At 59.1% G+C, this 57,671-nt stretch carries 47 protein-coding genes (1 of these 47 running past the window's edge); 26 read left to right on the top strand and 21 right to left on the bottom strand.

Annotated features, from left to right (window positions below):
* The 3 genes in view from ACYVHK_RS06125 to ACYVHK_RS06115 are tightly spaced (at most 54 nt apart) and all read left to right on the top strand, a layout consistent with a single transcriptional unit that may run on beyond the window.
* A protein-coding gene (locus tag ACYVHK_RS06125) for a hybrid sensor histidine kinase/response regulator (protein ID WP_460528694.1) crosses the window boundary here: on the top strand, positions 1 to 1,722 show its 3' portion. Its footprint begins 621 nt before the window's first position; 1,722 of the gene's 2,343 nt are visible here — the last part of the coding sequence; its start codon lies off the left edge, out of view; the stop codon is at positions 1,720 to 1,722.
* Between the two features lie 28 nt (positions 1,723 to 1,750).
* Positions 1,751 to 2,773: a chemotaxis protein CheB gene (locus tag ACYVHK_RS06120; RefSeq protein WP_460528692.1), complete on the top strand. Its 1,023-nt coding sequence runs from the start codon at positions 1,751 to 1,753 to the stop codon at positions 2,771 to 2,773.
* A gap of 54 nt (positions 2,774 to 2,827) precedes the next feature.
* Positions 2,828 to 6,409, top strand: a complete 3,582-nt coding sequence (locus tag ACYVHK_RS06115; protein WP_460528690.1) for an EAL domain-containing protein — start codon at positions 2,828 to 2,830, stop codon at positions 6,407 to 6,409.
* Between the two features lie 45 nt (positions 6,410 to 6,454).
* Here ACYVHK_RS06115 and ACYVHK_RS06110 read toward each other — a convergent pair whose 3' ends face one another.
* The 17 genes from ACYVHK_RS06110 to ACYVHK_RS06030 form a co-directional block, all read right to left on the bottom strand.
* Positions 6,455 to 7,645 carry a tetratricopeptide repeat protein gene (locus ACYVHK_RS06110; protein ID WP_460528688.1) on the bottom strand — a complete coding sequence of 397 codons (1,191 nt, stop codon included), beginning with the start codon at positions 7,643 to 7,645 and terminating at the stop codon, positions 6,455 to 6,457.
* Positions 7,646 to 7,657: 12 nt separating this feature from the next.
* Positions 7,658 to 8,512, bottom strand: a complete 855-nt coding sequence (locus ACYVHK_RS06105) for an ExeA family protein (RefSeq protein ID WP_460528686.1) — start codon at positions 8,510 to 8,512, stop codon at positions 7,658 to 7,660.
* A complete protein-coding gene (gene mshL / locus ACYVHK_RS06100; RefSeq protein ID WP_460528684.1) occupies positions 8,512 to 10,167 on the bottom strand; it encodes a pilus (MSHA type) biogenesis protein MshL in 1,656 nt (551 codons plus the stop codon). The genes ACYVHK_RS06105 and mshL overlap by 1 nt, the downstream gene beginning before the upstream one ends.
* Positions 10,164 to 10,403, bottom strand: a complete 240-nt coding sequence (locus tag ACYVHK_RS06095) for a hypothetical protein (protein ID WP_460528683.1) — start codon at positions 10,401 to 10,403, stop codon at positions 10,164 to 10,166. Before ACYVHK_RS06095 ends, mshL begins: the two co-directional genes overlap by 4 nt.
* 140 nt (positions 10,404 to 10,543) lie before the next feature.
* Entirely contained in the window at positions 10,544 to 11,182 is a 639-nt protein-coding gene (locus ACYVHK_RS06090) for a hypothetical protein (protein WP_460528681.1), read from the bottom strand.
* Positions 11,179 to 11,787: a PilN domain-containing protein gene (locus ACYVHK_RS06085; protein WP_460528679.1), complete on the bottom strand. Its 609-nt coding sequence runs from the start codon at positions 11,785 to 11,787 to the stop codon at positions 11,179 to 11,181. Before ACYVHK_RS06085 ends, ACYVHK_RS06090 begins: the two co-directional genes overlap by 4 nt.
* Complete coding sequence (locus tag ACYVHK_RS06080) at positions 11,787 to 12,707, bottom strand: type IV pilus biogenesis protein PilM (RefSeq protein WP_460528677.1); 921 nt, start codon at positions 12,705 to 12,707, stop codon at positions 11,787 to 11,789. The genes ACYVHK_RS06085 and ACYVHK_RS06080 overlap by 1 nt, the downstream gene beginning before the upstream one ends.
* Positions 12,708 to 12,749: 42 nt before the next feature.
* Positions 12,750 to 15,575 carry a DUF6701 domain-containing protein gene (locus ACYVHK_RS06075; RefSeq protein WP_460528675.1) on the bottom strand — a complete coding sequence of 942 codons (2,826 nt, stop codon included), beginning with the start codon at positions 15,573 to 15,575 and terminating at the stop codon, positions 12,750 to 12,752.
* The gene (locus tag ACYVHK_RS06070; protein WP_460528673.1) at positions 15,572 to 16,015 is read right to left on the bottom strand and encodes a hypothetical protein; all 444 of its coding nucleotides are present in this window, start codon (positions 16,013 to 16,015) and stop codon (positions 15,572 to 15,574) included. Before ACYVHK_RS06070 ends, ACYVHK_RS06075 begins: the two co-directional genes overlap by 4 nt.
* Entirely contained in the window at positions 16,005 to 16,883 is an 879-nt protein-coding gene (locus ACYVHK_RS06065) for a prepilin-type N-terminal cleavage/methylation domain-containing protein (protein ID WP_460528671.1), read from the bottom strand. Before ACYVHK_RS06065 ends, ACYVHK_RS06070 begins: the two co-directional genes overlap by 11 nt.
* Positions 16,876 to 17,340, bottom strand: a complete 465-nt coding sequence (locus tag ACYVHK_RS06060; RefSeq protein ID WP_460528669.1) for a type IV pilus modification PilV family protein — start codon at positions 17,338 to 17,340, stop codon at positions 16,876 to 16,878. Before ACYVHK_RS06060 ends, ACYVHK_RS06065 begins: the two co-directional genes overlap by 8 nt.
* On the bottom strand, positions 17,330 to 17,728 hold the full coding sequence (locus ACYVHK_RS06055; protein ID WP_460528667.1) for a GspH/FimT family pseudopilin: 399 nt from the start codon (positions 17,726 to 17,728) through the stop codon (positions 17,330 to 17,332). Before ACYVHK_RS06055 ends, ACYVHK_RS06060 begins: the two co-directional genes overlap by 11 nt.
* A gap of 86 nt (positions 17,729 to 17,814) precedes the next feature.
* Positions 17,815 to 18,207, bottom strand: a complete 393-nt coding sequence (locus tag ACYVHK_RS06050) for a hypothetical protein (protein ID WP_460528665.1) — start codon at positions 18,205 to 18,207, stop codon at positions 17,815 to 17,817.
* Positions 18,208 to 18,427: 220 nt separating this feature from the next.
* The gene (locus ACYVHK_RS06045; protein ID WP_460528663.1) at positions 18,428 to 19,657 is read right to left on the bottom strand and encodes a type II secretion system F family protein; all 1,230 of its coding nucleotides are present in this window, start codon (positions 19,655 to 19,657) and stop codon (positions 18,428 to 18,430) included.
* A 4-nt stretch (positions 19,658 to 19,661) separates the two neighbouring features.
* The gene (locus ACYVHK_RS06040; protein ID WP_460528661.1) at positions 19,662 to 21,365 is read right to left on the bottom strand and encodes a GspE/PulE family protein; all 1,704 of its coding nucleotides are present in this window, start codon (positions 21,363 to 21,365) and stop codon (positions 19,662 to 19,664) included.
* Positions 21,366 to 21,606: 241 nt separating this feature from the next.
* Entirely contained in the window at positions 21,607 to 22,899 is a 1,293-nt protein-coding gene (locus ACYVHK_RS06035; protein WP_460528659.1) for an N-acyl amino acid synthase FeeM domain-containing protein, read from the bottom strand.
* Positions 22,900 to 23,011: 112 nt separating this feature from the next.
* The gene (locus ACYVHK_RS06030) at positions 23,012 to 23,809 is read right to left on the bottom strand and encodes an outer membrane lipoprotein-sorting protein (protein WP_460528657.1); all 798 of its coding nucleotides are present in this window, start codon (positions 23,807 to 23,809) and stop codon (positions 23,012 to 23,014) included.
* Positions 23,810 to 23,866: 57 nt separating this feature from the next.
* Here ACYVHK_RS06030 and ACYVHK_RS06025 point away from each other — a divergent pair, with 57 nt between their 5' ends.
* The 3 genes from ACYVHK_RS06025 (at position 23,867) to pepA (ending at position 27,265) form a co-directional block, all read left to right on the top strand.
* Entirely contained in the window at positions 23,867 to 24,625 is a 759-nt protein-coding gene (locus ACYVHK_RS06025; RefSeq protein WP_460528655.1) for an ABC transporter ATP-binding protein, read from the top strand.
* A 160-nt stretch (positions 24,626 to 24,785) separates the two neighbouring features.
* Positions 24,786 to 26,159 carry a DUF1302 domain-containing protein gene (locus ACYVHK_RS06020; RefSeq protein ID WP_460528654.1) on the top strand — a complete coding sequence of 458 codons (1,374 nt, stop codon included), beginning with the start codon at positions 24,786 to 24,788 and terminating at the stop codon, positions 26,157 to 26,159.
* A 272-nt stretch (positions 26,160 to 26,431) separates the two neighbouring features.
* The gene (pepA, locus tag ACYVHK_RS06015; RefSeq protein WP_460528652.1) at positions 26,432 to 27,265 is read left to right on the top strand and encodes a flocculation-associated PEP-CTERM protein PepA; all 834 of its coding nucleotides are present in this window, start codon (positions 26,432 to 26,434) and stop codon (positions 27,263 to 27,265) included.
* Positions 27,266 to 27,592: 327 nt separating this feature from the next.
* On the opposite strand, the gene ACYVHK_RS06010 is transcribed toward pepA, so the two are convergent.
* A complete protein-coding gene (locus ACYVHK_RS06010) occupies positions 27,593 to 28,861 on the bottom strand; it encodes an ABC transporter permease (RefSeq protein WP_460528650.1) in 1,269 nt (422 codons plus the stop codon).
* A 222-nt stretch (positions 28,862 to 29,083) separates the two neighbouring features.
* Between ACYVHK_RS06010 and ACYVHK_RS06005 the strand changes: the two genes are divergently transcribed.
* From ACYVHK_RS06005 to ACYVHK_RS05995, 3 genes are read left to right on the top strand one after another with little or no spacing between them, the layout of a single operon-like run.
* A complete protein-coding gene (locus tag ACYVHK_RS06005; protein WP_460528648.1) occupies positions 29,084 to 29,788 on the top strand; it encodes a class I SAM-dependent methyltransferase in 705 nt (234 codons plus the stop codon).
* A gap of 12 nt (positions 29,789 to 29,800) precedes the next feature.
* On the top strand, positions 29,801 to 30,658 hold the full coding sequence (locus ACYVHK_RS06000; RefSeq protein ID WP_460528646.1) for a ThiF family adenylyltransferase: 858 nt from the start codon (positions 29,801 to 29,803) through the stop codon (positions 30,656 to 30,658).
* 44 nt (positions 30,659 to 30,702) lie between these two features.
* Complete coding sequence (locus ACYVHK_RS05995; protein ID WP_460528644.1) at positions 30,703 to 31,917, top strand: ABC transporter permease; 1,215 nt, start codon at positions 30,703 to 30,705, stop codon at positions 31,915 to 31,917.
* On the opposite strand, the gene ACYVHK_RS05990 is transcribed toward ACYVHK_RS05995, so the two are convergent.
* Complete coding sequence (locus ACYVHK_RS05990) at positions 31,914 to 32,702, bottom strand: N-acyl amino acid synthase FeeM domain-containing protein (protein ID WP_460528642.1); 789 nt, start codon at positions 32,700 to 32,702, stop codon at positions 31,914 to 31,916. The genes ACYVHK_RS05995 and ACYVHK_RS05990 overlap by 4 nt on opposite strands.
* Before the next feature lie 472 nt (positions 32,703 to 33,174).
* On the opposite strand from ACYVHK_RS05990, the gene ACYVHK_RS05985 reads away from it, so the two are divergent.
* The 17 genes from ACYVHK_RS05985 (at position 33,175) to ACYVHK_RS05905 (ending at position 54,320) form a co-directional block, all read left to right on the top strand.
* Positions 33,175 to 33,807, top strand: coding sequence for a polysaccharide export protein (locus ACYVHK_RS05985; RefSeq protein ID WP_460528640.1), 633 nt, complete (start codon positions 33,175 to 33,177; stop codon positions 33,805 to 33,807).
* Positions 33,808 to 33,888: 81 nt separating this feature from the next.
* The gene (locus ACYVHK_RS05980; RefSeq protein WP_460528638.1) at positions 33,889 to 35,448 is read left to right on the top strand and encodes an XrtA system polysaccharide chain length determinant; all 1,560 of its coding nucleotides are present in this window, start codon (positions 33,889 to 33,891) and stop codon (positions 35,446 to 35,448) included.
* A gap of 9 nt (positions 35,449 to 35,457) precedes the next feature.
* Positions 35,458 to 36,432 (top strand): tyrosine-protein kinase family protein, encoded by a 975-nt coding sequence (locus ACYVHK_RS05975; protein WP_460528636.1) that lies wholly within the window; start codon positions 35,458 to 35,460, stop codon positions 36,430 to 36,432.
* A complete protein-coding gene (locus tag ACYVHK_RS05970) occupies positions 36,422 to 37,930 on the top strand; it encodes a porin family protein (RefSeq protein ID WP_460528634.1) in 1,509 nt (502 codons plus the stop codon). Before ACYVHK_RS05975 ends, ACYVHK_RS05970 begins: the two co-directional genes overlap by 11 nt.
* Positions 37,931 to 37,939: 9 nt before the next feature.
* Positions 37,940 to 39,076 carry an XrtA/PEP-CTERM system-associated ATPase gene (locus ACYVHK_RS05965; protein ID WP_460528632.1) on the top strand — a complete coding sequence of 379 codons (1,137 nt, stop codon included), beginning with the start codon at positions 37,940 to 37,942 and terminating at the stop codon, positions 39,074 to 39,076.
* Positions 39,073 to 40,239 (top strand): non-hydrolyzing UDP-N-acetylglucosamine 2-epimerase, encoded by a 1,167-nt coding sequence (gene wecB / locus ACYVHK_RS05960; protein WP_460528630.1) that lies wholly within the window; start codon positions 39,073 to 39,075, stop codon positions 40,237 to 40,239. The genes ACYVHK_RS05965 and wecB overlap by 4 nt, the downstream gene beginning before the upstream one ends.
* A 17-nt stretch (positions 40,240 to 40,256) precedes the next feature.
* Positions 40,257 to 41,150 carry an XrtA system polysaccharide deacetylase gene (locus tag ACYVHK_RS05955; RefSeq protein ID WP_460528628.1) on the top strand — a complete coding sequence of 298 codons (894 nt, stop codon included), beginning with the start codon at positions 40,257 to 40,259 and terminating at the stop codon, positions 41,148 to 41,150.
* Between the two features lie 3 nt (positions 41,151 to 41,153).
* Complete coding sequence (locus ACYVHK_RS05950; protein ID WP_460528626.1) at positions 41,154 to 42,266, top strand: FemAB family PEP-CTERM system-associated protein; 1,113 nt, start codon at positions 41,154 to 41,156, stop codon at positions 42,264 to 42,266.
* 7 nt (positions 42,267 to 42,273) lie between these two features.
* Positions 42,274 to 43,530, top strand: a complete 1,257-nt coding sequence (locus tag ACYVHK_RS05945; RefSeq protein ID WP_460528624.1) for a TIGR03087 family PEP-CTERM/XrtA system glycosyltransferase — start codon at positions 42,274 to 42,276, stop codon at positions 43,528 to 43,530.
* Entirely contained in the window at positions 43,530 to 45,104 is a 1,575-nt protein-coding gene (gene xrtA / locus ACYVHK_RS05940; protein WP_460528622.1) for an exosortase, read from the top strand. Before ACYVHK_RS05945 ends, xrtA begins: the two co-directional genes overlap by 1 nt.
* A complete protein-coding gene (locus ACYVHK_RS05935) occupies positions 45,101 to 46,309 on the top strand; it encodes a TIGR03088 family PEP-CTERM/XrtA system glycosyltransferase (RefSeq protein WP_460528620.1) in 1,209 nt (402 codons plus the stop codon). The genes xrtA and ACYVHK_RS05935 overlap by 4 nt, the downstream gene beginning before the upstream one ends.
* Before the next feature lie 45 nt (positions 46,310 to 46,354).
* Positions 46,355 to 48,295: an exosortase A system-associated amidotransferase 1 gene (locus ACYVHK_RS05930; protein ID WP_460528618.1), complete on the top strand. Its 1,941-nt coding sequence runs from the start codon at positions 46,355 to 46,357 to the stop codon at positions 48,293 to 48,295.
* Entirely contained in the window at positions 48,292 to 49,512 is a 1,221-nt protein-coding gene (locus ACYVHK_RS05925; protein ID WP_460528616.1) for a glycosyltransferase WbuB, read from the top strand. Before ACYVHK_RS05930 ends, ACYVHK_RS05925 begins: the two co-directional genes overlap by 4 nt.
* 59 nt (positions 49,513 to 49,571) lie before the next feature.
* The gene (locus tag ACYVHK_RS05920) at positions 49,572 to 50,603 is read left to right on the top strand and encodes a glycosyltransferase (RefSeq protein ID WP_460528614.1); all 1,032 of its coding nucleotides are present in this window, start codon (positions 49,572 to 49,574) and stop codon (positions 50,601 to 50,603) included.
* Positions 50,604 to 50,616: 13 nt separating this feature from the next.
* Complete coding sequence (locus ACYVHK_RS05915; RefSeq protein ID WP_460528612.1) at positions 50,617 to 51,984, top strand: phenylacetate--CoA ligase family protein; 1,368 nt, start codon at positions 50,617 to 50,619, stop codon at positions 51,982 to 51,984.
* Positions 51,985 to 52,068: 84 nt separating this feature from the next.
* Positions 52,069 to 53,355 (top strand): O-antigen ligase family protein, encoded by a 1,287-nt coding sequence (locus ACYVHK_RS05910; protein WP_460528610.1) that lies wholly within the window; start codon positions 52,069 to 52,071, stop codon positions 53,353 to 53,355.
* The gene (locus ACYVHK_RS05905) at positions 53,352 to 54,320 is read left to right on the top strand and encodes a polysaccharide deacetylase family protein (protein WP_460528608.1); all 969 of its coding nucleotides are present in this window, start codon (positions 53,352 to 53,354) and stop codon (positions 54,318 to 54,320) included. The genes ACYVHK_RS05910 and ACYVHK_RS05905 overlap by 4 nt, the downstream gene beginning before the upstream one ends.
* A 79-nt stretch (positions 54,321 to 54,399) precedes the next feature.
* On the opposite strand, the gene ACYVHK_RS05900 is transcribed toward ACYVHK_RS05905, so the two are convergent.
* Both ACYVHK_RS05900 and ACYVHK_RS05895 read right to left on the bottom strand, forming a co-directional pair.
* Positions 54,400 to 56,142: an asparagine synthetase B family protein gene (locus ACYVHK_RS05900; RefSeq protein ID WP_460528606.1), complete on the bottom strand. Its 1,743-nt coding sequence runs from the start codon at positions 56,140 to 56,142 to the stop codon at positions 54,400 to 54,402.
* Positions 56,143 to 56,149: 7 nt separating this feature from the next.
* The gene (locus tag ACYVHK_RS05895) at positions 56,150 to 57,394 is read right to left on the bottom strand and encodes a pyridoxal-dependent decarboxylase, exosortase A system-associated (protein ID WP_460528604.1); all 1,245 of its coding nucleotides are present in this window, start codon (positions 57,392 to 57,394) and stop codon (positions 56,150 to 56,152) included.
* Between the last annotated feature and the right edge of the window lie 277 nt (positions 57,395 to 57,671).

The following is a 57,671-nucleotide window of genomic DNA, read 5'->3' as shown; positions in this document are numbered from 1 at the left end:
CAGTTTGCTTATCACAGCGAGGCACTCAGACAGGCACGCCTGCAGGCCCAATCATTGCAAGCGGGCATGCAGGGTTTGCTGCAAGGTTTCGATGAAATATGGCAACGCCGGGGACGCAGCGCCGCCATCGTGGAGCGTTTGCGCAAACAACTGGACGCCGGCGAGGCCCCCAGCCCGGAATATCTGCGTAATCTCCTCGATTGGCAGGATGGTAATCGGGATCTGCTCGATCAGCTGCATGCCAGCGCCGATCAGATGAAACGGGGTGGTACGTTACTGAGCGGCGAGTTGAATGTGCTGAGCGATGAGCTGAGCAGGGCGGTCAATGACATGCTGCAGATGTCATGCCGTAGTTTGCTCGATGAGTTGCCTGCACTCGTCGAGGACCTGGCCCAGCAGACCGGCAAGCAGGCCTTGTTGAAGCTGCCCGCGACTCACCTGCAGGTCGACAAGCGGATACTCGATGCCTTGCGCACACCCTTGCTGCATCTGATGCGCAATGCCATAGACCACGGTATCGAGCTGCCCACGGTCCGACGCGACATGGGCAAGCCGGAAACCGGGCAGCTCGAGATTGACATCTACCAGGACAGCGCCAGTCATTTCTGTCTGAAATTGCGGGATGACGGCTGCGGCATCAATGCCGATAAGGTTCGTCGCAAGGCCGAGGAAATCGGTCTCCTCAAGGTCGGCGACAACAGTCTGGATACCCAGCAGATCATCGGATTCATCTTCGAGTCCGGCCTATCCACCAGCCCCAAACTGACCAACCTGTCCGGCCGCGGCATGGGCCTCTCCATCGTCAGGGAGGAGCTGGAACAACTGGGCGGCAGCGTAGAGGTGGCCAACCTGCCACAAGCAGGTACCGAATTCACCATCCGGCTACCCATGAGCCGGTCCTCCTTTAGGGTCGTTCTGGTCAAATCAGGCGAACACCTGTTCGGTGTTCCCGCTACGGCCGTCTTGCGCACCGTAAGGCTGCCCATTAGCGCCATAGGTCGGATCGAAAACAAGGCCTCGGTTGACATCAATGGCACCTTTCTGCCGGTCTGGTCCTTGGCGGAAGTCCTGGAACTGAACATGCCGGAGGTACCTTCGGATTATGTCGTTCTCATGGTGATAGGCGATTCACCACAGTATCTCGCCTTGCAGGTCGATACCTTGCTGGGCGATCAGGAAATCACCCTCAAGCCCCTGGGCAAGCAACTGAAACGGGTTCGCAACCTGCTGGGCGCCACCGTCTTGGGTGACGGGACTCTGGTGCCGGTCCTGCACCCGCAGGACCTGTACCGGAGCGCCTTGCAGAGCGCTGGCATGGCCTTCGTTCCCCGTCAGACCAGCATGACAATGGCCAAGCGCAAGGCCCGTATCCTGGTCGCGGACGACTCATTTACCTCGAGGGGACTGCTGCGTGCGCTGCTGGAAACCGATGGTTACGACGTCCAGACCGCCAACGATGGCCTCGAAGCCTGGAACCGGCTCAAGCAGGGCGAGTTCGATTTACTGGTATCCGATATCGAAATGCCGCGTATGGATGGCTTTACGCTTACCGGCAAGGTTCGCGCAGACAAGACCCTCAATATCTTGCCCGTCGTACTGATCACCGCCCTGCATTCCGAAGAGGACAGGGCACGAGGACTGGAAGCGGGTGCCAATGCCTACCTGGTCAAGGGTGGATTGGAGCAGGACACCGTATTGGCGGCTGTAAGGCGCCTCTTGTAGCGAATCAGACATCCAAGGGAAGTCAGAGATGCACGTACTGCTGATAGACGATTCGATAGTGATCAGAAAACTGCTCCGTGCCATTCTGGAGAGCGATGGCTTTCAGGTGAGCGAAGCAAGCAGTGGCCAGGATGCTCTGGATCAATTGCCCAGTTTGCAGCCGGACCTGATCTCCATGGATGTCCATATGCCGGGGCTTGATGGCTTCGAGACAACTCGCCGCATCATGCAGATACGGCCCACCCCCATTGTGATCGTGACGGCGGGAGTCAACCTGCCTGGTGTAGAGACCGCCATGCAGGCCCTGGCGGCAGGCGCGCTCATGGTCCTCGACAAACCAACCAGCCCCGTAGACCCGAGTTTCCAGTCCAGGACAGACATCCTGCTCAGCACCTTTCGGCATCTGGCCTATATGAAGGTGAGCCAGCCGGCCGTTAATGCATCGGAAGTGGACCAACTGCCACACGAAGCCCTGGCGCTCTGGCGCCAGCGTGGGATCAAGGCTATGGCGATCGGCGCCTCCGCCGGCGGCCCCGCCGCACTGAAAGGCATTCTGGCCCAGCTAAGAACGGACTGCCCCTGGCCCATACTGCTGGTCCAGCATATTTCGAGCGGCTTCGTCGACAGCTTTTGCGCCTGGCTATCCGACCAGACCCGTCTGCCGGTACGGCAGGCAGGGCATGGTCAGAAGGCGGTGCCCGCTCATATCTATGTGGCGCCGGATGGTCAGAACCTTGGGCTGGACGGCCAGTTACGCCTGATATTGGATAGCGGTACCGCCAGTACCCTGACCAAACCATCCGTCGACTATCTGTTCGATAGTCTGGCCAGTGCCATCCGTGGCCAGGTGCTGGCCGTCCTGCTCTCGGGCATGGGACGTGATGGTTCGGAAGGTATAACCCGGCTCAAAGCGCTGGGCGCGCTGACGCTAGTGCAGCAACCGGCATCGTCGGTCGTCGCCGGTATGCCGCAGGCTGCGATAGAGTTGAACGGCGCCTGTTTTGTGCTGACGCCACAAGGCATCGCCCGAACCGTTAACACCATGATGTAGCACATAAAACTCGGTAAAGCTGGTCAGAACACATATGTCTGGAGGGTGGTCGGTATGCTGCGAGGATTCGACATTCTGATAGTGGAAGACAGCCTGACCCAGGCTGAACAGTTACGTGATCTGCTGGAAACTCACGGCTGCGTGGTCAGGACGGCAAGCAATGGCCGGGAAGCACTTAACCTGATTGAGCAGCGCCTTCCGACAGTCATCGTTAGCGACATCGTCATGCCCAAGATGGATGGTTATGAATTGTGTCGCCATCTCAAAGCCAACGAAGCCACCAAACTGCTGCCGGTCATCCTCGTCACCCATCTGTCCGACCCCCGCGATGTACTGCACGGGCTAGCTTGTGGCGCCGACAACTTCATCATCAAGCCCTACGACGAAAAATACCTGATCTCCCGTATCCGCTATCTACTGGCCAATCTCGAGTTCCGGAGCAGCGAGCGGCTATCAATGGGTGTCGAGATCGTCCTGGAGGGGGAGCGGCATTTCATCACGGCAGCACGGCAGCAGATTCTTGACCTGCTTATCTCGACCTACGAACAAGGCATACGCCTCAACAACCAGTTGCAGGCCAAGCATCTGGAGCTGTCAGAATCCCATTCGCTGCTCGATAGCCTGTTTCATTTTGCGGCGGGGTTGACCGAGACCAAGACCGAGCCGGAGTTGATCGACGGTGCCTTGACCGCCCTCAGCGCGTTCCCGCGCTGCAAGGGTGCCTGGCTGATGCTGGCGGAGAAGTTCATCGCCGATTCGCCCTTACGTTATGCCGGTGCCTGTGGCGACATAGACGTAGGGCCATTGCAGACCGAAGCGGCCGAAGAAAGCCAGGCATTGCATGCCATCAGCCACGATGGCCTGACCTCCGCGTTCAATATCGTGGATGCGGGCGCAGCGGCCAAAGGCATCAAGGGTACCTACGCCTGCGTCCCGCTCTGGCTAGGCGGTGATCTGGTCGGCACCTTGAACGTACTGCATGAAGAAGAAAGCCCCTGGCCGGAGGCGGAGCTCAATGCATTGACTGCCTTGGGGCAGCAGATGGCCGTGGCACTGACCCGTTCGCGACTATTCGACAAGCTCGAAGGCCTGGTTGCCGAGCGTACGAGCGCCTTGCGAGTCGAGATGGCGGAGCGTGAGCGGGCAGAAGTTGCGTTGCGGCACAGCGAAGCATTGATGCACAAGGTGCTCGAGACACTGCCAGTGGGTGTCTGGGTGACCGACAATCGCGGCAATATCCTGCTGCACAATCCCGAAGCGTTGCGTATCTGGGGCGGCACGGCCCCTTTCACCCTGGCGCCAGAGCAGGCTGCGGGCGGCTTCCCGGAAGGATCCGCCGATGCCGTGCAGGCGATGCGGACGGCGCTGAACCGTGCGCTGACAATGGGGGACGTCGTTCATAATGAAGTTCGCCATATGGAGTCATTTGATGGCGCCAAACGCACACTGCTCAATTCCGTCGTCCCACTGGCGGATGAGCGGAACCGCATCCAGGGCGCCATCATGGTCGAGCAGGACATCACGGCGCAGCAGGTGATCGACCTGGAGCTCCGCATCCGTAACCGCGCGATCGAAGCCAGCGTTAATGCCATCGTCATCACCGACAATCGCGCGCCCGACAATCCTATTGTCTATGTGAATCAGGCTTTCGAACGTATCACCGGCTACAAGTCCGAGATGGTGACCGGGCGCAATTGCCGCTTCCTGCAAGGGAATGACAAGGACCAGGTCGCACTGGCCGGCATACGCTGGGCCATCCAGCAGGGAAGCGAGGGCAAGGCATTGCTCCGCAACTATCGCCGCGACGGCTCCATGTTCTGGAACGAGCTGCGCGTCGCCCCGTCTTTCGACAGCCAGGGCGGCATCAGCCATTTTGTCGGGGTGCTCAACGATGTCACCGAAGCCAAGCGCTATCAGGATGAACTCGAGCATCAGGCCAATTTCGATACGCTCACGACACTGCCCAATCGCAACCTGCTGCTGGACCGGATACACCAGGCCGTCGTGCAGGCCCACCGCAAGGGAGAACGGTTTGCGCTGGCCTTCCTGGATCTCGATAACTTCAAGTATGTGAACGACAGCCTAGGTCACTCGGTCGGCGACATGCTACTGGTGCAGGTTGCCAAGCGCATCCAGGGCTGCGTGCGGGAATTCGACACCCTGGCACGGCTAGGCGGGGATGAGTTCGTCTTGTTGCTGCCGGAAACGCGCAACGAGGCAGAGGTCGATGTGACGCTGCAGCGGATCAACGCCCAGTTGGCCCTGCCCATCCAGTTGTCCGAGCAGATCGAACTTTATGTCTCAGGTAGCATCGGCTACTGCTTCTATCCCACCGACGGGGCGGACGCCGATGAACTGCTGCGCAACGCAGACACCGCCATGTACAAGGCCAAGGAGCTTGGCAAGAGCCAGGCCAGCCGCTTTGATCTGACCATGAATGACTCGGTCCAGCGGCGCGTAGCCCTGGAGCGTGATCTTCGCCGTGCCATCGCCCAGAACGACCTGGTCATGTACTACCAGCCGCAACTGGATCTTCGTACAGGGGCACTGTGCGGGTTCGAGGCGCTGATACGCTGGCGCATGGAGGACCGCATCATTTCCCCGCTGGAATTCATCCCGGTGGCAGAGGAGTCCGGACTGATACGGGAGGTTGATCGCTACGTCATCAACACCGTCTTCCAGCAATTGGCGGAGTGGCTCGCCGCCGGCTACGACCCGGGCGAGATTGCCATCAATGTGTCCACCTACAGCCTGCAGGAACACAGCATCGTCCAGCACATCGTCGACGCGCTGGCCTGCTATGCCGTTCCACCCCACTACATCAAGCTGGAAGTCACCGAAGGCCTGCTGATGAAGAACGTGGATACGGCGCAACGCATCATGACCGCCTTGAAGGAGGTCGGGCTGAAATGGTCCATCGATGACTTCGGCACCGGCTATTCGGCCTTAAGCTACCTACGCAAATACCCCTTCGACCAGTTGAAGATCGACAAGAGTTTTATCGAAGACGTGCACCTGAACATGGACAATGCCTCGGTGACCCGGGCCATTGTCAGCATGGCACACTCGCTGGGTATCAGCGTGATCGCAGAAGGGGTCGAATCGGCCGAGCAACTGGGCTTCCTGCTGCAGGCAGGGTGCGAGCAGATACAAGGCTACTACTACTCCCCGCCGCTCCCGGCCAATAGTTGCGGAGAATTGCTGGCGGAAAACGGTAGCCTGAGCCTGCCCAAGATTGCACTGAACCGCAATCCACGTACCTTGCTGGTGGTCGATAGCGAGCCCAAGGTCCATGCCGTCATATGGCGGGAGTTGCATCGGGAGGGATACAACATCCTTAACTGCGATACTCCCGAGGCCGCGCTGAATATCCTCGCGATCAACCAGGTCAGCGTCGTGATTGCCGATCAACGCCTACCCGGCATCAGTGGCTCCGACTTCCTGCGTCAGGTCAAGGTACTGCACCCTGACACGGTCCGGATCGCCATGAGCAGCTATGCAGATGTCGAGTCCATACTGCTGGCCATCAACGAAGGGGCCATCTTCCGTTTCATCACCAAACCATGGCAACCAGCCCAGTTGAAGGAGCAATTGCGGGAGGGGTTCAAGCAGTACGATCTGAATCGCCTGCTCTAGGGTGACGATCGGGACGGGTAGCGCCCCTGGACAAGGAGGAGGGCGCTACTCGCTCAACTGGCGCTGGGCATAGGCCGCCATCTGCGGCGTCAGGTTGGTGTTCTGCAAGGCATGGCGGAAGGCCTCCCGGGCTTTCTCCTTCTGCTTGGCCTCCGCCAGTGCCATGCCCATGCCGACCCACCAGGTACCCATTTCGCCATTCAGGGCCAAAGCTGCGCGGTAGGCCGCCGCAGAATCAGCCGGCCTGTTTGTCCGCAATAGCAGGGCGGCCTGGAACGCTAGAGAGTCGGCAGTTTCGCCGCCTGCAGGTCGATACTGCTGCAGCACTTGCAGCGCGCCAGGGACATCCTTGCGTTCGACCTTCAACCGCGCCAGCGCCATGATCAATTCCGGCTGGGTGCTATCCCAGGCCAGACCTGCCTGTACCACGGCTTCCGCCTCATCCAGCTTGCCGGCCTGCAATAGCAGATTGGCCAACAGACTGCGGGCAGCCATATGCTGTGGCCGCAACGCTAGGCATTGGCTCAGCAACTCCCTGGCAGCGGGCGAAGGCTGATTTCTGGCTTGTGCATACAGATAATCTGCGTGCTGCAAGGCCGAGACTTGCTTGACCGGCAGGCTAGTCTCATCCGGTTTCACTTTCGCCAGCGCCTTTTTCCCCTCCTTGACCGGTTTGTCTGCCTTGTCTGCCTTGTCTGCCTTGTCTGCCTTGTCTGCCTTGTCTGCCTTGTCTGCCTTGTCTGCCTTGTCTGCCTTGTCTGCCTTGTCTGCCTTGTCTGCCTTGTCTGCCTTGTCTACCTTCTCAGCTACGCGTTGGTGCTGCGTCTCCTTGCTGGATGTCACCGGCTCTGCACGATCCGTCGGCGCGCTATCAGCAGGGACGGTGGTCGCCTCAGGGGCAGGTTTGACCACCGCATCGGAGGCGCCCGCGGACGGCGATACAGTGGCCTGCGGCGCCTCGGGCATGACCACGACGGAGGGGAGCTGATCGGGAACTGCGATATTGCTGGCCGAGGCCACAGGGGAGGGCGCGACAGGACGTGGTGCCGCGATGGATGGAACAGGAACAGGTGCTGGCGGGATTGTCGTTTTACGCACCACGCCCAGCCAATAAGCAGCGGCCCCAACCAGCAACAGTATCAGCAGGCAAACGACCGCTAGCCAACGCCGTTTTCGTCCGGGGACAGGGGCGTCCCGGCTGAAGAAATCGTCGAACATCTGGTTGATGGCGCTCATATCTACCCCGGGTTAGCCCAGCAACTTGATCCACAGCCAGTGCAGGCGCGGGAGTAAATCGTAGACAGCGGCGCTGTCTTTGATGGCAAGCAGCATTTCGGACCACTCAACCCGGCCTTTCTGTCGGCCATAGGCCAGCATCAGTGCCTTGTGGCAAAGTACGTTGACCAACCTTGGCAAGCCACGGCTGCCTATGCGGAGCAGATAGCAGGCGCCACGGCTGAACGGAAGCGGCCCAGCCCCACCCACGACATGCAGGCGATGCCGCAGATAGCCCCGTAATTCATCGCGGCTAAGCCGTTGCAAGTGATATTCGAAGGTGATGCGCTGCTTGAGCTGTCTCAACTGGGGGTGCTGCAGTCGCAGGTTCAGCTCGGGTTGCCCAAACAGGACGATCTGCAATAGCTTGGTACGGCGAGACTCGAGGTTGGAAAGCAGCCTCAAGGCTTCCAGCGTCTGCGCCGACATGATCTGGGCTTCATCAATGCAAAGGATCACGCGCAAGCCCGCTGCATGAAGATGCGCAATCGCCCGGTGCAGATCAGGAATCTGCGGTATACCCGAACCATCGGCCGCGACCACTTCCAGTTGCCTGCCCAGTTCGAGCAGCAAACCATCCGGGGGTAAGGCGGGGCTCGGGAGATACAGCATCAACCAATCCGGGTCACTTTCGGCCATGAGGGTGTGACAGAGCAAGGTCTTGCCGGTCCCGACCTCTCCCGTGATCTTCACAAAGCCCTCACCCTCGGCCAGCGCGATACGCAAGGTCTCCAGCGCCTCCCTGGCCGGCCTGCTGGCGTAGTAGAAGGCGGGGTCAGCGATCAATCCGAAGGGAGGGGCAGCGAGGCCAAAGTGCCGGTAGTACATCAGCGTGGAACTGCCTGTATCTGGGACAGACGCTGCTCCACTTTCGCCAGCTCGGTACCATCTTCATCCGAATAGGAAGCCTTGAGCAGAATCACCAGCTCCTGCTTCACCGAGTTCTGTGCGTCATTGCTGAACAGGCTGCCAAGCACCGGAATCTTGCCCAGTCCCGGTACTTCATTGCGATTGCGGTTGGTTGTACGGCTCATCAGGCCACCTATGGCAATCACCTGCCCGACACGTGCCCTGACGATGCTGTCGGTCTCCTTGATCGAGCTGGAGGCCAGCGGCAGGCTGAAGGTCCCGGCCTGGCCCAGGTCGATCTGCTTGGTAACCGTGGTGACATCGCTGACCGAGGGATGCACATGCAGGATGACATTGCCCTCACCATCAATCTGCGGGGTGACATCCAGCGCAACGCCGGAGAAGAAAGGTTGAGTGGTAAAGGAGGGGGAATAGGTCGTTGTCGTGCCGTTAGTGGAGTTATTGGTCGTCACACCAGTGACGAAGAATTCGTCCGTCCCGACCTTGAGCACCGCCTGCTGGTTATTGAGCGTGGCGATGCGCGGGCTGGACAGCACCTCGACCGACCCTTGGCTGCCCAGTATCTGCAACATCACGCCGAAGTCCGTTGTCTGCAGCGCCATGGCAAAGAGCCCGCCCGAAGTCCGGCCCTGAGCCCCGGACAAGCCGCCCCCCAGTACCGAAGCCATGGTCCCCGTGGCCGTCGTACCCACGCCAGGGTATCGGAGCGCACCACCATTGACACCCGAACCAAAGCCGAAGGGCTTGCCATCCCGCGTACCCAGCACATTCCAGTTGATACCGCTCTGAAATCCATCCTGCAACTGCACTTCCAGTATCTTCGCTTCCAGCGTCACCTGCCTGACCAGCGACCCCTGGCTGACTTTCAGGTACTCCTCGATCGCCCTCAGTTCGTCCGGCATGGCGCGGACCACTACGACATTCGCGTCCGGGTTGATGATGACGCTTCGACCATCTCCCTCAGGCACCAGGGCCGTCAAGGTCGCAGCCAGTGTCTGCCAGAAATTGGTCTGCTTACTGGTACGCACCCGCGTGCTGTTGACCACCGTAGTATTGCCGCTATTTCCGCTGCCACCACTGCCCGCGATGCTGTTATCGGTCAGCGAACCGGAAATCACACGGACTTCCGACTCGCCATTCCGTAAAGCGGTCGGATAATTGACCTGAAAAATACGACTGCGCAGCCCCGACGGTTGCACCATGATCCGCGTCCCCTCGATCCGGTACTCATAGCCATACAGATCGCGCAGCGCCTGCATGACCTCCGGTACCGTCACGTTCTTCAACTGCAGTGAGACCGTGCCTTTGATATCGGGGTGCACCAGCATGTTGTAGGGCGTATCGGCCACCATGCCGACCAGTACCTGGTTGACCTGCGCGTTGTTGACGACCAAGTCGAATCGCGGCGCCAGCGGTGCCACATCCTGTGTGATCGCCTGAACGGCAAGCGGTGGCAGCAAGGCATCCCTGACCGCTGCATCCGACGGTGCCGCCACCAGCCGCGCCTCATCGACCGAGCTGCGTATCTGGCCCAGATTCGCCTGTCGTTCCGTCGTGGAGGCGCAGGCGGCAAGTACAAGAGGCAATAATCCAGCGATTAATAGCGTTTTCATTGTGCCGGGCTCGATGATGGAGAGGTTGCCGCCGAAGAAGGCTTGCGGCGTGGCGACTGAAGATGAACGGCAGGAACCAGTAACAACCGCTCCCGTACGCCTTCTCGCAACAGCGTGACGCCCTTGGCGTCGATCGCGACAATGCGGGCGTCGCCCACGCTGTCGCCTATGCGCAAGGGCTTGTCATCGATCCAGGCGCGAGTATCGCGTCCGCGTACCCGGATCAGTGTCAGCATCGGCGGCTTTGCGGCAGGAACATCACCCGCCACCGCTTTGCTTGCCGGTATTCGTACCTGCGGGGCCAGGGTTGGGTCCCGAGGGAGCGGATTCGCCGCAACGCCCAGAATCGGCATGCACAACAAACCCACCCACAACCTCATAGCGCAAGCCATGATCCCTCCTCACTCAGCGTAGAGAAGGTCAGCTTCAATTTCGGCACGCCAGACTGGCTGGAAAAATCCATGGACTCCCAATAGATCTTCCAGTTGCTGCTCTCCAGCTTCTGCAGGTAGTCGCGCAGGGCAAAATAGTCACCACTGATTTCTAGCACCTGGCGATGCCGCCAAAGGCTCGGTCCACTGGCCTCAGTGGCAGCCGCACCCAGCACAACAGGCGGCTGTGTTTCTATCTGGTCCAGATGGAGCCGGCTGTCCTGACTGACCAGGTCACGCAGCAACTCCCCCGCCTGGCTAGGCGGCACCAGTTGCTCCCGGATCTCGATCAATTTTTCCAAGTGGGTGGAGATGTCCGCTTTGGCATCTTTCACCTGAACCAGCGTGGTACGCAGGTCGACGTTCCCCTCCAGCGGCCCACTCACGCCTTTGAGCGCAACGGTGACCTCCTGCAGCTGCGCAAGCAGACGCGCCCGCTCTACCTCCAGCGGACGTAAAAGCAGTCGATCAGCCAGCAGTATCAGCAGCAGGATCGCGATACCCAGCGTCATCGCCCTTTGCCGCAAGGGGCGGTTATCCAGATAGAAGGTCAGGCCCGTGAGTTGATTACGCAGGCTATTCATGGCTTGGCATCCGACTTGTCGGTATTGCGCAATGCAAAGCGGACACCACCTGGCTGGTTCTCGCCGGTATCGGTTGCCGTACCGAGCTGCAAACCGGCAAACCGTCGCCCGATGAAAACCCGCTGCTCGTTCAGGGAACGGATATAGGCCGGCACCTGCGCCGCCGACAGCGCTCGGCCATCAATGCTCAGTTGCTCGTCATGTACCGAAAAGCCGGTCAGCCAAACGCCTTCCACATGGGCCTGGGAAAAGCCGTCGAAATAATGGGAGAAAGGCTGGCTGGAGGCCTGGCTCTGCATATGGGCCAGCAATTGCTGCCGGGTCTCCGCAACATTGGAAACCCGGGAGAGATTATTGGCCATGGCGGTGGCCAACTGCATATTGCTCGTACTCATCAACTGGCTGGCTGCAGCCGATAGCTTGGCATGACTGGCCTGCAGGTCCTGCAGCTGTGCCCGAGCATGTTGCTGCTGATAACGACCACCAAACCATGCCAGCAAGGCAAGCACGATGATCAGGCCGCATACCAATGCCAGCAGCTTGGCCCCGAACAACTTGGGCAGCGTGCGAAATTGCGGATTGAACAGGTTGATCTGCTGTGCCATCACGCCCTCACATCACGGAGTGCGGCGCCGATGAGAGGCATCATCATGACTTGCTGGCGTTCATCGGGGATCAGATCGGCAATACCGTCCAGCACCCCATGGATATTCCCAAGCTCGACAGGTAGATCAAGACTGTCCCGCAAGGCCTCCAGTACAGGCTCAGGATCGCAGGGCAGCATGATCACCACATGGCTGACGCTCAGGTCGCGGAAATAGCGGTCTATATGGTCAAGCGTGCGCTTCACCTCGCGCTGTATTCGATCAAGCAGCGCATCGCGCTCCTGGCTATCCCGAATCAACTTCTGGGCACCGGCCTCCAGGTTACGCACCATATAAAGCTCGCCCTCGAAGACGACCAGCAACATGCCGTGGTCCATGTCGAACCACGCCATGATGACGGCCTGCCCATTTCGCTCGAACAAGGCGGCAACATTGCGCAGGGCCAGCTCAGGGATATCGATGACCTCCAGGGGCACATTGATGGCCCGAAAAGCCGCGACCTTCTCCTGGATGTAGGTATTACGGCCCGCTACCACCAGCATCATGGGCGGACGGATCACATCGCGTTTGCCGGGTGGAATATCGACGACGTCCAGCGTGACATGCTCGATATGCGCTTCCAGCATGTCCTTGACCCGCCATTTCACGGCAGATCGCAATTCCTCACGGGCGACATTCGGCGCATCGATCTGAAGGACACGATAGGCATCCTGCTCAAGCAGGGTGGTAACGCGGGTACGGGTGGAGAGCCGACCGGGATGCATATCCACGGCCGCCACCGTCTCGAACAGGCGGAGTACCGGTTTGGGGCCACGACGGGAGACGCGCGCCAGCGTCCAGCCATCGGCGCCAACGTCGATAGCCGCCCAACCACGGCGATCATTCCTTCTCCTGAAATAACTCAGCAATATATTCCACATAGGGAGTGCCGATGTCTTTAGTTATCGTTAACAAATAGCCGCTTAATAGTTTTCTCGCAAATAAATAAGCGGTTGTTTCAAGTCATAGAGCCCCAACGTGGCGCGGGCCCAAGGCATTAGGCTGACGTTGAAATTCCCGCCAGCCGCAACACCTTTCAGGTATGAAAATCCATAAGCATCCAGATCCAGCGTCAAATCGACACTGCCTCTGACATTGGCACCCGGGCGCAACAAGGACAGGACAATTTTTCCCTGATTGGCCACCGTGGCGCCATAACTGACATGGCTGATACCCATATTGCTGGCATTAAGCCCGCCTTGATAATTCCCCAGGCTCGCCACGCCGACGCCATTGGGTGTAATCAAGGTGCAATTGTCATTACGATTCTGGGTAAAACCATTGCTCCAGCTTTCCACCACGGCAGGAATAGGCAGATCAAGCTGGTCCGAACCCAGTGCATTCGACAGCTTCAACCGGCCATACCGCAGCACACTTGTTCCCAGGCTCAGATGATTGAGAGAACCGCTATTGGTCGTATCCAGGTTGAGCGCACTGCTTGCCAATGCCGTGCTATCACTGTCCACCGGTGCTATGCCCGCATAGACGTTCAGATAGGGGCCATCCGGGGCTGTGGCCCTGGCAATACTGAACAGGGTTGCCGCCGTCGCTACGCCACTCGCCCAGCTCACAGCCTGGCTCGTCACGGAAAGACGCGCGGCAAAAGGGGTACGAATGGCCCCCGTGATATCGATGGCATCCAAGCCCAATGACGCGCTGCTGACCAGCTTGGCATAACCAAGGGTCCCGTCGTAGTTCCGGGTCGTCTGCCCGGCTGCGGCCTGCGCGGTCAGTTGCATCTGCGCCCTTAGCGGCTCGCCCAGATAGGTGAAGCTGGAGGCCGGCACACAGCTCAGATCCGCGCGATTACTCAGTACCGGGCTCGATACGGAAAAATGATGCGGCGCGAATCGGCCCAGATTGGCGGACGCCGTCAAAACCGACCCATCGCCACTGCCCAAGTCTCCAATGCCCAGATAACCCAATCCGGAGATACTGCCGACATGCGGCGTCAACGTCATGATTCCGACCTCATTCCAGGCAAGGTCCGTCAACGTCGCCGCGCCCCCGCTGTATCCCGTGTTCAGCAGGTAACCGCCAAACTGGCTGGCACCTGCAGTCGTCTGCGCTGTCGCCAATGTACCGCCGACGGGAGAAACCAATCCAGCAATCAAGACCGCCCCCTGCGTGGGGGTTTCCTTACCAAAATTGGGTGTGACCGCACCACCCGAAGCTTGCGCCGTCACCGTCATGGTCAAAGCATCACCCGCACGGGCAAATAGGGGGCTGCTCGCCGTCGTCGGATTACTCGGTGGCGCCGCACCGGTCGACGTACGCTTGATATTGCTGAGTACGAGGGTATAGGGCTTGACCACAATGCTGCCGCTACCGCTCATGCTCAGCCCCAGATCACCGTTCAGCAAGGTTCCGGTATACGCCGCATTGAGCGACAACTGACCCACGTCGGCATAGTTGAGCCGTATCTGCGCCTGACCGCTGCCATTGAAGGCCAACACAAAGGGCGTACCCGGCGCACTGCCACCCAGGGCCGCAGTACTGGCGACGCCCGCCGGATTGGCTGTCAGGCTGACGGCCTTGCTTCCACTGTTCGGGTTGGTGTACGCGGCCCAGAAGGAGACCACCCGGCTGACATTCGCAAAGCTCGGTACGCATTGCTGCGTTGCCGGATCAGCCCCCAGCGCCGCGACCGTAATGGTGCTGGAATTGATCCCGGCCACCATATTGGGCAAGGTGTAACTGGGTGGATTGAACACCAGGCCACTGTCGTATACCTGGATCGTACAACTGCCGTTCCCGCCACTCGGGCAGGTGGTCGTGTTCGAAAAAGCAGGGGTAGATGAACTGACAGACAACGTGTAGCTGCCCGGAGACATGGGCTGGAAAGGGTAGGTCCCCGTGCCGCTGATCAAGGTCTGCGCCACGCCGTTGGTCCAACCGGTAAGCGGGGATAGCGTGACCAGCACCGCGCCGTTGTAGACCGAGCTGCAAGCCGCATCCATACAAGCTTTGATCGTGATATTGGCTGGTTTGCAAGTCAAACCGGTAATCGGCGGATTCAGCTCGAAATGATGGATAGTGACGGGTGGCACGGCAGGGTTGAGCGCCACCTGCTGTCCAACGTTGGCGGTAACACTGACCGCCAACGTCGTCAGGGAGGGGCAACTACCCGCGGATGCCAGTAGTTTCCCGCCGTTCAGAATCGTCACGCCCAGCACAGGGTTAGTCGTAGTCGTCGCGTAAGGCGTAATCCCCGCGCCGATCGTCAAGCCAAGCGCGCCAGTATTGAAGCCAAACAGGGCTACTTGCATTGTCCCCGCAGGGCAGGAGGCTATCGCAGGGATCGTTGAAAGCAGCAATACACCACCCGCACCACTATGCCCAAAGATAGGGGAGCTGTTATCCACGCCACGAAAGGTAATCATGCTGCCCGCTACCCATGTAGCGGAACTCAGACTGAAACTGTACGAAGCCGGCTCACTGGCACCGGCGACCCGATAAAATATTGCCTGCGTCATGCCTGCCGAAAGCAAAGTCTGAGAATTGGAACGAATGGCCGTCCAACCCGCCGGGGCGGTGATGGTCTCGCTCGCCTTGGAAGCGGCTATCTGAGCGATCAGCACGTCGCCCGACACCGTGCCGGCGGGTACCGGCACGGCGATGGCCAATGCAGTAGCGTTGCTACTTATTGCAGTGGTTGCTGCGATCTCGGTAATGGCGGCAAAGCCTTGTGCCGCAGACAGCATCAACAGCATCAAAGCACAACGGAACAAACCCGTTAAGTAGCTCATACGCAACTTCCCCCGCTACCGTCCACGCACCGCGACACACTGGCCGAAAGCTGCCGCTCCACATAATTGAGCGAGCGCTGACTCGGGCCGCAGGTATTTCCCGACGGCAAGTTGCAGGCTGTGGCGGTCAACTGGTAGATCGTCACCGTATTGCCCGCCACGTTGTGCGTACTGCTGCTGCATTGCAGATTGATCGTGAAGTCCGCCATCTGCCCCCCCAGATTCAAATCCGTGTTGCTGCAGACACTCCCGTTAAGCGCCCGGTACGCTGCGTATTCAATCCCCGCCCGGGCCGCCTGGTAGGCACGGCTGCCCTGAAAATCCAGTATGTTGCTCTGCTGGCTCGTCGTACTGAGCGTAAGCACAAAGGCACCGATCGCACTGAGCACGACAAGCAGAAACAGGGCGGCGATCAGGGCGAATCCGCGCTCACGGCACATTGCTGATATGCACCGAGTTGAAAAGGCTGACCGTATCGCCACCGCGTGCCAAGGTCAGCCGTATATTGATCAGCCCACTACGCTGCAGGGCAGCGAGCGGATCTGGGTCGTAGCTGATGGAACAGGCGCTGATATAGCGGCTCATGAGCGCCACCTTCGCGCCGGAAGGGGCTGCGGTAGGCTGCGTCGCCACAATGGCATAGCTGCGCCATAGCGTCAGCGTACCGCTGCCGTCACCCGCGGCGTCGACAGCGCCCGGCGCGCATACATAGCTCTGCACTCCGCTGACCACATGAAAGCGGTTACCCGGCGACGCCAAGGGGAAAGTCTGGTTGTCGAAAGTCAGATGGGATTCACCCGCCAGACTACCGGCAGTCACGGTACGGATGGTGCTGCGGTTCTGGCCCGTATACGCATTCGCCGTACCGAGCCCCAGGTTGTAGATCACCAGTTGGTCGGTGTTGACCTGCACCGCATTGTTGCCGGAGGCGGGCAGGGAACCCAATGTATCGAACGAGGTATCGCCGCTGAACGACAAAGGATCACCAGCCCCGGCATCCGAAGTCTGGTCGCGATAGCGTCCGCCGGTACGGGTCTGCAGAAACTCGACATAGGTGATCGTGCCACTGGTCGTCAGCCGGATGCTGTTGGGCAGGGCAAGGCGCAGATCACGGCTCAGCCTGCGCATGATCGCATCACCCGCCGTCGTCAGCTCCGCCCGCTGGCGGTTCAGCAAGTACGACCGTATTGGCCCCGCAAGAAAGACCGATACCGTAGCGGCGATGACAGCAACAATGGTCAGCACCATCGTCATCTCGATCAGGGTGAAGCCCCGGCTGGCCCGCATCGGTAGGCGTCGCTCAACCATAGTTGAACCGATAACCGGTTAAACGGGTGGTGGCCCCGAGGGCGTCCGTTACTGTGACGGTAATCACCCAGACATCGCTCGCGACAACACCGCCCACCGGTGCCGAGGGCTGCGTAGCACTGACCTGCACGGTGTAGGCACCCAAGCCTGCAACGGCAACACCATCCAGCGTCGTGATCCCTGTCGCGCTGTAACCGTTGTACGCCGAGACATGGTCATACAGCGTACGGCTACTGCCGGCATAGGCGCCCGTTGGCGCGCTGAAAGGCTGTAGCAGGACTTCCTCCAGCATGGATTCCGCAATCATGAGGGCCTGCTTGCGTACCAGCGGGTCACCACTGGACTTCGCCGTCACGCCGTAGACCAGCAGTACGCCGGCCACCGCAATCCCGACGATCAGGATGAAGAACAGCAATTCGAAGAGTGTAAAGCCGCCTTGCCGGCGCTCAGTGCACATAGCCGGTCTCCGCCTCGATGGTGACGGTCTGTCCGACATCGGCAGTCAGGCTCAGCTGCAGGTTGCCGCTCAGGCTGGTCGCACCCAGCGCATCGAAACTGAACGATGCCGTGGTAGCGAGCCCCACACCGCCCGGCACGGACAGCCGGAATGGTGTGCTGCCATCTGCAGCCGTCGCGGGCTGGGCGCATGCCACATCCAGGCAAAAATCGACCTGGGCGCTACTGACCCTGACATAGATCGGCGCGCGCTGGGCTATCGCCATCTCGCGCGCAAAGCGCAGGTTGGCGATCAACTGGTCGGCAAAGCCACGGGCTGAGAATTGCTGGACATTGAACAGGCGTGGCGACATGACGGCAAAGAAGGTCGCCATCACGATCATCACCATGACAATTTCGGCCAGCGTAAAACCCCGACTTTGGCGCAATGGCAGACCAGGTACCCCAGCGTGGCCGGCATAAGCCGGCCCTCGCATCAGGGGACTACCGTCAGAACCACATTGGCATTGTTCGCCACACCGTTGACTGTCGAGGTCACCGTGCAGTTGAACTGGGCACCGACAGCGGTAGGCAAGGTGCCCGATAGCGCAATGGTATAACCCGTTGGCGCCGTGGCCGAGCCATTACCAATCAGGCCCCAGGCATCAGCGCAGGCCGCGACAGGTACACCACGACGAGATGCGACTGCGACACCATTGGCGGCATCCACACTGCGCGCAGCATAGTTGATCGTATTACCGGAATTGATGGCGGCGACGGTACCTGCGAGAGACGATTTATTTGCATCGCCAGCCAGATCAAAGAAACGGGGAAGTGCAACCGCTGCCAATATGCCGAGTATGACAATCACCATGATCAGTTCAATCAAAGTGAAGCCAGCCTGATTCTTCCTCATCAGTTTTCCCTCCTGCTCGTACTGCCTGGGTGACGGGCGTATCGCCCGAATATACCTTGAGCCGCCATTTTTTATACCCGGCCTGTTTTAATTACCTTGTGCCGGTGAGTCCCTTTTCGGGATATATCTGATGCTAGACGGCGAAAGTAACAATCGCAAACAACATAAGATTTTCTTTCCCCCTGTATTGGGCTCAGTGATTGCCCTGCATCGCCACACGACCCAAATCCCATATTGGCAGGAATACTCCGAGGGCGAGCACCAATACCACCCCGGACAACACCAATATCATCAAAGGTTCGATCTTGGCGCCCAGCGTCGCAACACCATAATCCACCTCACGCTCATACATATCGGCAATTTCACCCATCAATTCATCAAGCTCTCCGGTCTCCTCCCCAACCGCAATCATCTGCAATACCGCCGGCGTAAAGACCCCCGTTGTCGCCGCAGTCTGTAAAACACTCTCCGCCCGCTCGATACCTTGCCGCATCTGCTCAATCCGCTGAGCGATGTAATCGTTGTCCACAATCCGCGTCACCACCGCCATGCCCTGCAATACCGGCACACCGCTTTGCAAGGTCATCGACAAGCCTCGGGCGAAGCGCGCCAACGTTGCCTTGTGGATGATGTCGCCCACGATCGGCAAGCGCAGCTTCAACTTGTGCCAGCGATAACGCCCGTCCTCCGAGCGCAGGTAGAAGTACACGCCGGCAACAAAGGCAACCAGCGCCGCCAAGATGGCTGGGCCATGCGCCAGCGTGAAATCCGAAATGGCAATCAGCAGATTGGTCAGAAAAGGAAGCTGGGCGTTGAATCCCTTGTAGACCTTGGCAAAGGCGGGAATCACGAACACATTGATCGTCGCGATGGCGATCATGACCCCGATCAGCACAAAACTGGGGTAGCGCAACGCCGCGCCGATCTGCCGCCGCGTTGTGCTCTCGAACTCAAGGTAATGGAACAGCCGCAGGAAAATCTCGTCCAGCCGCCCCGTCAGCTCCCCCACCTGAACCAGGCTGATGAAGAAAGGGGAGAACACTTCGCCGCGCATACGCATGGCCTGGGACAGCTCCCGCCCGGTATCGAGCTGATCGCGCAGCTCCTGGATGACCGTCGCCATCTTCGGGTTGGCACTCGACTGCTGCAGGCCAGCCAGCGCGCGCATGATCGGAATCCCGGCTTTCAGCATGGAATGCATCTGGCGGGTAAAGAGCAGCATATCCTCGTTGCTGACCCGCTCCAGCTTGAACAGATTGCGCAGCGCAGCCGTCCCCTCCGCCAGATTGTCTTCCTGGATGCTGATGGGCACGACCCCGCTATTGAGCAACTGGCTGGCGAGACTATCCTGGCTACTCGCCGACTGCTTTCCGGTTACCATCTCGCCGCGCTTGTTCCGGCCACGGTAGCTGAAGCTTCGCATGCCGTCATTCCTCAGGGAGGTTGTTGAGGCGTATGACTTCCTGCAGCGTCACCTGGCCAGATTCCATCAAGCGCAAAGCCTGGTCATACAAGGTCGTGCCGCGCATCTGCGCCTGCGCCGCCAGGATAAAGGCAGCGGTATCACCTTTGCCGATCAGCTCGGTCAGATTCGCGTCCATCTCCAGCATCTCGTAAATACCAACCCGACCGCTGTAGCCACTCTGGTGGCACTGGCTACAACCCGCACCCCGCTTGAGCCGCAATGACAGGGCGCTCTCGCCGTAGGTGCGGTTCAACCATTCGGTCTCTTGCGGCGTCAGCTCCGCCCCTTCCATGCAGTTGTGGCAAATCAGGCGGATAAGGCGCTGCGCAATCACCGCCTGAAGCGACACCGCCACCAGATAGCTGGGAATACCCATGTCCAGCAGGCGCACCGGTGTATTGGCCGCATTGCGGGTATGCAGGGTGGTCAGGACCATGTGGCCGGTCATCGCGGCCCGCATCCCGACCTGCGCCGTTTCCTGGTCACGCATTTCCCCCACGAGTATCACGTCGGGATCCTGCCGCAACACCGACCGCAATACACGGGCGAAGCTGAGCTCTATCTTCTCGTTGACCTGGATCTGGGTGATATTGGGCAGGCGATACTCGATCGGGTCCTCGACCGTCACGATCTTGATCTGAACGTCATTGATCTCGCTGACGGCCGCATACAGCGTACTGGTCTTGCCGCTACCGGTCGGTCCAGTCACCACCAGCATGCCGCTGCTGCGGTTCAATATGCCGCGCAGGCGCTTCAACAGCTCGGCAGGCATCCCCAGGCGATCAAGCTGAAGCGCGTTCTCCGCCTGGCTCAATAAGCGCATGACGACCGATTCACCGTACGGGGTCGGCATGGTGGATATCCGCACATCCAACGGCCCCTTGCGCACCGTCATCTGGAAACGGCCATCCTGGGGCAGCCGCCGCTCGGAAATATCCAGCCCAGCAATCAGTTTCAGCCGTTGGGCGAGGGCAGGGGCAATCTTGATATCCCCCACCGTCTGCAATTGCAGCGCGCCATTGATACGGAACCGGATGTTGATACTGTTTTCCTGGGGCTCGATATGGACATCGGATGCGCCTACCTGCGTCGCATCCTCGAACAATGACTGGATCAGCTTGGCAACCGGTGCCTCCTCCTGTCCGCCCACATTGGCAAACAGGTCCTTGAGCGTATCCACCTCGCCAATATCTTGTTCCAGGGCGCGCGCGTGGCCACTGATCTCGCCGGTACGGCGATAGACCGTGTCCAGCATAGGCAGCAGCTCTCCCTCCAGCAGGATGGCGAGCGATAACTCCCGCTTCAGGACAGACGAGATTTCGTCATAGGCATAGAGATCGGTCGGGTCGCACATGCCGACCAGCATATTGCCGCGCCGCTCCTCCAGCAGGAGCGCCCGGGAACGACGTGCCTGTACTTCCGGCAGTTGACGGGAAAACGTCGGGTTGAGCGGGAATTGCTTGAGACTGATGAAGGGAATGGACAACTGGACAGCGACAGCCTGGCAAATTTCCTGCTCATTGGCATAGCCACTTTCGACAATGATCTTGCCCAGACGACGACCACTGCGCTGCTGCTCATCGAGCGCACGCTTGAGTTGCTCCTGAGTAATGATCCGATGCTGGATCAGTACCTCGCCCAGCCGGAATCGAACCTGTTTGGGCACACCAACCTCCTGCTATGCGAGACCTTCTTGGCAGGTCTTCACTTTTGTCGATAGCAGCAAGACATCATGCCTTGCAATTGCTGCTCGATATATTTCTAGTCCAGATATCGGACGCTGACCACCCGACCCAAAGATAATATATTCAGTTCATCATGAATGCATGAATCGGCCGGTAACCAATCGGAAAGGAAGGCTTCAGCCAGAGGGGTTGGCAGGGCTAAATATCTGGTGACAGCTCTGGCTACTTGCTCTTGCCGTGCAAATCACCATGGGTCGTGCCCTTATACAAGGCAGAAACAAAGACACTCCAGATCGAATCAGACTGGGACAGATGAAAACCGTAAAAGCCCTGGCCGACCTCGCGCACTACCTGGGCCTTGAGATGAGAAATATCAGCCTCGCCTAATTGAACAGTCGTTTCCGCCCAAGTATCCAGGGGGACCGGAATGAAGGCGCGTGCCTGGAAACCCTCATAGGAAACCTGAATGACATCGATCGGTACGCTGGCCTTTTGTCCATCCGAGGTAAAATAGGAAAGTTCGCCCGGGCATTTAACCGAAAAACGTTCATGTCGACGTACGGGTGCGGTCACTTCCTCCCTATGTACCTCTGGCAAATATTGGCGGTACTCGGGTAGATCGTAAATATCATGCAACAAGGCTTTTTGCCGCTCGTCCAGATTCTCGAATACTTGCGTGCGCACATTGAAGAAATGATTCAGCAGCTCGGGCGTCAATACCGGGTCATTGGTCGTGTAGTAGCGTCGCTGCGGTAGTTTTATGTTTGGCAGTTTCACCTGCGTAAAATAGGCATGCAGATTCCGCTTGGCGGTCTTTGCCGCATAATAACGTTTGAATATCTGCTCAGCCATATGCAAATCCAGCGTCGCCCCTACCGCCGGCGCACCATTCACAAAGTCATAATTCTCTACCATGTTCGCCGTCAATCGACGAAAGAACAATAATGACTCATACATTTCAATATGACTGGGATTGACAGCAATGACCAAATGGCGGGTATCGAAAAACGTCGTGCAATATTCATACATGAACTTCATCAAGGGAAAAAGAATACTCCCCCCCGTCTTGCGGAACTTCCGATGAACCGCCAACGCCGATACTTCCGCAATATTGCCTTCCTGCGCCCGTACTTCCGTCAGGTCAAAAATACGCTGGAGGGGAAAACCCAATGCGCTTTCACGTATCAATGACAAGGTGCCGATGACCTCCCCATCGTACTTGGCACATAGCGTGGTGGTGGTCGGCAGTGCATGGTAGACAGTGACCCGCATCCCCGAGGGATGCGGCTTCATGAAGCCCACACCCACATAAGCGTCGTGCAGCAAGGAGAAGCAGGCCTCAAGCTCCTCCTGGGTTTCGGCGATCTTCAGGACCAGGCGCTCGGTAGGGGCGGGGTCACAATCGACAAAGGAGCGGTAAACCGCAAATTTCTTGCTCTGGGGAAGAGAATTGATCAGCCGTCGTACAGATTGATGCAAGAGTTTCCGCACCATCAGCAGGCTTCTGTTGATCATGTCATTTCCTTCCCATGAGCGCATGGCAGGCTAATGCCCGCCATCTCATAATGCACAAAAGGTAAATCATTATCTCAACAACTGACCTATCTTGCCCAACCAGTTATTTAACTTATTCCAGCTTCTTTAAATAATCTTTTGTAAATATCTTGTCTGGCAAATCCCGCAACTTCATACCTGCGTATTCCAGAATGGATTGCTCACCTTTACGCAAGGCGTCCTCCATTACCAAGCGCGTCGGTCGCTGCTTGCCTTCCATCATCTGGAAATTTTCATACTTGCAGGTCTTCAACAGCCGGTTCGACAAAGAATAAAACTCTGCCTTATAGGGCCAGAAGTCCTTTTGCCGCACCCAGTAGATGACGCGCTGGTAGGTAACGCCACGATCGACGGCATTGAGTTCCAGTACATGGTAGGTCTCGCCGCCTATCGTTTCTGACCTTAGCAGCTTGGGGTTGTAATCGCTGGCAAAATTTGCGCGAGCTAAATCACCATTTGCTACTTGACCAGTCAGGCGCTGCGACAAGGCAATCCGTATGGGCTGCGAGACTTCCGGCATGAACACCCAAAGATCGCGCCCTTTCATCAGCAAAATCTGGCCACGGTCCGAGGCCGGCTCCGTCACCATCACCACCGTATTGCTATTACCTTTTGATAAGACCTTGTACTTCCTGGCTTCCGCGGCTTGTCCCGGCTGCGTGCTGGTTACACCAATCTCGACCTGAAATCCTTCAGCGGGAAATCGTACCTGATCCGCCTTTTCGACAATGCTGCGGGCTAATACATCATCCGTAGCTAATATAGGTGCAGTTTCTTCAGCAAGGCTAAATGTGCCGCCAATTGCCAGCGCAACAGACATTAACGCAGCAGCAACCTTGACACACGAATGCCTGATGACGATGATTTCCATTAGTCTAGTCCCCATTGTGCTGATGACAGATAATTTATCTGCAGAGAGTGACGCCGAATGAGCGTTGTCCGTATAGAGCACGTCTACAAAGATTATCTGCTCGGTGATCAGAAAGTCCAAGCGCTCAAAGACATTACGCTCTCGTTCGAGCCCGGTGTCTTTCTGGCTATTGCCGGCCCGTCCGGCAGCGGCAAGACCACCTTGCTGAATCTGATCGGTTGCATCGATACACCGACCAGCGGAAAAATCTTCATCAACGATCAGGATGTCAGCGGCCGTACACCCGATCAGTTGGCAGACTTGCGTGCCCACACTATTGGTTTCATTTTTCAGACTTTCAACCTGTTGCCTGTCCTGTCGGCGATGGAAAACGTCGAATACCCCTTGCTACAGCGCAGCGATGTTTCACGCGAGGAACGTCACCGCCGCGTGATGTCGTTTCTCGATATCGTCGGCCTGTCCAAATACGTCCATCACAGGCCAAACCAGTTGAGCGGCGGACAAAGGCAGCGTGTGGCCATTGCTAGAGCGCTGGCCATCCATCCAGCCATCGTCCTGGCGGATGAACCTACCGCCAATCTGGATCACAAGACGGGTGAGGAGATACTCACCCTGATGAAGCAGATCAATCGGGAATTCGGCACCACCTTCATCTTCTCCACCCACGACAAGCGTGTCATCGCCAAGGCAGACCGGCTGGTAAGGGTAGAGGACGGCGAGATTGCCGTACTGGGCGTGCGTTCCGACACCGAATGGTCCCTGGCATCTCAAAAACGCGCCAAGCAAGGCGGCGCAGCACAAACACATGCAAGATAGGCTTGAAAGGGGAGATATGCGCCGTAAGAGTGCATTGCGACGACGTAGTAAAACACTACTGGCCGTCGGGCTGGCGCTGATATCGTGCTGCGGCGCAGCCGGCGTCAGCGAGCCATCGACGATATCATCGCAAGCAGTGCTCCCACTCGGGAACCTGCCATTGGGCTTTGATTCCTACGGTAACTATCGTGCCCGTGCCAGCTACGGCGTACAGCTGGCCATGGATACCGACACCGAAAAACGCCCGGGCAGCAAGGACGCGCTATTCGATGACGATCCGGTCGAACAGCCTGTGACCAGCAAACCTGCGCCATCCAGTCGTTCTGGCTCATCGCTGAAGGGCTACCTGCAGGCGGAAGCCGCACGTACCACCGCAGATCCTGCACATTGGTCAAAGCTGCGCATGCTGGCGGATCTCGGCTCTCAGGGCACCCTGGGTAGCGGCGTCAAGTGGAAACTCGGCGCGAAGTTCGCCTATGACGGTGCCTACGATCGCGGTGACTACTACCCGCGCGATGTCGCGCGGAACCAGCGTTTTGAAGCCGCACTGCGCGAGAACTACCTCGATTTCGGCACCGATGAATGGGAGTTCCGGCTAGGACGCCAGCACGTCATCTGGGGTGAAATGGTCGGATTGTTCTTTGCGGACGTGGTTTCGGCACGTGACATGCGCGAGTTCATTCTGCCGGAGTTCGACGCCTTGCGTACACCGCAGTGGGCGACACGGGCCGAGTACTTCAAGGACGACTTTCACGCCGAGTTCCTCTGGGTGCCGGTGGCCAGCTACGATCAGATCGGCAAGCCTGGCGCGGATTTCTACCCCTATCCTCCGTTCCCAGCCGATGTCCCGGTGCAGTTCCGTGCCGAGCGTCGTCCCAATCGCAATCTCGCCAATACCAACTACGGTGTGAGGCTATCCACGCTGCAAGGCGGATGGGATGTATCCGGCTTTGCCTACAGCAGCATGGATGTCACACCAACGTTCTATCGGGAGATCGTCGCTACGCCACAGCCGTCGCTGATCTACGAAGCGCGGCATGACCGTATCCGGCAGTTTGGCGGAACCCTTGCCAAGGATTTCGGCTCCTTCGTACTGAAGAGCGAAGCTGTCTATACTCGCGGCCGCAAGCTGAATGTCCTGCGCGTCAATGCCGAAAACGGCCTTGCTCCCCAGAACATGCTCGACTGGGCGGTAGGGCTCGACTTCACTCCCCAGGACGACATGCGCTTCAACGTGCAGCTCTTCCAGCGGGATATCTACTCCCGTGATCCGGACATCCTCCCCAAGCAGCACGAGAGCGGCTACAGCCTGCTGCTGAACTACAAGTTCACCGACAAGCTCGAGGCCCAGGCGATCTGGATCTCCAGCCTGAATCGGACGGACTGGTTGCTCCGCCCCAGATTGACATGGAGCTTCGAAAAGAACTGGCGTCTGGTATTGGGTTCCGATGTCTTCAAAGGCCCCGAGCAGGGCCTCTTTGGCCGATTCGACCAGCAGGACCGGGTCTATTCAGAACTGCGCTATAGCTTCTGACATCTTACGACGATTGCTGATCACCAGGACTGGCGGGCAGGCTGCCGCCAGTCTTGTCAATCACCACCCATACCCCAAAGTAACTACACTTTTCCTGGTGCCTAGCAGGCCTCGCAAAGACTGTCGAGTTTTCTTACACAGTACTGCCACAAAAACTCAACAAGCAATTTAATACCATGAATTTATTGAGTTTTTTATTTTGGCACGCATCATGCTACTAGTTGGTCGGGGCCAAATTACAGGCGGCTCGTTTACCACTAGGAGCTATTGATATGAACAAGTTTGTAAGCAAGACCATCACCGCCTCGGCCCTGGCTGTTGCCATGGCCTTCGCCGGTGGTGCTGCACAAGCAGCAACAGTCGGCTCGCCCGCAGTGATCCAGGAAGGCGGCATTCCTGGTACGGCGACTCACCTCATGGGTGTGGATCAACTCAGCGGCCAATACGATGAAGTATTCACCGCAACCGGTCCCGGCACTTTCCTGACCGAAGCCATCTTCAACGCAGGTGCGTGGTTCAAGAACGGCTCGGTCGTCCTGTCCCAGTTGAACGGCTTTGGTGCCAACGGCTACAACCTGTACGCCAAGTTCTCGTCGACGGGTACCTTCGCACCGTCCGGTACGGGCTTCACCTTCACCGGTGGTTCGGCTTACCTGGAAATCTGGGCGGATGTAGACCAGAACACCGACTATGACGTCGCTGCTACCGCAGTGGGCAACGTCAGCAACCTGAATCTGGTCTCGGGTGCAGGCACCGACAGTGACGACATCATGCTCGGTAGCGCAGCACTGCTGCTGGCTGGTGAAGGCAACGCAGGCGGCGGTCTGGCCAACGGTAACTTCGAACTGGTATTCGGTGGTTTCACCCTGACCAGCACCGGCTCGAGCTACTTCGTGGCACCGAATCCTTTCTACGTGATCCTGGACTTGAACGGTAACTTCCAGAACTTTGTCCCGGTCTCCGGCCAAAGCATCCAGTTGCTGAACAACTCCGCCAATGCCTTCTTCGTGCCTGAGCCAGGTGTCCTGGCATTGGCCGGTATCGGTCTCCTCGGCCTGGCCCTTGGCCGTCGCCGTGGTGCACGCAAGACGGAAGTCGTAGCCTGATTGCGCAAGCGCTCATAGCTCCGCGCTGAAGCAGCACCAAGAAGGCCTGGCATTGCCAGGCCTTCTGCTATTTCAGCAGCACGCAGCGCAGGTCAGCCAGGCCCGTCACATCCAGCCAGGCCTCGCCTTACAGCAAAGACCACCATGCCTGATTCAGGCACCGAAAGGCGATCAGTCGATGTGCCATGCAAGCCTTGCGGAAAGCTTGATTAGGGTAGGGTGCGTAGAGAGGGGCACGGAATGACGCAGGCCAATAAGACAAACACAGCCATCAGATGGTCACCGCAAGCTAGTAGCGAATCCGTCTCTGGCCCCTTGCAGATCCGCTCAACGATTGGTCCTCAAAGCATCGACAATCTGCATTCTCGATGCTTTCCAGGCCGGATAGATACTCGCTAGCAAGGTCGTCAGCACAGCCAGAACGAATGATTCTGATGCCAGGCCGCCGGTGACCAGGATACGTGCGGTATAGCTGTCTGCCATGCCCGGCGGCGGTGGCATCGGAATGCCAACCAGCGAGATGAGATAGGCAAGCAGGCCACCCACCACCAGGCCTATCGCGGCCCCCACGACGCCCAGCAGAAAACCCTCGGTCAGAAACAGCTGCATGACAGCCTTGCGCCGAATGCCCAGCGCCATCATGGTACCGATCTCGCCGGTACGCTCCATGACCGCCATCATCATGGTATTAGAGATACTCAAGACGATGATGATGCCGATAATCATCTTGACCGTGCCGAACTGCTTCTTCAACAAGGTCTCGCTCTTGTTATAGAAGTCAGCCAGTTCGCGCCACTCAATCGCCTGCAAGCCCGATTTCCCAAGGATGGTCTTCACCTCCGCCAATCTCGGCTTGGTCAGCTCGGTATCCTTGAGCGCCACGACCCAGACATGGGCCCCTTCCACGCGGATCAGCTTGCGGGCCAGCAGGATAGGCATGCGCAGGGCGACGTCGTCGTAGGCCTTGGTAATGGTCGAGAAAATACCGCGCACCTTAACCTCGGTCGCATTCATCCCTCCCTTGGCAGGAGAGGAAAGCAGCACGATCGAATCCCCCACGCGCGCACCAAGGTTCGCGGCCAGGCCTTGGCCGAGAATGATGCCCTTGGGATCATCCTCAGCCAGGTTCTTGCCATCCCGTATCGTCAGTGAACGGCTCAGGTTGCGCTCACTGGCAGGATCCACACCCTCACCGATAAACGATATGGTCGAATCGCCCAGACTGGCCAGGCCGCTCAAGGACAGGCGGGGCCCCACCGTCTCCACGCCACCAAGCTTGCTGATGCGCTCGAGCTCGGGCGACCCTTTCGGAAGCAGGTAGTTATAAGGGTCCGCGATCCCCTTTTCGTAATAATCCTGCCGGACGATCTGAATATGTCCCAATTGGGAATGGATCGTGGAATCACGTCCGAACCATAAACCCCATTCGATAAATCCACCGGCCAGCACAAGTGCAACCACACCAAAACCCACTGCAATCACTGCCAGCGCAGAGCGTCGCCGCTGCCTGTACAGGTTTCGGAATGCAATGCGGAAGGTTTTGATCATCTGGTGGCCGTTTAATAAGTAAATACTTAAATACAAGCAATCGAACAAGTCGGTCTTGTTTATCCCGCCAACACTCGTATTGTGCCGTGTTGGGCTATATTGGAACCCAATATACTGGGGTTGGCGCAGTCTTTGGTTGTGCCATGCTGTAACTCTAGAACAGGATTGCCCACTCGCTTGCTCATAGCGAAGAAAGTAGTCAGTCTTCCCGGTTTAAAGGTGCAAGCGTAACAGGCACCGCAGAGCAATAATTGTCTATAGGGGGTCAGAATGACCAGTCATCCGGCTCGTTCCACCAAATCACGGGATGAAATCGCCCTGGCTTATAAATCCGAGCCATGGTGGTATGACGTCAGAGGCTTCTTTATCCTGACCTTTGCCTACAACACCACGTTGCCCGCGCAACTTCGGCTGTTTGGTCGAAATTTCGGCAACGAACACCTTGAGATCGCCATCGGATCCGGTACTTTTCTTGCCATCGTCCTGCGCTGGCGCCAATGGAAAGGACTACCCAAGGTCCGGATCACCGGCGTGGACTATGCCGAATCCATGCTGGCCGGCGCCATGCGGCGCTACGCCAACGATGCCGACATGCGGCTTGAGCTTGCAGATGCCGCGGCGCTGCCGTTTGAAGACAACACATTTGATACCGCCAATATTGCCAATGCCGTGCATTGTTTCCCGGATGTCGATGGCGCTTTCCGCGAAACATTGCGGGTATTGAAGCCCGGCGGCTGCATGGTTGCCAATGTGATCCTCTATCCGGAAGGCATACAGCCGTTCAAATGGATAGCCGAGAAGATCAACGCCTGGGGCATCCGCAAAGGCATCCTGTACACGCCTTATTATCGCGATGACGTGCGCCGGCGCCTGCTGGCAGCAGGTTTTGAAATTTCCTTCGAAGAACGGGCCGGCAACTGCTACAACGTGCGCGCCTACAAGCCCAAGGCCGGCACCAGTACGCCGGCCCCCTGACGAGTCTACGCAATGGAATACGACTACAAGCTCGGTGTGTCCCGCAATATTGGCTGGGTAACCGAGGCAGAACAGCAAAAACTGCGTGGCGCACGTGTCGCCATCGCGGGTCTGGGTGGCGTAGGGGGGGCACACCTGCTGACACTGGCTCGCCTGGGAGTAGGTGCGTTCAACCTTGCCGAATTCGATCAGTTCGAGGTCCAGAACTTCAACCGACAAGTCGGCGCCACGCTGCCCAATCTGGGGCGCAGCAAGCTGGACACGCTGATCCAGATGGCCAAGGATATCAACCCCGAGCTGTCGATACGACGATTTGAAGAGGGGGTCAATGAGGCTAACCTGGACGAGTTCCTCAGCGGGACCAGCGCCTACGTCGACGGATTGGACTTCTTCGTCCTGAATATCCGCCGGAAAGTCTTCGCAGCCTGCGCCAGCAAGGGCATCCCGGCGCTAACCGCCGCACCGCTGGGAATGGGGGTCGCCCTGTTGTACTTCAAGCCCGGCGGTATGACCTTCGACCAGTACTTCCGCCTCGAAAACCAGTCCCAATTCGAGCAATACGCACGCTTCATCGCCGGCCTCTCGCCCGCCATGCTGCAGCGCGACTATCTGGCCGTGCCTTCCGCCGTCAATTTCCTGGAAAAGCGCGGCCCCTCCACCATGATGGCCTGCGACCTGTGTGCCGGCGTGATGGGGACCGAGGTGCTGAAAGCCATCCTCGGACGTGGCAAGCAGCGTGCAGCGCCCTGGGGCATGCACTTCGATGCCTATCACCAGAAAATGTCGCTGACCTGGCGACCATGGGGCAACGCCAACCCCTTGCAGCAATTGATGCTGTTATTGATACGCAAGAAACTCAAGGGCGCCTAGCACATGACGGGTAGGTCACTGCAAGCAAAGGGAAGGGCGCTGCCATGATGCTGCGACTCGCGGCTCGCAACGTGCTCAGGCACAAGGCGCGCACCTCGATCACCCTCGCCGCGATCGTCATCGGCGTGGTAGGGCTGATTCTGACTGGCGGCTTCGTCCAGGACCTGTTCATCCAGCTCGGCGAAGCGATCATTCATTCGCAAACCGGCCATGTGCAGGTATACCGCAAGGACTTTCTGGGCAAAGGCAGCCGACAACCCGAGCGCTATCTCATCGATGCGCCGGACAAGCTGGCACAGCGTATTGGAGCCTTGCCCGAAGTGGGTCAAGTCACCGCTCGGCTCAACTTTACGGGATTGCTCAACAACGGCAAACGAGACCTGGCCATCGTCGGAGAGGGCATAGAGCCCGACAAAGAGGCCGAAATCGGCACCTACCTGACGATCTCGAAAGGCAGGCAGCTCACCAGCAAGGACAGCAACGGCATCCTGATTGGCCAGGGGGTGGCGCACTCACTGGCCCTGTCACCCGGCGATACCGTCATGTTGCTGCTCAACACGGCGGATGGCGCACTGAACAACCAGGAGTTCATCGTCACCGGCGTGTTCCAGAGCTTCTCCAAGGACTTCGACGCTCGCGCCGTGCGTATCCCACTCAATGCGGCCCAGGATCTGCTGGCCAACACCGGTTCGAACCTGCTGGTTGTCATGCTGAAGAGGACGGACGACACCAATGCTTTCCTTGGCAAGCTGCCTGAGGCATTGAAGGGAACCCAACTGGAATTTACCGGCTGGCGTCAGCTGTCTGATTTCTACGACAAGAGCGTCAGCATGTATGACCGGCAGTTTGGCGTGCTGCAGTGGATCATCCTGATCATGGTGTGCCTGTCGGTCGCCAATAGCGTCAACATGAGTACTTATGAGCGCCTGGGAGAGTTCGGCACCATGCGTGCCGTCGGCAACAAGGGCTCCAGCGTCATGCGATTGCTCCTGATCGAGAGCGTATTGCTCGGTCTCGTCGGAGCGACCCTGGGTTGCCTGCTCGGTATTGCAGCCGCCAAACTGATCTCGGCAATCGGCATCCCCATGCCACCACCGCCAAACGCCAGTGTGGGCTACACCGCCTTCATACGGATCGTGCCATCGGCGGTGATAACCGCTTTCATGGTCGGCCTCTTCGCCACCGTTCTTGCCTCTGTCGTGCCAGCCTATCGGGTGTCACGTACCCATGTAGTGGATGCCTTGCGCAAGAACATCTAGATGGCAGGCTGCGACACCTGAAATATTCGCTGACTCAAACCCTCGACTTCGCTCAAGGGGAAGAAGTAGGGATAGAGAGATTGCCTGGCTTTTTCAAGGCGACCGGCATGACGGGCAATCTGTGCTTCCACATAGCTTGCCTCCACATGCATCAGCACCGCAGGCGCCTCGACCCGCGCGCAGGTCCGCTGTTCACCTGCGACCTGGAACCCCAGCAATCGGCGATAGAATCCCACATGGCGTGGATTGACTTCGATCACGGCATCGCTCATGCCCATGTGCCGGCCGAATAGATGCAGCAGATGAAACAATGAAGCCAGCAACTCCATCGAACTGGAACGGTTATCGACGGCGAGTCGCGTGAGCTCGCATACTTTGCGCCCCTGACTGCGCAAGACGTCAATCTCCCGCTTGTAGAGATCATCCGCCTGCAGGCCATGGCCCGTATCGATATTGAGTGTCAGCGTCCCCAAGGTCGACTCACTGCTGCACGCCTGTAGCGTTGTCCGTCCAAGCCCGGACAGGACATCATCTTCAGAACGATCCAGCATATAGCCGCGCCAGCTGTACATACGATCCACTAACAAGCCAATATCGGCATGGTTCGCGCGGGTATTGGCGAGCCGTATCTGAAAGTGCTCTCGCTCAACCAGCAGTTGCCCTTCGGAACCGAGTGTCGTATCCGGGCTATCCCACTGTGTCTGAGTGACGATGAATCCATCCATCCTGGCCGCATCTGCAATGGCCATGCTGGAATCCTGGTTGCTAGCCTCGAGAAATGACATGAGAATATCCAGTCTCAAAATATTCCGTTTATTAGAATAATGTTTATTAGAATATTATTCTTCGACATTCCTACTCCAGGTACTTAGCGCAAATTTAGCGGCGCACCCCTATTTATTACTTTGCGCGCCGTCGCTGAATAAGCATACACTGTGCCAAGATTGTAGCGCCCGTGAATACTGGCGATTTCAATGGATTTAAAAGCATATTCTTATCTTTGAAGAATGGAATTTGTCGCTACTCAGCGACAATGAAGGCAGGGCTGTAGCGGCCATCTCGACCACAACCCAACGGCAAACTATTGATTTTTAATCAGATAGCGAGATTTTAGCCGCGTGTCGGGTGGTGGCGACAGTCACGCCCGGAACGCACCCGCGTCGGGCAGGTTGCGAGTTCTATAATTCTCGGCAGAATAATGCGTTTTGAATTACCCTTGAACCGTTTCGCGGCATTGGAATTTGAGGAGAATAGAGAATGGCTTTCAGCCTGTATAACAATGTTGCCAGAGTATTACGGGCCGGTATTATTTGCGGCCTGGCTATCTGGCTAGCTGGTTGTGCCACCAAGTACCCGGCGGCTCCCGTTGCAGCTGCATCACCGGAATACAACTACCTTATTGGCCCGGGTGATTCGGTCAATATTGTGGTGTGGCGCAATCCAGAGTTATCCATGACCGTGCCTGTGCGTCCGGACGGTAAGATCGCCGCCCCGCTGGTGGAAGATCTGATCGCGCAAGGCAAGGATGCATCGACCCTCGCCCGCGATATTGAAAAAGCACTCGGCAAGTTTATTCGTGATCCTGTCGTCACCGTCGTCGTGACCACCTTTGTCGGCCCTTATAGCGAACAGATCAGGGTCGTGGGTGAAGCCGCCAAGCCGCAGACACTCCCTTACAAGCAAAAAATGACCCTGCTGGACGTCATGATCGCCGTAGGCGGTGTCACCGACTTTGCTGATGGCAACGGGGCAACCCTGCTACGCACTTCGGAAACCGACAAGAAGCAGTACAGCGTGCGGGTCAAGGATCTGATCATGCGCGGCGATGTGTCGGCCAATGTGGAGATGAAGCCCGGTGACGTGCTGATCATCCCGCGCAGCTGGTTCTGATCCGGATAAGTGATATTCGCTGCCGCGGTGCCGAGATGCACCCGGCAGCACGTGATTCATACTTTGTGAAATCTGAAACTGATGGATGAACTGATACGCCAGGTGACCACGGTCCTCCGGGAAATGTGGAAGCGTCGCTGGCTCGGGTTGATTGTTGCCTGGGTCGTGGGAGCCATTAGTGTGGTCGTTTTGTTGCGCATCCCGGACAAGTACGAGGCAAGCGCACGCATCTTTGTCGACACGCAATCCATACTCAAACCGCTGATGTCGGGCCTCGCCGTCGAGCCGGATCTCGACCAGCAGATTCTGATACTCAGCCGCACGCTGATCAGTCGCCCCAATGTGGAAAAACTAATCCGCATGGCAGACCTGGATCTCGCCATCAAGACCAAGGCCGGCCAGGATGCACTGGTCGATGACCTGATGAAGACCCTGGAGATCAAGAGTACCTCCCGGGACAATCTCTATACGCTTTCCTATCGGGATACAAAGCCGGAGCATGCCAAGCGGGTAGTGCAATCGCTGGTGTCGATCTTTGTGGAGTCCAGCCTGGGCGACAAGCGCAAGGACACGGACTCCGCCAAGAAATTCATTGATGACCAGATCAGGACCTACGAGAAGAAGCTTGAGGAGGCAGAAGGCCGCCTCAAGGACTTCAAACTCAGGAACCTGGCACTGCAAGCTAGCGACGGAAAAGACTTCTTCGCGCGGATAGGCGAAACCAGTGCAGAACTGGAGCGAGCCCGGCTCGAACTGCGAGAGGCCGAAGATTCGCGCGATGCCTTGAAGCGGCAGGTGCTTGGCGAGGACCCGGTCCTGCTGCCCGATGCGTCGGAATCAACCGCAGGCGTCTCCGTACCAGAGATCGATGGCCGCATTGATGCCATGAAGCGCAACCTGGATGCATTGCTGCAACGCTTCACCGAGCAGCATCCGGATGTCGTCAGCACGCGTCGCCTTATCAAGGAGCTGGAAGATCAAAAGCGCCAGGAAATCCAGGTTCGCAAGAAGATCGCACAGAACAATCCAGCCTCGCCGGTGAACAACAATCCGGTCTACCAGCAACTGAAGATTTCTCTGGGTGAGAGTGAAGCGACCGTTGCCTCGCTGCGCACCCGGGTTGCCGAGTACACCGCCCGATACGGCCAGTTGAAGAATTCCGTTCGCCTGATCCCGCAGATCGAAGCTGAATTGACGCAGCTCAATCGCGACTACGAGATCAACAAGAAGAACTATGAAAGTCTGGTTGCTCGGCGTGAATCCGCGACCATGTCAAGCGATATGGAAGCGGGTGTCGGTGGTGTGGATTTCAGGCTGATCGACCCGCCACGCGTCTCGCCTCAACCGGTAGCGCCTAATCGTCTGCTGTTGCTGCCCCTGACGTTGCTCCTGGCACTGGGTGCGGGTGTATTGGCAAGCTTCGCAGCGAGCCAGATCCGTCCGGTCGTCTTCGACGCCAAGGCACTGCGCGAGCTTAGCGGCCTGCCTTTGCTGGGCACGATCTCCATGCTGGTCGATGACTCGGTCAAGCGCCGTGAACGTAAAGACAGGATGCGCTTTGTTGCCGGGCTGGTTTCCTTGGTTGGTGTGTATGGAGCAGGCTTTGCCATGCTGTTCCTGCTCTCGGCCCGTAATGTTTGAGGGTGATTGATGAGTCTTATAGAACAAGCGGCGAAACGCCTGGCGGAACTGCGTCAGGCTGGGGTCGATATCCCCGAAGCCCTGTCCGATGCGGAAGCGCGCGTGGCGCCAAGCCTCCCGGAGCGCGCAGCGGCGGTGATTCCTGAAGCGGAATCGCTGACCGTCCCGCATGTAACGCCAGCCCCTATCCCCCAAGAGACACACGTCACGCCAACCAGCATCCCTGCACCGACACCGCTGACCGCCAAGTCGCGCGGCGTCAACCTGGATCTGAACGCGATCGCCGCCGCCGGCATCATTCGTCCGGATGCACCTCGCTCGCAGCTGGCCGACGAGTTCCGGGTCGTCAAACGCCCCTTGATCGCCAACGCCCTGGGCAAGGGTGCCGCCCCGATCAAGTACGGCAATCTGATCATGGTGACCAGTGCGCTGCCGGGTGAGGGCAAGAGCTTTACCGCCGTCAACCTGGCAATGAGCATCGCCATGGAACTCGATACGACTGTCATGCTCGTCGATGCCGACGTGGCCCGACCCTCCGTCCTGAAGATGCTGGGGCTGCCTGCAGCACCGGGCTTGCTGGACGTATTGGTCGATGAGTCCATGGACCTTTCCAAGGTACTGCTGCGCACCAATGTCGAGACATTGACCATCCTGCCAAGCGGCACGCAGCATCCCCGTGCTACGGAGCTGCTGGCCAGCGACGGCATGATGCGGTTGCTGGAGGATATGGCGAATCGCTACCCGGACCGGATCATCATTTTTGATTCGCCGCCCTTGCTGGTCACCACCGAAGCGCGCGTGCTTGCCACCCATATGGGTCAGGTTGTCATGGTTGTGCGGGCCGAAAGTACCGCGCAGAGCGACATCAAGCATGCTTTGGCGGCGATCGACACCTGCCCGGTCAAGCTGATGCTGCTCAACCAGGCCCGCGTCGCCGCACAAGGCGGGTACGGCTATGGCTACGGTTATGGCTATGGCCAGTAGGGTAGGCGCTTACTCCCTGCGCAGCCTGCTGGGCGCCGCATTGATCGCATCCACCCCTGGCGCATTGGCTGCGGGGTGGGAGTTTGCGCCGCGCGTCACCGTCGGTGGCACGGCCTCGGACAACGCCACCCTGTCGGATACCGACAAGCAGAGCGACTGGACCACGGAGTTGAGTCCCGGCATACGCGTCAAGGGATCGGGCGGGCGGCTGACGCTGAATTTCGACTACAGCCTGCGTGCCCTGAACTATGCCCGGCATAGCAAGGGCAACGATGTCCAGCATGCACTCAACGCCTTCGGCACGCTGGAGGCTTGGGAGAAATGGCTGTATGTCGATGCAAGCGGGGTCATCACCCGCCAAGCAATATCCGCCTTCGGCGGCACCTCCTCCAACACCAGTATCGATACCAACTCCACGGAAACGGCCAGCTACCGTGTCGCGCCGTATATCCGGGGGAATGTCGGTTCGCTGGCGGAGTACCGCCTGCGCTATGAGCGCATGGCCACGCGCTCCAAATCCGATCAGGTTTCCGACATCGATAGCGGCAACTGGTCCGGCAATCTGAAGGGCCTGTCGCAACTGGCAAGCCTAGGTTGGGCACTGGATGCCAACCACCAGAGCACCAGCTATGAGAACGGCCGCCATAGCGTAGCGGATCGGCTTCGTGGCAGCCTGATCTACCAGACCAGCCCGCAAATCAAGATTTCGCTTTTTGGCGGGCGTGAGGCCAATGACTACGCCAGCATCAACAAGGAATACTGGACGACCTGGGGCGCAGGCGCCGAATGGTCGCCAAGCCCGCGGACCCAGCTCGCAGTGAGCCGGGAACGCCGCTTCTTTGGCGATGCCAACAGCGTGAGCTTTACCCACAGGACGGCGCTCACGTCCTGGAAGCTCAGTAGCAGCAAGGACGTCACCATCCTGCCCAATCAGCTCAATACGGTCAGCCTGGGGTCCTACTACGACCTGTATTTCAACCTTTATCAGACGATAGAGCCGGATCCGGTCAAGCGGGCGGCGTTGGTTGAGAACTTCCTGCGCCTCAACAACATCCCCACCAACGGCACGGTGCTGGGTGGATTCCTGACCTCCAATGTCACGCTGGAGCAACGGCACGATGCCTCCTTTGCGATTCTTGGCAGCCGGAACACCATCGTGCTGACGGCCACGCAGAGTCGCCAGAGTGCCTTGCAAACCGGCGTTGGCGTTCCTGATGATTTTTCCAAGACCCAGAATATCCGCCAACGCGGCCTGGGCCTGAACTGGGCTTATCGACTATCGCCCTTGTCATCCGTGACTGCGTCTTTCTCCAAGGTGAACAGCAAGGGATTGTCTGATCCTGCGCTGGAGACTACCCAGGACATCATGCAGTTGATCTTTACGACCCAACTCTCGCCCAAGACACGTGCCAGCATTAGTGCAAGACACACCGCCACTGATGGCAGCACGGCCTACAGCGAGAATGCCGTGACGGGTTTCCTGTCACATGAGTTTTAGCCTGTTCCTATGTATGAATCCTTTTACGGCTTGTCCAGCAAGCCTTTCCAGCTCAACCCGGACCCTTCGTTCTATTTCGGCAGCAAGCAACATCAGCGTGCTTCTGCCTACCTGGAGTACGGGCTGCATCAGAACGAAGGCTTCATCGTCGTCACGGGTGAGGTCGGCGCCGGCAAGACCACCATTGTCCGAGGGCTGCTGAACAAGCTCGACCCTGAAAAAGTCGTTGCGGCCCACCTGGTCAGTACCCAACTGGATGCCGAAGAAACCTTGCGCATGGTCGCGGCGGCATTCGGGATACGTACCAAGAACCTCGGTAAATCGGACATATTGCTGGCACTGGAAGCGTTCCTGGTGGAAGTAACCCGCCAGGGCAAACGCTGCCTGCTGATCGTTGACGAAGCGCAGAACCTGACGCCCAGGGCGGTCGAGGAATTGCGCATGCTGTCCAACTTCCAGCTGGATACCCACGCCTTGCTGCAGAGTTTCCTGATCGGTCAGCCGGAGTTCCGCAGCATCATGCAAAGCCCGCACATGCTGCAATTGCGCCAGCGGGTCATTGCTGCCTGCCATATCGGGCCGATGGACAAGAGCGAAACGCGCGGCTACATCGAGCACCGCCTGAAATGTGCCGGCTCGAAGGGCTGGCCCAAGTTCGAGGCAGGTGCCTTCGAAGCGATATTCCTCGCCAGCAACGGCATCCCCCGCCGCATCAATTCCCTGGCGGACCGGATCCTCCTGTCGGGTTTCCTGAGCGGAAATCGGACCTTCACCCGGGAACAGGTGCAGGAAGTTGCCAATGAATTGAATGCCGAGACGCAATCCTCGGCCTACTCCCTGAGCACGGAGCCCGCACCGGGTAGCTTGACGGACATCGGGGCGCAATTGGCGGAAGGGAGCGCACTGGAGAGTGAACTGGCACGACTGGAGTTGGATATCAACGGTGCCATCGAAGCATCGCGGGCCAATTCCGACCTGAAGGCCGACCAGACCGAGCAAAGACTGATGCGCGTGGAGCGCAGCATGATGCGGCTGGAGCGGCACATGATACATCTCGAACGCGGCAATGCCGCCATGCTGTCGCTGTTGCAGCAACTGGCCAATACCGCTCGGGTAGAACAATCGGATGAGGAGAAGCTGGTTTGAAACACGATGTTTGGCCTAGTGCATTGGGCCCGGTCATATGCGTAGTGGGTGCTCGCCCGAACTTCATGAAGATGGCGCCGATCCTGCGCGCCTTTGCCAACCACCAGCCACCGATCCCAACCTTGCTGGTCCATACCGGCCAGCACTACGACAACGATATGAATGATCGGCTGTTCGTCGATCTGCGGCTGCCGCACCCTGATGTAAATCTGGAAGTCGGCTCGGGCACGCACGCAGTGCAAACGGCCGAAGTCATGCGCCGATTCGAACCGGTGCTGGATGAGCACAAGCCTTCCTGCGTACTGGTCGTGGGCGATGTCAACTCAACCCTCGCCTGTACCCTGGTCGGCGTAAAGAAGGGCATTCCGGTTGTTCATGTCGAAGCTGGCCTGCGCAGCTACGACCGCGCCATGCCTGAAGAGATCAACCGCGTACTGACCGACCAGATTGCCGACCTGCTCTATACGACGGAGCGCAGCGCACACGACAACCTCCAGCGCGAAGGCATCGCCAGCGAACGCGTCCGTTTCGTTGGCAATGTGATGATCGACTCCTTGCTCGCCAATCGTGAAATGGCACAAGCGCCCACCAAGACGTTGACAGCTTTCAAGGCCGATACGGCGCTGCTGGAATCTGCCAGCGGCTATGGTGTGGTGACCCTGCACCGCCCCTCCAATGTGGACCAGATAGAGACCTTGCGGCCGCTACTGGAGACCCTGCGCCAAGTCTCGGAACAACTGCCGCTGATCTTTGCGCTGCATCCGCGGACTCGCGCCAATATCGAACGTTTCGGACTGAGCGGACTACTGGCCAACGGACGCATCGTGCTGTTGCCACCGCAAGGTTATCTGGAAATGCTGGGGCTGAACGCAGGCGCACGCTTGGTCCTGACCGACTCGGGTGGCCTGCAGGAAGAGACCACCGCACTGGGCGTTCCCTGTCTCACGTTGCGTGACAATACCGAGCGTCCGATTACCGTGGAAAGTGGCACAAATACACTGGTCGGTAGTGACCACCTTGCCATACTGCGGGGCGTGGAAGAGATTCTGGCTGGCGGCGGCAAATCGGGCCGGGTACCGGAGTACTGGGATGGCCGAGCGGCGGAACGCATTGCCGCCGACCTTGCGGGCTGGCTGATTGATCGCCTGCAACAAGCAGGCTAGCCGAGGTGGGAGGGGGGATGAATTCCAACAATATCAAGAATGCCTTGACCATCGATGTCGAGGACTACTTCCAGGTTTCGGCCTTTGCGCCCTACATACGGCGCGATCAATGGGATACGCGCGACTGCCGGGTGGAGCGGAATATGGAGCGTATCCTGGCCCTGCTTGAAGCACGGCAGGCCAAGGCCACGTTCTTCACCCTGGGCTGGATAGCGGAACGTTATCCGCAAGTGGTGCAACGCATCGTGGCCGGGGGGCACGAGCTGGCCAGCCACGGCTACGGGCATCAGCGCGCGTCCGAGTTGAGCGAGGCTGATTTCCTCGATGACATCACCCGCTCCAAGCAGTTGCTGGAGGATCTGTCGGGCCAGGAAGTAAAAGGTTATCGCGCACCGAGCTTTTCGATCAGCACGGCCAATCTCTGGGCGTTCGACTGCCTGGAGAAGGCGGGCTATCGCTACAGTTCCAGCATCTACCCGATCCAGCATGACCACTACGGCATGCCGGATGCACCGCGCTTCGCTCACCAGGTACGCAAAGGGCTGCTGGAGGTGCCGGTCACGACAGCCCGTCTGTTTGATCGTAACTGGCCAGCCAGCGGTGGCGGCTATTTCCGGCTGATGCCCTACCAGATGTCGCGCTGGTTGCTGCAGCGGGTTAACCAGGTAGACCAGCAAGCCGCGATCTTTTATTTCCATCCATGGGAAATCGATGCAGAACAGCCAAGAATCGATGGCATCAACCTGAAGACCCGGTTTCGGCATTACCTCAACCTGCACCGGATGGAAGCACGCCTGCAGCGCCTGCTTGGCGATTTCAACTGGGGACGCATGGATGAGGTGTTCCTGACGCCATCGCAAGTACAGCCCAGCCCGATCACCTCCGCCCAACCGTCACTGGTAGCGAAGTAAGCCATGCTCGATACCTTACCCACAACGGATGGCCAGGCCATCGACACGGTCGCGACTGTGTCCGGCAAGAACCCGGCTGCCTTGCGCATTGCGCAACTGGACGTGAATGACGCTGTGACTGCGGCACGCTGGGACGCTTTCATCGCCCAATGCCCGCAGGCAACCTTCTTTCACAAGGCGGCCTGGCAGCGCATTATCCAGAACGTCTTCCGCCATAAAACCTACTTCCTGTATGCCGAGCGGGCAGGGCAGATCGAAGGCGTGCTGCCGCTGGGGCATGTCAAAAGCCTGCTGTTCGGCAACGCCCTGGTCTCGCTCCCCTTCGCCGTCTACGGCGGCGTGGCGGCCAACAGCACCGCCGTTGCCACCGCCTTGGTGACGGAGGCGCAGGTCCTGTCCAAGCAGATTGGTGTCGCACATCTCGAGCTGCGCAACTTGCAGCAACAGCACCCGGACTGGCCGACCCAGGATCTCTACGTCAGCTTCCGCAAGACATTACTGCCAGAGGTCGAAGCCAATATGTTGGCCATCCCGCGCAAGCAGCGCGCCATGGTCCGCAAGGGTATCAAGCATGAACTGAGCAGCGAGATCGATACCTCCGTGGATCGCTTCTTCGCCCTCTACGCCGACAATGTGCATCGGCACGGCACGCCGGCCTTGCCCAAGGCCTATTTCAGGGCGCTGCAAAAGGAATTCGGCGCTGACTGCGAAATCCTGACCGTGATCGACAAGTCAGGCCGCCCCTTGAGCAGCGTGCTGAGCTTCTACTTCAGGGACGAAGTCCTGCCTTACTACGCCGGCGACGACACCAGTGCCAGGGAGTTGGCGGGGAATGACTTCAAGTATTGGGAACTGATGCGCAGGGCGTGCGAGCGCGGCATTCAGGTATTCGACTACGGCCGGAGCAAGCAAGGTACCGGCTCCTACGCCTTCAAGAAGAACTGGGGCTTTGAGCCACAGCCGCTTTATTACGAGTACTGCCTGTACGGTCGCGACGCAATACCGCAGAACAACCCGTCCAACGCCAAATACCGCCTGTTTATCGAAGCCTGGCGGCGCATGCCGCTCGGTCTTGCCAACTGGCTCGGGCCGTTTATCGTACGTAACCTAGGTTGAGGCCGGCTTGAGCAATCTACTCTATCTCGTTCATCGCCTGCCTTATCCCCCCAACAAGGGAGATAAGGTACGCTCGTTTCATCTGCTCAAGCATCTTGCGGCCCGGCACCGAGTGTTTCTGGGTACCTTTGTCGACGATCCGGAAGACGAGGCCTATATCGACGCCTTGCAGGCCTTCTGCGCTGACTTGCGCGTGGTGCGCCTATCGCCACGCAAAGCCAAGGTCCGTAGCCTCAGTGGCCTGTTGCGCAATGAGGCGCTGACGCTACCCTACTATCGCGATGAGCGTCTGCAATCCTGGGTGGAACATACGCTGGAAAGTCAGCAGATCGACGCAGTCGTCGTCTTCTCGTCGGCGATGGCGCAGTATGTCCAGGGCGTGCCACAACCCGTCCTGGTCGATTTTGTGGATGTCGATTCCGCAAAATGGACCCAGTATGCTGCCAATCACCGTTGGCCCATGTCCTGGCTCTACAGACGGGAAGGGGAGCGATTGCTCGCCTTCGAGCGGGAAGTCGCCAGCCAGGCACGTCGATCCTTCTTCGTCACCGACAATGAGTCTGAACTGTTCCGCCGCGCAGCCCCCGAGTCCGCCGGCACCGTCGACGCAATATGCAACGGCGTGAATTCGGAATACTTCTCGCCGGAGCATGAGCTTGCTTCACCCTATCCGGCAGGGGAGATCGCGCTGGTCTTCACCGGCGCGATGGATTACTGGCCGAATATCGATGCGGTCAGCTGGTTTACCAACGATATCCTGCCCAGCCTGCTCCAGCGCTGGCCCTCGTTGCGCTTCTACATCGTGGGCCGTAGTCCGAGCCCAGCGGTGCAGGCTTTGGCCAATGAGCGGGTGATCGTCACCGGCACCGTGCCGGATGTCCGTCCTTACCTCAAGCATGCCACGCTGGTCGTCGCACCGTTGCGCGTGGCACGTGGCATCCAGAACAAGGTGCTCGAAGCCATGGCGATGGCACGCCCGGTGCTGGCCTCGCAAGAATGCGCCGGCGCAGTCGATGCGGTCGCAGAACGCGACTTCCTGACCGCGGCAACGGAAGCAGACTACATCCGCCAGATCGCCGCCGTGCTCGATCAACCGGAGCGGGCGGCACAAATGGGGCAGGCTGCAAGGCAACAAGTCCTGGCCCGTTACAGCTGGGACGCGCATCTGTCCGGACTGGACCATCATCTGGAAGCCGCAGTGGCCGCCAATACAAAGGTGGGTGAGCCGGGTATGGCCTTGCGGGCGTCTGAAGAGGCACTGTGATGAACGACAGCAGCAGGAATCTGATGTCGGCATCCATGGTGGACGAGGGTCGAGCCGGTACAGGCTGGCCACGGGCGCTGCTGGCAACGGTAGCCGCCTTGCTCTGGGTCATTGCTTGCTATCACCAGACCGCTATCAGCATGGTGGGCATCTGGTCTCATTCGGCGACCTTTACCCACGGTTTCATCGTTCCGCCCATCGCACTCTGGCTGATCTGGCAACAACGCCAGCAGGTATTGCAACTGGCACCGCGTCCGAATCTCTGGCTTTGCCTGCCTTTGGCTGCTGCGGGCTTTGTCTGGCTGCTCGGCGCCCTGGCCGATGTCAATGTATTGACCCAGTTCGCCTTCATGGCCACGGTGGCCATGGTGGTACCCGCCATACTGGGCCTGCATGTCGCCAGACAGATAGCCTTCCCGCTCGGTTTCCTGTTTTTCGCCGTGCCCTTTGGCGATTTTGTCGTACCTCAGATGATGGAGTGGACCGCCAACTTCACCGTTTGGGCACTGCGCCTGACGGGTATTCCGGTCTACCGCGAGGGCCTGCAGTTTGTGGTCCCCTCGGGCACCTGGTCGGTCGTGGAGGCCTGCAGTGGTGCCCGCTACCTGATCGCCTCGTTGACGGTCGGGACCCTGTTTGCCTATCTGAACTATCGTTCGCTGCAAAAGCGTCTGTTGTTTGCCGCCGCCGCCATCGTCGTCCCGGTCATTGCGAACTGGCTCCGGGCCTATTTCATCGTTCTGCTGGGCTATCTCTCGGACAACCGGCTGGCTGCCGGCGTCGATCACTTGGTCTATGGCTGGGTATTCTTCGGCATTGTCATCCTCGGCATGTTCTGGGTCGGTGCCCGCTGGCGTGAGGACGACAGCCCATCCAGCGTGCAGCCTTTGCCGACTGCCGCCATATCGTCGGCACCACGCCCCTATCTGAAAATGGCCGTCCTGCTGGTCGCCCTGACCGCTGTCTGGCCTGCGGCGCAATGGCAGTTGCTGCGCGCGCAGGGGGAGCGGCCGCCGGTCACGACGCTGGCAACGCTCAATCCACCAGCTTCCTGGGTGGCTACCGGCCAAGGCAACCTGGGCGGCTGGCGACCTCGCTTCGAACAAGCCAACGCCACACAGCAGGGCAGTCTGCAGCGAGACGGGCAGGCTGTTGGTTATTTCATCGCCTATTACCGCAACCAGGATCACCAGCGCGAGTTGGTCAACTCGGCCAATATGCTGGTGAACTCCGAAGATCCCAGCTGGATCAAGCTGGCAGTTGGCAAGCGTGATACGCAGATCGGCGGCACAACAATCCCGGTCCGGACCACCGTACTGCGAGGCATCGACAATACCCGGCTGTTGGTGTGGCAGTGGTACTGGGTGAATGGTCACCTGACGGCCAGCGATGCCCAGGCCAAGGCCTATACCGCAATGAGCCGCTTGCGCGGACAAGGGGATGATTCCGCCGTGATCGTCCTCTATACCACCATCGATCGTGACAACGACGCTGAAACTGCTTTGGCTGCCTTCAGCCGTGACGTTGTACCGGCCATCGAAGCCAGCCTGCAAAAGACCGGGAGCGGACAATGAGCGTCGCGCCGGACAAGCGTCCGCTGGTCGCCCACGTGGTCTACCGTTTTGATGTGGGCGGGCTGGAGAACGGGGTCGTCAATCTGATCAACCACATGCCGGCCGATGCCTATCGCCACGTGGTGATTGCCCTGACCGACATTACCGAATTCAAGCAGCGCATTACTCGGTCCGACGTCGAATTCATCGCCCTGGCCAAGCCACCGGGCAACGCGATCTGGATCTATCCCGGCCTGTTTAGGCTGTTCCGCAAACTGCGTCCCGCCATTGTTCATAGTCGCAACCTGGCAGCCCTGGAAGTCACGGTCCCCGCCTGGCTTGCCGGCGTGCCGGCGCGCATTCATGGCGAACATGGCCGGGATGTCAGCGACCTCGACGGCAATAGCAGAAAGTATCAATGGGTAAGGCGCCTGTATCGCCCGTTTGTCAGTCATTACATCGCTTTGTCGCGCGATCTGGCGACCTATCTGCAGCACAAGGTAGGTATACCGTCAGCGATGATCTCGCAAATCTACAATGGGGTAGATGCCCGCAAGTTCAACGTACCGCCGAACCGCCCACCGATCGCCGGTTGCCCGTTCTCCGAGTCGCCTTGCTGGCTGGTCGGTACGGTAGGGCGCATGCAGACCGTCAAGGACCAGCCCACGCTGGCCAAGGCCTTTGTCGCCGCCCTGGAGCACGCGCCCGAACTGAAGGACCGCTTACGCCTGGTCATGATCGGCGACGGTCCCTTGCGGGCGGAGTCACAGGCCATCCTGTCGCAGGCGGGTCTGGCGGACCTTGCCTGGCTGCCCGGCGAACGCAATGACGTGGCGGATATCCTGCGGGGACTGGACTGTTTCGTCTTGCCCTCCCTGGCCGAAGGGGTCTCGAACACCATCCTCGAAGCCATGGCGAGCGGGCTGCCCGTCATCGCGACCGAGGTAGGTGGCAATGCCGAGCTGGTGGCGGCAAATCGGACCGGACTGCTGGTGCCGGCAGCCAATGTCACGGCCATGCGCGATGCGCTGCTGCAGTACGCCCGGAACCCGGACGACGCGAGACAAGCAGGCCAGTCGGGACGATCCGAAATGGAAAAACGATTCAGCATGGACGCCATGGTCAGTAGCTACCAACAGCTGTATGACCGGTTCGTTCCCATTTACTCGGCATCTTCTTCATCACAGACAGCGCTCGACAAGCCCAATCAGCTCTTGAGCAAGTAAGTAATCCGAATCCTGCAATTTAACGGTACAGAAGCGAACCAGATCATGTGCGGCATTACCGGAATTTTCGATACCCGAGGGCAACGCGTCGTCGATCGTGCAGTCCTGACACGCATGAACGAGTCCCAACATCACCGCGGCCCGGATGAGGGCGGCCTTCATATCGAGCCCGGGGTGGGGCTGGGCCATCGACGCCTGTCCATCATCGACCTCTCGACAGGCCAGCAGCCCCTCTACAACCAGGACAAGAGTGTCTGTATCGTCTTCAACGGCGAAATCTACAACTACCAGACCCTGATTCCGCAGTTGCAGGCGCTGGGCTATGTGTTCCAGACCCGCAGCGATACAGAAGTCATCGTGCATGCCTGGGAGGCCTGGGGGGAAGACTGCGTCAAGCACCTGCGTGGCATGTTCGCGTTTGCGCTCTGGGACAGCACGCAACAGACCCTGTTTCTGGCCCGCGACCGCTTGGCCGTCAAGCCGCTCCACTATGCCTTGCTTCCCGACGGCACCTTGCTGTTCGGCTCCGAACTGAAATCACTGCTGGCCCACGGCGGGCTGGCACGCGACATCGATCCGCAGGCCGTGGAGGAGTACTTCGCACTCGGCTACGTCGCCGAGCCGCGAACGATCTTCCAGCAGGCAAAGAAACTGCCTCCCGCCCATACGCTGACGGTAAAGCGCGGCGCACCGGTACCTGAACCCAAGGCCTACTGGGATGTCCGCTTCAGCCTGGATAATGATCTGTCTGAGGAAGAAGCCTGCGCACAGCTCAGGGAAAAGCTGGATGAATCCATCCGCCTGCGCATGATTGCCGAGGTGCCGCTGGGCGCCTTCCTGTCCGGCGGTGTCGACTCCAGTGCCGTCGTCGCCACGATGGCGGACCAGTCACCCGAGCCGGTCAATACCTGCTCGATCGCCTTCGATGATCCGGCCTTCAATGAAGCCGCATTCGCCAAGACCGTGGCCGACCGCTACCAGACCCGCCATCACGTCGAAACCGTCGCCAGCGACGATTTCGATCTGATCGATACCCTGGCGAAGCTGTATGACGAGCCCTATGCCGACAGTTCGGCGATTCCGACCTATCGTGTCTGCCAACTGGCGCGCAAGCATGTCACCGTGGCCCTGTCGGGTGACGGGGGGGATGAAACCTTCGGCGGCTATCGGCGTTACCGCCTGCATCTGATGGAAGAGCGCCTGCGTACCACCATGCCCTACGGCATTCGCAAGCCCCTGTTCGGTCTGCTCGGCCGGCTCTATCCCAAGGCAGACTGGGCGCCACGGATATTCCGCGCCAAGACCACGTTCGAAGGTTTGGCCCGTAACCCGGTCGAAGCCTACTTCCACTCCGTCTCCATCCTGCGCGACCCGATGCGCGATCAGCTGTTCAGCGCACGGTTCAAGCGGGAGAAAGGTGGCTACAACGCGCTTGAAGTATTCCAGCGTCACGCCGCCAATGCGAAGACGGACGACCCACTGGCCTTGATCCAGTATCTGGACATCAAGACCTATCTGGTCGGCGATATCAATACCAAGGTCGACAGGGCAAGCATGGCCCACTCTCTCGAGGTGCGAGAACCGCTGATGGATCATGAGCTGATCGAATGGCTGGCAACCTTGCCGTCGTCGCTCAAGGTGCGCGGTCAGGAAGGTAAGTACCTGCTGAAGAAGGCCATGGAACCCAAGCTGTCGGGGGACATCCTGTACCGGCCCAAGATGGGCTTTGCCGTACCGCTGGCCCGCTGGTTCCGCGGACCACTGAAGGAACGGGTCAGGCAGGCCATACTCGGCCCCCGTCTCGCGGCGACAGGTTGGTTCAATGCCGACTATCTGCAGCATCTGGTGGAAGCCCATCAGTCAGGTCAGCGGGACTACAGCGCACCGCTGTGGACCCTGCTGATGTTCGAAGCCTTTTTGCGTAATGTGCTGGACGAACCGGTCAAGGAAGCGGACAGCACCGCACCGGTCCTGGAGAGGGTTTGAGTTTGCGTATTCTTCATGTTCTTGATCACTCGATCCCCCTGCATAGCGGCTACACCTTCCGTTCGCTGTCCATCCTGCGCGAACAGCGCAAGCTCGGCTGGGATACCCGCCACCTGACCAGCCCCAAGCAAGTGGGCTGTGAAGTGCTGGAAGAGGAAGTCGATGGCTGGCATTTCTTCCGTACCCAGGCCAACCGTTCCCGTCTGGCGAAATTGCCGGTAGTGGGCGAACTGGCCTTGATGCGGCAACTGGAGCAGCGGCTGCTGCAGGTTGCGAAGCAGGTGCGCCCCGATGTCCTGCACGCCCACTCTCCGGTGCTCAATGCGATCCCGGCCCTGAGGGTCGGCCGGCGGCTCGGCATTCCCGTCGTGTATGAGGTCAGGGCATTCTGGGAAGACGCCGCAGTGGACCATGGCACGACAACCGAGGGCAGTCTGCGCTATCGCATGACCCGGGCCCTGGAGACCTACGCACTCAAGCGTGCGAGCCATGTCACGACGATCTGCGAAGGTCTGCGTAGCGATATCGTCGCACGGGGCATTCCCGCCGAACGCGTTACCGTCATCCCCAACGCGGTCGATATCGAATCCTTCGACCTTGGCGGCGTGCCGGACGAAGCCCTGAAAACCCAGCTCGGGCTCTCGGGATGTACTGTCGTCGGTTTCATCGGTTCCTTCTATGCCTATGAAGGACTGGATCTGCTGCTGGATTCCCTGCCGCGCATCATTGCGACCTTGCCCGATGTTCGGGTCCTGCTGGTCGGTGGCGGCCCCCAGGACGCAGCCTTGAAGGCACAGGTGCAGAGGCTGGGTCTGGAAAACCACGTCGTGTTTACCGGTCGGGTTCCTCACCAGGAAGTCCATCGCTACTACGACCTCATCGACGTGCTGGCCTACCCGCGGCACTCCATGCGCCTGACCGAGCTGGTTACGCCACTGAAGCCGCTGGAGGCGATGGCACAGGGACGCCTGTTGGTGGCGTCAGACGTTGGCGGGCATAAGGAGCTGATACGCGACGGTGAAACGGGCGTGCTGTTCCGCGCCGGCAGTGCAAATTCATTGGCCGACGCGATCTTGCATCTGCTGGCCAAGCGCGAATACTGGTTGGAGCTACGCCAGGCGGGTCGACGCTATGTGGAGGACGAGCGCAACTGGCGGGTGTCCGTCGGGCGCTACGTCGATATCTATCGAGGCCTGGCCCCGGGAGGTGCGTTTTGACTGGCTTTGCCGGCCTTCGGGTTGGGCTGGTCGGTCCACTACCACCACCCGCAGGCGGTATGGCCAACCAGACCCGGCAACTGGCCGAGCTGTTACGTGCCGGGCAAGCATCGGTTTGCCTGGTACAGACCAACCCACCTTATTCACCCGGCTGGGTTGCCACCATACCGGGACTGCGGGCCGTATTCCGGCTGTTCCCTTACCTGGCGGCGTTATGGCGGGCGGCCGGCAGCAACGACGTGTTCCACATCATGGCCAACTCGGGCTGGTCCTGGCATTTGTTTGCCACGCCGGCCATCTGGATCGCACGCATTAGAGGCGTGCCGGTGGTGGTGAATTACCGGGGAGGGGAGGCCGGCGCCTTCCTGGCGCGCTCCCAGGCGCTGGTCCGCTGGTCCATGCACCGGGCAGCCGCCTTGATCGTCCCTTCGCGTTTCCTGCAGGAAGTCTTTGCCGACTTTGGCATGAAGGCCGATATCGTACCCAACATCATCGATCTGGCCCGTTTCCGTCCGCGAGAGCTCAGTCCGCAGACAAGCTGGCACCTGGTGGTAGCGCGTAATCTGGAACCGCTGTACGACAATGAAACCGCCTTGCGGGCCTTCGCGCTGGTGCATGCACATACCCCGGCAACACGATTGACGATAGCGGGCAGTGGGCCGGAAGCTGAGCGCTTGCAAGCGCTGGCGGAGGAGCTCGGCCTGCAAGCCGTCGTGCACTTCGCAGGCAGGCTGGACAGGGAAGCCATGGCGGCGCTCTATCGCGATGCGGACGTGATGCTCAATCCCAGCCTGGCTGACAATATGCCGAATTCGGTGCTGGAAGCCATGGCCAGTGGTGTACCGGTGGTCAGTACCGATGTGGGAGGCATACCCTACATTGTGGAGAATGGCGTCACCGCGCTCCTGGTCAAGCCGGGCGACGTGGCAGGCATGGCCGCCGCCACGCTGCGTCTGCTGGAAGAACCCATGCTCTGGCAGCGCTTGCGCGATGCTGGCATCGCCGAGGTACAACGCTACACCTGGCACTGCGTGGCACCGGTACTGGCGGGGGTCTACCGCACGGTGCAGCCGATCACATCGCGCACCTGATTGAGGTTTGCAATTGTATACATCACTGGTTTCCAACTTCATCTTCCCGCTGCATGAGCGCCTCAAAGACCATTCCACGGTCGCCCTCAAACGCCAGATGGAAGCCTCTCAATGGTGGGATGCCGATAAGCTCGCGGCATTACAACTTGCGCGACTCAAGGCCCTGCTGTGCGAAGTTGCGGAGCAGGTTCCCTACTACCGACAGTGCTTTGCCGACCTGGGCTTTGATCCCGCCACGATCGACTCGCTGGCCGATCTCCGGCGCCTGCCTTTTCTCGACAAGGCCCTGATCCGGAAAAACACCGACGGCCTCAAGCACGCCCACGCCCAAGGCCTGGCACGGTTCAACACCGGCGGCTCATCGGGCGAGCCCTTGATATTCTTCATCGGGAAACAGCGGGTCAGCCATGACGTCGCAGCCAAATGGCGGGCCACCCGGTGGTGGGATGTCGATATAGGCGACCCGGAAATTGTCGTCTGGGGCTCACCGATCGAGCTGGGCGCACAGGACAGGCTGCGCCGTTGGCGAGACCGGCTGTTGCGGACCTCGCTGCTGCCGGCCTTCGAGATGTCAGAGCAGAAGCTGGACCATTTCATTGCCACCGTACGCGCCAGGCGCCCGCGCATGCTGTTCGGCTACCCTTCGGCGTTGACCCATATCGCCAGGCACGCGGAAAAGAAAGGCATCAATATGGGTGACCTGGGCATCAAGGTCGCCTTCGTCACTTCGGAGCGCCTGTACGACGAGCAACGGGCAACCATCGCCCGCGTGTTCAATTGCCGGGTGGCAAACGGTTACGGCGGCCGGGATGCAGGTTTCATTGCGCATGAATGCCCGGCAGGCGGCATGCATATCACCGCCGAAGACATCATCGTCGAACTGGTGGATGCACAAGGGCAACCGGTCCCGGTGGGCCAGGCCGGTGAGATTATCGTCACCCACCTGGCAACCAGCGACTTTCCGTTCATCCGCTACCGCACGGGCGACGTAGCCGTCCTGGATGACCGTCCGTGTAGCTGTGGCCGTGGTTTGCCCCTGCTGCGTGAAATACAGGGCCGGAGTACCGACTTCGTCACGGCAGCGGACGGTACGGTGATGCATGGCCTCGCACTGGTCTACATCATCCGGGATCTTCCCGGCGTGGAGTCCTTCAAGGTCATCCAGGAAAACCTGTCTCGAACACGTGTGCAACTGGTAGCAGGCAACGCATTCGATCCGGCCTGCATCGCCACCATCATCGCCGGTTTCAAGCGACGGCTTGGTGAGTCGGTGGAGATCGAGGTGGAAAGTGTCGCCGCGATCGCGCCGGAGAAGTCAGGCAAATTCCGTTATATCGTCAGCCATGTCGGCACAGAGAACAAGGCACAAGCCGGACAATGAGTCTTAATCCATCTTTGCAACCCTGGTCTGTTCAGGAAAAGTGCGCCGCGTACCGTGCCAGGTCAGGCAAGGGCAGACACGAACATGCGTGACCTGCTACTTGGCTCCATCATTGCCTACTGCGTCATCCGGGCCTTTGCCAGTCCTGCCATCGGCATCCTGTCCTGGACCGTACTGAGCATCATGAACCCTCACCAGTATGGCTGGCTGTTGTCCACCATGCCGGTCGCCGCCGCGGTCGCCATCGCCACCATGGTCGGCATCCTGATCACCAAGGAGGAGCGCAGCTTCCCCTGGAGCGGGGAGACCATGGTCCTGGTGGCCTTCATGGTCTGGGTTTGCATCACCTTGCCCTTTTCGAACTCCTTCGAGGGCAGCATCGACATGTGGAAAAAGGTCATGAAGATCGACTTCATGATACTGCTGGCCATGCTGGTGCTGCATAGCAAACAGCAGATTATGGCGCTCGCCTGGGTGTTGGCCGGCTCCATTGGTTTCTTTGGCTTCAAAGGTGGTCTGTTTACCTTGCTCACCGGGGGCAACTACCGTGTCTGGGGGCCGGACAGCACGTTTATCGAGGGCAACAATGAAATCGCCCTGGCGCTGGTGATCGTAATTCCACTGCTGCGCTTCTTGCAGATGAATGTCAGCAAGACCTGGGTCAAGCACGGCCTGACGCTGGTCATGCTGCTCAGTGCGATCGCCGCCCTCGGTACGCATTCGCGTGGCGCGCTGCTGGCCATCGCCGCCATGTCGCTGGTCATGTGGTGGCGCAGCAAGAACAAGTTCTGGACCGGCCTGCTATTGCTGGCCGTCGGTGCTTCGATGCTTGCCTTCATGCCCGAGCAATGGACAGCCCGGATGGAAACCATCGGCGAGTACGACCAGGATGAGTCGGCCAAGGGACGCATCAACGCCTGGTGGATGGCCTGGAATCTCGCCTCGCACAACTTCTTCGGCGGCGGGTTTGATATCTATACCCCGCAGATGTTTGCCATCTACGCCCCAAACCCGGCCGATATCCACGCCGCGCACAGTATCTATTTCCAGGTGCTGGGCGAGCATGGCTTTGTCGGTCTATTCCTGTTCATGCTGATGTGGTTCATGGTCTGGCGCTCGGCAGGCAAGTTGCAAAAAGTGGGTAAGCAGCGCGAAGAAACCCGTTGGGTAGCCGACCTGGGCGCCATGTGCCAGGTGAGCCTGGCCGGCTATGCCGTTGGCGGCGCCTTCCTCAGCCTGGCCTACTTCGACTTGCCCTACAACATCCTGATCCTGGTGGTTCTGGCTTGTCGTTGGGTAGAGCAGGAGCGCTGGAAGACCGACACCAATGACCTCAGTCTTTTTGGCAGGAAGCAGAAGACCCAACCATGAGCCTGATCAAACCAGCCCTTTCCCTGTTATCCCCCTCGGCAGGCAAGGCGCGCCTATCCATCCTCATCTTTCATCGGGTCCTGCCAGAACCGGACCCGATCTTTCCTGGCGAGGCACACGCCCACTGGTTCGATACCATGCTGGGCTGGCTCAAGGAATGGTGCAACGTCCTGCCGCTTGATGAAGCACTGGTTCGCCTCCAGGCCGGTACCTTGCCGGCACGTGCGACCGCCATCACCTTCGACGATGGCTATGCCGACAACCGCACCGTGGCCATGCCCATCCTGCAGCGCCATGGCATGACGGCAACGTTTTTCATCGCGACCGGCTTTCTTGATGGCGGCCGTATGTGGAACGACACGGTCATCGAATCCGTACGGCACTGCGCGACACCGGTGCTGGATCTGCAAGGCCTGCAGGGCAGCGGCGGGGAAGGGCTGGGCAGCCACAGCCTGGCCTCGATGCCGGAGCGCTACCAGGCCATCAACGCGATCATAGGCCGAATCAAATACCTGCCGCCCGGCGAGCGTCAGTTGTTGACCGAAGCTATTGCAGGTCGGGCACAGGTGAAACCGGCAGACGATCTGATGATGACCTCGGAACAGGTGCGGGAAATGCATCGTGCCGGCATGCAGATCGGCGCGCACACGGTCAGTCACCCCATCCTTGCCCGACTTGATGCTGATCAGGCGCGCACCGAGATCGCCGTCAGCAAGCAATGCCTCGAAGGCCTGCTGGGTGAGCGTGTAGGCCTGTTTGCCTACCCCAATGGCAAGCCGGGTGCCGACTACAGCCCGGAAAGCGTTGCCATTGCCCGTGAACTCGGCTTCGATGCGGCGGTCTCTACTACCCCGGGGGCTGCCAGCCAGGGCACCGACCTGTTCCAGATACCCCGCTTCACGCCGTGGGATCGCACCAGGCTACGCTTTGGCCTGCGCATGGCCCGCAACCTCTGGCAAGCCTGACGCTGCAATGTCATGGATGGGATAAAGCGAGACGCCAGCTTGTCGGCAAGGCCAACAAGCTGGCTATCGGATCAACCGTTCAGAGCTTGTAGTTGGGCGCGTGCTGTTGCAGCCATTGCTCCAGCATCATCAGGATCCAGACCATTTCGCCATAGTAGCCAGGGTGCTCCGGCAGACGTACCGACAGCAGGGTCTCAATGAAGGCCTTGCGCACGATGCCTCGCTCCGCGAGGCTGTAGAGCGACTCCGTCGCCAGTTGTCGCAAACCGGCATGACGGGTAGTCCACACGCCAAAGGGCAGGCCAAAGCCTTGCTTCTTCTTGGTAATGATCTCGTCAGGCAGGAAACCGCGCAGCGCCTCCTTGAAGAACCAGCGCAACTTCAGGCCCTTGAGCTTGTACTCGCTGGGCAGCCGCAGAGAAAAGTCCAGCAAGCCGTCGTCCAGCAGCGGGAACCCCACCTCAACACCAGCCAGACTGGTAGTACCGCAGACCTTGGGCAGGTCGCAGTCGGCCAGGGTGTAGCGCCAGTCATACGCCAGCACACGGTTGACCGGGCTCTCCGTCCTTGCCGCCGCCCATACCTCGCGCTGCTGCCGCAGCGGTGCGCCCATGTCCACGCGGGCCAAAAAGCCTGGCGTCAGGACCTCATCCACACCCAGTCGCAGCAGCAGGTTGTACATCTGCAAGCGATCCGGCATCGGAACGCTGGCCTGTTCAACATAGCTTGCAGCCTTGCGCAGCAAGGGTAGCTTGCCAGCGGCAGGCTGGCGCAATACCGGTTCCATCACCGAGCGTCGCAGGGCGGATGGCAATATCTGGTACCAACCGAATACCCGCTCCTTGGCATACCGGCTATTGCCACCGAACAGCTCATCTCCGCCATCGCCAGCCAGCATCTTCTCCACGCCATCAGCCTTGGCCATCAAGGCGCAATAGTAGGCGGGCAGGGCGGAGGAGTTGCCGAAAGGCTGATCGTAGTGCACCGCGACCTTGCCAATGCTGCGGACCAAGTCTTCCGGCGTCACATAGTATTCGTGATGCTGGGTATTGAAATGCTTGGCCGCGATACGGGCAAATGCCATCTCATCGTAACCGTCCGCATCGAAGCCGATCGAATAGGTTGCAGCCGGATGCCCGCTGACCTGACCAACCATGCCGGCTACGGTCGAACTGTCCGTCCCTCCGCTCAGGAAGCAGGCGACCTGGTCAGGCTGATAGCCTGCTATCTGGGTGCCAACGGCCTTGGCCAGCAATTGCTTGAACTCTTCACTCAAGCTGCCGAACGATGCCGTCGGATGATCATCGAATTCAGGGGTCCAATATGGTGCCACCGTAAGCTTGCCATGCTCGAACAGCACATAGTGCCCCGGCGGAACACGGAACACATCACGGTAGATCGTGCGCGGCGCCGGGATGATATGGAAGAACAGATAGTCGAAGATGGCCTGAGGGTCGACTTCCGCACCGCTATCGATCAGTTCATCGGCACGCTCGGCAAATAGCAGGGTATCGCCGGACTGCCGATAGCACAGTCCCTTCACGGCAAACCGGTCCACCGCCAGAAACACCTGGGTGCCAGTACGCAACGCCACAGCAAAATTGCCAGTCACTCCGCTGGCCGCCAACCGGCCTTGCTGGCTGAAAGCCTGCTCCCAGGCACGCAAGGCACCTTCGGTGCGTGCAGTCTCCGCAAGACGGACATCGGAGAACACGGGACTGCCCGAACAGAAGCTGTCGGCGCGTGCCAGCTGCGCGGCAGGCTTTCTGGTGTCGGCGGTGTTATCTTGTTGCAAGGTCACATCGGTATCCTTGATCATCATGCTTCACCTATACCAGTACTTCGGTGGCATGGGGGTGTCCAAGAAAGCCCTGCGGACTGGCGCTAAGGCCGTAGGCACCGGACTGAAAGACCACAACCAGGTCGCCAACATCGGCGACGGCCAGTTCCATCTTGTCCGCCAGCAGGTCGAGCGGCGTACAGAGCGGCCCCACCACGGAGGCGGTCTCGTACTGGCTCGCCTGCATCTTGTTGCCGATCGTGACCGGGTAGTTCTTGCGTATGACCTGACCGAAGTTGCCGGAGGCCGAAAGATGATGGTGCAAGCCACCGTCCGTCACCAGGTAGACCTGGCCACGGGAAACCTTGCGGTCGATGACTTTGGCCACATAGACACCTGCCTCACCCACCAGATAGCGGCCAAGCTCGATCACCAGCTCCGCCTGCGGCAGGGCATCCCGCGCGCGGGCAGCCAGGTCGGTCAGGTTGGCACCAATCGTCGTGAGATCAAGTGGCTGCTCACCCGGGAAATAGGGAATACCAAAGCCGCCGCCCAGATTCAGGAAACGCACCGGCCCCGGCGCAGCTTCCGCCAGGCGAACCGCCAGATCAAAGCTCTTGCATTGCGCCTCGATGATCGCTTCAGGCTTGAGGTTCTGCGAACCGGCGAACAGGTGGAAACCCTCGAAGCCCAGATTGGCTTCGCCGATCTGCTCAAGCAACTCCGGTACGCGCTCGGCATCCACACCGAACTGCTTGGGGCCGCCGCCCATTTTCATGCCCGAGCTTTTCAGTTCGAAGTCCGGATTCACCCGCACGGCGACCCGCGCAATCCGGCCGGTCTCTGCCTGGATGGCAGCAAGTTCGGCTACTTCCCTGAACGATTCAATGTTGATCAAAACACCCGCCGCAACGGCCTGGCGTAACTCCTCGCGACGCTTGCCCGGCCCGGCAAAGCTGATCTCGTGCGGATCGGCCCCGCTATCGAGCGCCACCTTCATTTCCCCCGCCGACGCCACATCGATGCCGTCGACCAGGCCCGCCATGTGGCAGACCAGTGCCGGCATGGGGTTGGCCTTCATGGCGTAGTGCAGCTTGATGCTGGCGGGCAGGGCCTCCCGAAGCTGATGGACCCGTTTGGACAGCAAGGCACGGTCATAGGCATAGAACGGCGTACTGCCGACGCGCTCCGCAAGCTGAGTCAAGGGTAGGTGACCTACCTGCAGTTGACCTTCATGGACAGGGAACGGATTGGTAGCAGCGTGAACAGGGGCGGAAGGAGCGGGATGGACCATGTTTTTTCTGTAAGTTATTTCACAAGCATCAGTGGGGTTTGAAGCGCAAAGGGCGTAGCGAGACCCTTAAGCAACGCAGGGCCGCCATCTTGTTCCATCACCAGCTCTGCCAGATGCAGGATACGTGTCAGAGACCGATGGCGGCCGGAATTCCTACTCATCCTATTGATAGACCACGACCAGTTTCGGACGCAGGCTGACGGTGGCGTATTCACGACTGGCAAAGGTCTTGGCATTGCCGTTGCCACTCACCCCCACCAAGCGCCAACCGAAGTTC

It is taken from the genome of Chitinimonas naiadis (assembly GCF_054780835.1).
Note: the sequence above shows the minus strand (reverse complement) of the source record. Positions and strands in the feature narration are given on the sequence as shown.

What these genes read in the sequence shown, in the direction of transcription:
- ACYVHK_RS06120 (WP_460528692.1), top strand. Translation starts at nt 1,751, where the DNA reads ATGCACGTACTGCTGATAGACGATTCGATAGTGATCAGAAAACTGCTC.
- ACYVHK_RS06115 (WP_460528690.1), top strand. Translation starts at nt 2,828, where the DNA reads ATGCTGCGAGGATTCGACATTCTGATAGTGGAAGACAGCCTGACCCAG.
- ACYVHK_RS06110 (WP_460528688.1), bottom strand. Translation starts at nt 7,645, where the DNA reads ATGAGCGCCATCAACCAGATGTTCGACGATTTCTTCAGCCGGGACGCC.
- ACYVHK_RS06105 (WP_460528686.1), bottom strand. Translation starts at nt 8,512, where the DNA reads ATGTACTACCGGCACTTTGGCCTCGCTGCCCCTCCCTTCGGATTGATC.
- mshL (WP_460528684.1), bottom strand. Translation starts at nt 10,167, where the DNA reads ATGAAAACGCTATTAATCGCTGGATTATTGCCTCTTGTACTTGCCGCC.
- ACYVHK_RS06095 (WP_460528683.1), bottom strand. Translation starts at nt 10,403, where the DNA reads ATGCTGACACTGATCCGGGTACGCGGACGCGATACTCGCGCCTGGATC.
- ACYVHK_RS06090 (WP_460528681.1), bottom strand. Translation starts at nt 11,182, where the DNA reads ATGAATAGCCTGCGTAATCAACTCACGGGCCTGACCTTCTATCTGGAT.
- ACYVHK_RS06085 (WP_460528679.1), bottom strand. Translation starts at nt 11,787, where the DNA reads ATGGCACAGCAGATCAACCTGTTCAATCCGCAATTTCGCACGCTGCCC.
- ACYVHK_RS06080 (WP_460528677.1), bottom strand. Translation starts at nt 12,707, where the DNA reads ATGTGGAATATATTGCTGAGTTATTTCAGGAGAAGGAATGATCGCCGT.
- ACYVHK_RS06075 (WP_460528675.1), bottom strand. Translation starts at nt 15,575, where the DNA reads ATGAGCTACTTAACGGGTTTGTTCCGTTGTGCTTTGATGCTGTTGATG.
- ACYVHK_RS06070 (WP_460528673.1), bottom strand. Translation starts at nt 16,015, where the DNA reads ATGTGCCGTGAGCGCGGATTCGCCCTGATCGCCGCCCTGTTTCTGCTT.
- ACYVHK_RS06065 (WP_460528671.1), bottom strand. Translation starts at nt 16,883, where the DNA reads ATGGTTGAGCGACGCCTACCGATGCGGGCCAGCCGGGGCTTCACCCTG.
- ACYVHK_RS06060 (WP_460528669.1), bottom strand. Translation starts at nt 17,340, where the DNA reads ATGTGCACTGAGCGCCGGCAAGGCGGCTTTACACTCTTCGAATTGCTG.
- ACYVHK_RS06055 (WP_460528667.1), bottom strand. Translation starts at nt 17,728, where the DNA reads ATGGTGATGATCGTGATGGCGACCTTCTTTGCCGTCATGTCGCCACGC.
- ACYVHK_RS06045 (WP_460528663.1), bottom strand. Translation starts at nt 19,657, where the DNA reads ATGCGAAGCTTCAGCTACCGTGGCCGGAACAAGCGCGGCGAGATGGTA.
- ACYVHK_RS06035 (WP_460528659.1), bottom strand. Translation starts at nt 22,899, where the DNA reads ATGATCAACAGAAGCCTGCTGATGGTGCGGAAACTCTTGCATCAATCT.
- ACYVHK_RS06030 (WP_460528657.1), bottom strand. Translation starts at nt 23,809, where the DNA reads ATGGAAATCATCGTCATCAGGCATTCGTGTGTCAAGGTTGCTGCTGCG.
- ACYVHK_RS06025 (WP_460528655.1), top strand. Translation starts at nt 23,867, where the DNA reads ATGAGCGTTGTCCGTATAGAGCACGTCTACAAAGATTATCTGCTCGGT.
- pepA (WP_460528652.1), top strand. Translation starts at nt 26,432, where the DNA reads ATGAACAAGTTTGTAAGCAAGACCATCACCGCCTCGGCCCTGGCTGTT.
- ACYVHK_RS06005 (WP_460528648.1), top strand. Translation starts at nt 29,084, where the DNA reads ATGACCAGTCATCCGGCTCGTTCCACCAAATCACGGGATGAAATCGCC.
- ACYVHK_RS06000 (WP_460528646.1), top strand. Translation starts at nt 29,801, where the DNA reads ATGGAATACGACTACAAGCTCGGTGTGTCCCGCAATATTGGCTGGGTA.
- ACYVHK_RS05995 (WP_460528644.1), top strand. Translation starts at nt 30,703, where the DNA reads ATGATGCTGCGACTCGCGGCTCGCAACGTGCTCAGGCACAAGGCGCGC.
- ACYVHK_RS05990 (WP_460528642.1), bottom strand. Translation starts at nt 32,702, where the DNA reads ATGTCATTTCTCGAGGCTAGCAACCAGGATTCCAGCATGGCCATTGCA.
- ACYVHK_RS05985 (WP_460528640.1), top strand. Translation starts at nt 33,175, where the DNA reads ATGGCTTTCAGCCTGTATAACAATGTTGCCAGAGTATTACGGGCCGGT.
- ACYVHK_RS05980 (WP_460528638.1), top strand. Translation starts at nt 33,889, where the DNA reads ATGGATGAACTGATACGCCAGGTGACCACGGTCCTCCGGGAAATGTGG.
- ACYVHK_RS05975 (WP_460528636.1), top strand. Translation starts at nt 35,458, where the DNA reads ATGAGTCTTATAGAACAAGCGGCGAAACGCCTGGCGGAACTGCGTCAG.
- ACYVHK_RS05970 (WP_460528634.1), top strand. Translation starts at nt 36,422, where the DNA reads ATGGCCAGTAGGGTAGGCGCTTACTCCCTGCGCAGCCTGCTGGGCGCC.
- ACYVHK_RS05965 (WP_460528632.1), top strand. Translation starts at nt 37,940, where the DNA reads ATGTATGAATCCTTTTACGGCTTGTCCAGCAAGCCTTTCCAGCTCAAC.
- ACYVHK_RS05955 (WP_460528628.1), top strand. Translation starts at nt 40,257, where the DNA reads ATGAATTCCAACAATATCAAGAATGCCTTGACCATCGATGTCGAGGAC.
- ACYVHK_RS05950 (WP_460528626.1), top strand. Translation starts at nt 41,154, where the DNA reads ATGCTCGATACCTTACCCACAACGGATGGCCAGGCCATCGACACGGTC.
- xrtA (WP_460528622.1), top strand. Translation starts at nt 43,530, where the DNA reads ATGAACGACAGCAGCAGGAATCTGATGTCGGCATCCATGGTGGACGAG.
- ACYVHK_RS05935 (WP_460528620.1), top strand. Translation starts at nt 45,101, where the DNA reads ATGAGCGTCGCGCCGGACAAGCGTCCGCTGGTCGCCCACGTGGTCTAC.
- ACYVHK_RS05930 (WP_460528618.1), top strand. Translation starts at nt 46,355, where the DNA reads ATGTGCGGCATTACCGGAATTTTCGATACCCGAGGGCAACGCGTCGTC.
- ACYVHK_RS05920 (WP_460528614.1), top strand. Translation starts at nt 49,572, where the DNA reads ATGGCCAACCAGACCCGGCAACTGGCCGAGCTGTTACGTGCCGGGCAA.
- ACYVHK_RS05910 (WP_460528610.1), top strand. Translation starts at nt 52,069, where the DNA reads ATGCGTGACCTGCTACTTGGCTCCATCATTGCCTACTGCGTCATCCGG.
- ACYVHK_RS05905 (WP_460528608.1), top strand. Translation starts at nt 53,352, where the DNA reads ATGAGCCTGATCAAACCAGCCCTTTCCCTGTTATCCCCCTCGGCAGGC.
- ACYVHK_RS05900 (WP_460528606.1), bottom strand. Translation starts at nt 56,142, where the DNA reads ATGATGATCAAGGATACCGATGTGACCTTGCAACAAGATAACACCGCC.
- ACYVHK_RS05895 (WP_460528604.1), bottom strand. Translation starts at nt 57,394, where the DNA reads ATGGTCCATCCCGCTCCTTCCGCCCCTGTTCACGCTGCTACCAATCCG.